Genomic DNA, 41195 nt, shown 5'->3' on the forward strand with positions numbered 1-41195 from the left:
GCGAGAAACCCAGCAGGTCGACCCGGTCCAGGCCCAGCGCGTCGATGAACTCGATCACACGAATTCGTGTGCCTGACCCCGCTGTCCGTCCGTGCGTAGTGCCGTGACCGGCCATGTGTGCCCCGTGAGGAGCGTCGTCCAGTGTGTGCGACCGCAAGGCGGCCGGACGTCCTGGTAGTGGAGTTACCAGGGCTTTCGGCCAACGCAGCGAGCGGGCGTGCCGGGCGGCGCGACGGTCTTACAGGTACGGTCCCGAGCGGATCGCCCCGTGCGCGTCCGACGCGCCGTCATCGTCCTCGTGACCGCTGCCCGGCGGGAGGGCGCGACGCATCTGCTCCAGTTGCGCCCGCGCCGCCATCTGCTGGGCGAACAGCGCCGTCTGGATGCCGTGGAAGAGACCCTCCAGCCAGCCGACCAACTGAGCCTGAGCAATCCGGAGTTCCGCCTCGGAGGGCACCGACTCCTCGGTGAACGGCAGGGAGAGCCGCTCAAGTTCCTCCACCAGCTCCGGGGCGAGGCCATCCTCCAGCTCCTTCACTGAGCTTGCGTGGATCTCCTTGAGCCGGACCCGGCTCGCCTCGTCGAGAGGAGCCGCCCTGACCTCTTCCAGGAGCTGCTTGATCATGCTGCCGATGCGCATGACCTTTGCGGGCTGTTCGACCATTTCTGTCACTGGGACCTCACGCGATTCGTCGTCAGTGCCACCGCCGCCGATCGCCATGCCGTCCTGTCCCACTACGAGGACTTGGGGGTGCTCCTGCGACCGTTCATTCCTCGGCATCTCCATGGCGCCATTGTCTCGCACGCCTGCCGTACAACACGGTGGTGCCCCCGCAAACGGTTGATCCACCGTTTTTGGGGGCACCGAATCAACCGGTCAGGTCATTGATCTCATCGCACGCCTCGTCATCTCATCCGGCCCGCCGTGCCAGCGCCAGGCGCGACCGCGTGAACGCCGCCGCGAGCACCCCGGCCAGCAGCGGGATGCACACGACGAGCACACCGATGGTCCCCCAGGGCAGCACGATCGGCGTGTACGCCGACTGCGTGGGATCCAGCCGCATCACCTTCAGCGCCTCCCGCAGGTCGATGAGGCGCAGTGCCACCGCGGGCACCAGGCCTGCCAGTGCGCCGAGCACCACACCTGTGAGCGCCACCACCACGCACTGGAAACCGGACAGCTTCCGCCGCATGCCCTCAGTCGCACCCACCGCGCTGAGCGTGTTGAGATCGGCTTCCGCGTCCGCCTTGGCGAGGCCCGTAGTGATCGCGGCCGCGCCCAGGGTCACCACTCCGGCGAACAGGGTCAGGATCAGCAGGAGGGTGTCCTCATCCCGCTGGCTGGGACCGCGTTCGGACTGCACCCAGATGCCACCGCCCGCCTGCTCGATGGCACCGTCAACCCGCTGGTTCTCGGCGTACGTCGGCGCATGGGCGACGGCGTACACGCTCCCGGACACCCTGGTGTGCAGGCCGAGCTGCTCTGCGGTCTTCTCCGGAAGGATCATGCGGATTCCACGGGTGGCGGCGTACTTCGCGGGGGCCACGTACACCTTCAGCTTGTCCACAGTGGTCCGCGCCTTGCCCGGGTGCAGCTTCCAGTTCTTCGTGTCCTTCTCGCTGTACTGGTGGACCGCCTTGACGGTGACCTCGCCGTTCTCCGCGTACACCGGGTTGAGCAGCACCGGTGTGCCCGCGGCCAGTGCCGTGGCGGCTTCGGTGTCGTCGAGCTTCACATACGTGTCGAGCAGGGCCGCGTCCGCGACGACGATGTTGCTCTCATCGGTGTTGAAGACACCCGATTCCGTCAGCTCGGCGCAGGCAGGAGAACTCTTCAGCTTCTTGTGCTCGTCGGCGGAGAGCCGCGCGGCGAGTTCCTTGGCTCCCTTGCCGGTGAGCGGGCAGCTGCGGGCTTCGCCGGTGGGCTTGACCAGTTCCAGCGAGCCGCAGTGGTTCTCCTCGTAGATGTTGCAGTCGCTGCCTGCCCAGACCCGCCGGAAGTCTGCGGGTTTGCTGGTGACGTCCATGTTCCGCTCCACCGCTGTCCGAGCCAGCGGGAGGCGCTCGGCCGCCTTCTCGTCGGCGGACGCAACGACGATGGTCCCCTTGGTGATCGAGGGAATGTACTTGTACTCCGCCTCGGCCGAATGGCTGGCCATGTATGTGGCGATGGCGACCGAACCCGCGACGGCCGCCATCACCGCGGCGACCGCGGGGGCGGTACGACCGCGGTTGCGGGCCGCGTCGCGCAGCGCCATCCGGGGCGAGAGAGGCAGCCTCTTGCCGAGCCGCCCGAGGAAGCCGACGATCACAGGGATGCAGGCGAGCACCCCGAGTTCGGCGATGATCGAGCCGCCGGCGGCCAGTGCCGATTCTCCGCTGGTGCCGCCGAGGACGGCGACGGCACAACCGATGGCCAGCATGCAGACGCCCAGGATGGGCAGCACCCGGGAGGAGCGGCGGACGCCGCGCCGTCCTGTGAGCGACGCCAGTACTGACTGCCGACTCGCCACGATCGCCGGGGCGAACGCCGCCAGGAGACCGGTGATCAGGCCGAGCGCGGCGATGGCCAATAGCTCCGTGGGCTTCAGGGAGAGGGAGCCGAAGCGTTGCCCGGCCCAGCCTTCGATCACGGGGCGGAACGCCGCGGTGAGCCCGAGTCCGGTCACCACACCGGCCACGGCCCCGGTGCCGCCGAGCACCAGACCACCGCCGAGCACCACGGCCCGGACATGGCTCTTGTCCCCGCCGCAGGTGCCGAGCAGGCCGAGCTGACGGCGGGAGCGGCGCGCGCCGACGGCGAAGGCCGGTCCGGCGAGCAGCACGATCTCCAGGACCGCCATGGCGATCACGGTGACGAGGGCCGTGCTCTGCTCCACGGAGCTGCCCGACATGTCGGGGATCTTCCCGGCCAGCGGGACCTCGGAGTCCGGCGGCGGGTCGAGGACGACCTGGCGGGACTTGACGAGGATGCCCGACTTATTGGCCTCCATGATGTGCGGCCAGGTCACCCCCACCGCTTCGGGGCCCTTGACCAGCCAGTCCTTGGAGCCGACGTTCGGCGGCAGCACCTTCCTGTCGTGGTCGGCCTTGGTCTTCCACGGCGCGATGACCGCTCCCGGGTCGGCGTACAGGGCCTCGACCCGCAGCTCGTCGGGCTGCTCGACCACTCCGGTGATCGTGTACTTCTCACCGGAGTTGCGCAGGGTGGTGAACGAACCGATGTGCAGCCCGGTCGACTTGAGGAACGGCTCGGTGGCGGCTACCTCGCCCTTGCCGTGCGGGTAGGCACCGCGCACCAGGTCGATCTTGCCGCGGGCCAGCTTGTCCGACGTGCGGAACTCGTAGACGTTGGTGTTGGCGATGCCGTACGCGGTGGTGATGCTCGCCGGGACGGACTGGATGCTGATCGCCCGTGAGCCCTTGGGGAACGTGGTTCTGATGTCGACCGAGGGGCCGGTGTCGTTCCCCAGCCCCTTGCCTTCGACGTCGTTGTACATCTCCCCGTCGGGCATCTGCTCGATGGGGCCCATCTGCTGGTCGCTGAAGAGCGCGTCGGCGGAGCCCATCTCGGCCGTCAGCTGCTCGGCGGTGGTCGGTGTGACGCTGCGGTACGTCACGTCGAGGGCCGTGACCCCGAGTACCGGCACCGCGATCATCGCGACCACCAGTGCGCTGCGGCCCTTGGCACGCATCGCGTCGCGCCTGGCTATCCGGAGGGAGGCGCGCCAGCCCGTGAAGACGCTCACTTGGCGCCCTCGGCGGCCAGCAGCGAGTCGGCACCGGCGGTGAGCGTCTGGTCGACGATCGAACCGTCGCGGAGGAAGACCACCCGGTCCGCCCAGGCGGCGTACCGCGGTTCGTGCGTCACCATCACGCCGGCCGCACCCTGGTCGCAGCGCTTGCGCAGCAGCGCGAGCACAGCCTCGCCGGTCTCGGAGTCGAGTGCCCCGGTCGGTTCGTCGGCGAGCACGAGGCGCCGGTCCCCCACCAGCGCACGGGCTATCGCGACGCGCTGCTGCTGGCCGCCGGACATCTCGTCCGGGAACCGGTCGGCGATCTCCAGGAGGTTCAGCTCCTCCAGCGCCGCCCGCGCCTCCGTGCGGGCCTTGCGCACGGAGACCCCGTCGAGCTCCCGCGGCAGGGCGATGTTCTCGGCGGCGGTGAGCGCCGGTATCAGGTTGTAGTCCTGGAAGACATAGCCGACGCTGCGGCGGCGCAGGGCAGCGATGCCCTTGCGGCCGAGGCCGGAGATGTCCTGGCCCTCGATGATGACCTGGCCGCTGGACGCGGTGTCGAGACCGCCCGCGATGGTCAGCAGGGTGGACTTGCCGGAGCCGGACGGGCCCATCACGGCGACGAGTTCACCGGTGTGCACGGAGAGGTCGATGCCGCGCAGGGCCTGTACTTCGGCGACGCCGGTGCCGTGGGTGCGGGTGAGCGCTCGGAGTTCGAGCACCGGTGCGTGGATCGACAGCGGCGAACCGGACGAGGACGCGGATCGGGACGGGGCGCGCGAGGACATGATGGGTGGTTCCCCCCTTGGAACGGGTCTTGTGGGGCCGACGCCGGACACCGAATCGGTTCGTGGTCAGCGCCGGGTGCGTACGTGGCAGTCCGTGGCCGGCGCCGGGTGCGTACGGGGATGGCCTGGGATCAATGCCGGTTTCCGAGTGGCCTGTGGTCAGCGTCGGGTGCGTGGCCGGGCGGTACGGGCCGGGGCGCGTTTGGCCGTACGTCCCCCGGGCTCCGGCTCCGTGGCGGCGGCCGCGGCGAGGCGGACCAGCCGGGACTCGCAGTGGTCCAGCCAGCGGGCCTCGGCCTCCGCCTGGAAGATCAGCTGCTCCAGTACGAGCAGCCAGGCGACCTCGTCGCGGTTGGCCGGGACATCGGCGAGGGCCTGGGCCTTGAGACGGGTGTAGTCCTGCATCGCCTTCACCGTGTGGTGGCGCTGGGACTGGATGACGGCCCGGATGTCGACACCGGGCGCGCCGACCGCCATGGCGAGCTTGATGGCCAGCTCGTCACGGGGCGGGTTGCTGCGGTCGACGGGCGTCTCGAACCAGCTCCGCAGCTCGGTGCGGCCGTCGTCCGTGATCGCGTAGAGGGCGTGTCCCTGGTCGTCCTCGTCGTCCTGGACGACCAGGCCGTCGCGCTCCAGCCTGCTCAGTGTCGTGTAGACCTGGCCGACGTTGAGCGGCCAGGTGGAGCCGGTGCGTGATTCGAATTCGGTACGGAGCTGGGAGCCGTATCTGGGCCCCCGCTCCAGCAGGGCCAGCAGCCCGTGACGGATCGACATACCGAGTATGTATACCGAGTATGCTGCGCAATGCAAGCTCCTGCTGGAATGCGCGGGTGTGGCGGGGGCTCGTGGGCCCTGTCTCAGTTCGGCCGGCGCAGACGGAACGCCAGGAAGCCCAGCCCCAGCCCTATCAGTGCGATTCCGGCGCCCAGCGACACCCTCTGCACTCGCCGCACGGCGGGAGTGTCGAGTGACTGCGGCGCGAGCCGGCCCTCCGGCGGGGGGCCGCTCGCCTCGGGCGTGGCCGCGGGCACCGCGACGGGAGTCGTCACGACGGGCTGCACCTCGGGCTGCACCTCGGGCAGGCCGTGGGGGGTGTCGCGATGAGCGAGCTCCTCCGGAGAGAACGGCCGACCCGGCCGCAGGCGCCCTTCCCCGGCCTGCCGTCCAGCGAGTGGCGGCTGCGCCTCGGGGCGGGCCGACGGCCTGGCGGACCGGCTCGCAGATGCCGTGGGGGAGGGCGAGGCGGGGCGTGAAGCCGAGGGCGAGGCGGGGCGTGAAGCCGAGGGCGAGGCGGAGCGTGAAGCCGAGGGCGAGGCCGAGGAGGAGGGGGTGGCCGGCCTGCCGGCCGATGCGGCCGGGGAGGGCGAGGAGGGCGACGAGGGCGAGGGCGGAATCGTCGAGTGATCGGCCGAAGGAGTGACCGAGGGTTCGCCCGAAGGGCCGGCGGATGCGTCGGAGGAGGGGGTGACGGTCGGGGCGGCGGGGCTCGGGGGCGAGGAGCGCTCGGGGGGTGGCGGAGCGGCCACCGATCCGCCGGGCCGAGCCCGGGTCAGCCCCGGCGTACCACCGGAAGTGCGCTGGTCGGAGTGTGCCTGTCCCTGTGCCGGTCCGAAGGCCGCCCCCGCGGCTATCACCAGACAGGCCACACACCTCGACGACCATATGGAGAGGAGTGCTGAAGCCATGAGGTCAGCGTCACATGTGCCGATATGTCCGGCATCTCGCGTGTCTGTCCGGCATCCCGGACGCCTGTAGGGCGAAACGGTCCGGCACACCTCACGCGTACCGGACCGTCACTTCTCCCTGGGCGTGCGTGTCAGGCAGGGTCGCCCGTAGAGACGCGCAGCTCGAAGTGGGCGCCCTTCTCGTCCATGGCGGTACCCGCGGACGGGAACTGTTCCAGGACCTGGTCCTCGGCGTAGGTGTTGCCCGGGACCTTGATCTTCTTGATCGTCCAGCCCGCGGCCCCGGCACATTCCTTGGCGGAGAGGAAGTCCTTGTACGTGAAGTCCGGCGCCTCGATCTTGCTCGGGTCGTCGGTGTCCTCGGAGGGGTTGGTGCAGGCTTCCGTCTTCATCGTCCGGTTCCGCTCCGGATCCTTGTGCTCGCCCGCCACCGTCGAGCTGCTCGGGTCACCGCCCTTGCCCGTGTCCGAGCCCTGGTCGTCCTTCAGCGACAGCACCGTGATCAGGCCGCCGATCGCGATCAGCGCGACCACGATCGAACCGACGATCACCGGCATGTTCCGCTTGCCGCCCCCACCGGTGCCACCGCCGCCACCCACCGGCTGCGGCGACATCGTGTACGGCGCCGGGGCCGGGGTCCGGTACGCCGGGTTCGACTGCGGGTAGCCGTAGCTCGGCGACGGCGTGGGCGCCGGGGTCGGCGGGCCGTACGGGCCGGGCTGCTGCTGGTACTGCTGCGGCTGGTACGGCATCTGCACGCCCTGCGGCGCCTGCGTGGACTGGTCGACCGGCGGGAAGACCGCGGAGCCGACGCCCGAGCCGCTGTTCGCCGGTCCGGCCGCGCCGCCGATGATCACCGGGGCGCCCGTCTGGCCGCCCGCGCTCAGCACGCGCGTGATCTCGTCCTGCATCGCCGCCGCGCTGGGGAAGCGCTCGTTCGGGTTCTTCTTCAGTGCCCGGGCGACCAGTGCGTCCATCGCCGGAGTGATCGACCGGTTGATGGAGGACGGCGCGACCGGCTCCTCCTGGACGTGCGCGTACGCGATGGCGAGCGGCGAGTCCGCGTCGAACGGGATCCGTCCGGTCAGCAGCTGGAACAGCATGATGCCGACCGAGTACAGGTCGGAGCGCGCGTCCACCCCACGGCCCAGGGCCTGTTCGGGGGAGAGGTACTGCGGGGTGCCGACGACCATGCCGGTCTGCGTCATCGACGTGACGCCCGACTGCATGGCGCGGGCGATGCCGAAGTCCATGACCTTCACGACGCCGCGCTTGGTCACCATCACGTTGCCGGGCTTGATGTCGCGGTGGACCAGGCCCATTTCGTGGCTGGTGTCCAGCGCGGCCAGCACGTCGCCGGTGACCTTGAGTGCCTTGTCGGCCGGCATCGCACCGTAACTGCGGATGTCCGCCTGGAGCACGGAGCCGAGCGGCTCCCCCTCGACGTACTCCATGACGATGTACGGCATCAGCGCGCCGCCGAGCTCGTCCTCGCCGGTGTCGAAGACCGAGACGATGTTGGTGTGCTGCAGCTTGGCCACGGCCTGAGCCTCGCGACGGAACCGCTCACGGAAGGACTGCTCACGCCCCAGCTCCGTGTGCAGAGTCTTGATCGCCACCTGACGGTCGAGCGCGGAGTCGTAGGCCAGATATACGGACGCCATCCCGCCTTCGCCGAGCAGGTCGCGAAGCTGGTAGCGGCCGCCGGCGACCGAACCGCCCGCGTAGCGACCCTGGGCGCGGTGTGCGCCGTCCTGGCTCATGACTTGCTTCCCCCTCGGCGCGCGTCTCGCGCGAAGATCCGTATGACGCGCCAAGTCTGCCCGAGGGGTACGACACGTCAAGCCGGGTGCCCGTTCCGTGACCCTACGCACAGGAAGCGTCTCGGAAGCGTTACAGGAAAAGCATGGAATTTGCGTGAGCGGTGCGGCAGCCGGTTTGATGGCCCGTCCCTCTCGAGAACCGGGTGTCCGGCAGAGCCTGTAGCGTGACGTGGCAATGCAGCAAGGCATGCAAGACACCGTGAGAACCCGCGGACGCGCGGACAGATATGACGGCGAGGACTGATGGCACCCGAACCCGAAGCAAACGGCGGCGGAGTCTCGGATGCAGCCGACTCCTGGGGTATCGGAGGTGTGGTCGGCGACGGACGTTACCGGATGACACACCGGCTGGGCCGAGGTGGTATGGCCGAGGTCTTTGCCGCGGAGGACGTCCGGCTGGGACGTACCGTCGCGGTGAAGCTGCTCCGTTCCGATCTTGCCGAGGACCCGGTCTCCAAGGCCCGGTTCACGCGAGAGGCACAGTCGGTCGCCGGCCTCAACCACCATGCGATCGTCGCCGTGTACGACTCCGGTGAGGACGTCGTGGGCGGCCAGACCGTCCCGTACATCGTGATGGAGCTCGTCGAGGGCCGCACCATCCGTGATCTGCTGCTCAACGCGGAGGCGCCGCCGCCCGAGCAGGCGTTGATCATCGTCTCGGGGGTGCTGGAGGCCCTCGCGTACTCGCACCAGCACGGCATCGTGCACCGTGACATCAAGCCGGCCAACGTGATCATCACGAACTCCGGCGCGGTCAAGGTGATGGACTTCGGCATCGCCCGTGCGCTGCACGGCGCGCAGTCGACGATGACCCAGACCGGCATGGTCATGGGCACGCCGCAGTACCTCTCCCCCGAGCAGGCGCTGGGCAAGGCCGTCGACCACCGCTCCGACCTGTACGCCACCGGCTGTCTGCTCTACGAACTCCTCGCGCTGCGGCCCCCGTTCACGGGCGAGACGCCACTCTCCGTGGTGTACCAGCACGTTCAGGACATTCCGGTCCCGCCGTCCGAGATCCTGGGCGCGGTGCCGCCGGAGCTGGACGGGCTCGTCATGCGGTCGCTCGCGAAGGACCCCGACGACCGGTTCCAGAGCGCCGAGGAGATGCGCGGGCTGGTCCAGTACAGCCTGCAGATGCTCCAGGTGCAGGGCGGTCATACGGGTACGTGGAACACCGGGCCGGTCGCCGCGCACGAGTTCGGCAACACCCCCGCCATGGGCATGCCCGGCGGGACGATGGCGATGGGGCACCCGCAGCACGGGGACACCTCGCAGAGCCCGATCCTGCCGCCGATGAATCCGGACGACGGCGGGTACGACGGCGGACACCAGAGCGGTGGCGGCCGCGGCAAGCTCTTGCTGTTCGTCGTCCTCGCGCTGATCGCGATCGGGGCGGGTGTCGCCATCGCGGTGAACGCCGCGAACAACAACGACACCACCCACAAGAAGACGCCGACCACGACCTCCAGCTCCCCCGCCGCGAAGGAGAGTTCGGCGGAGCCGACCGACGAGAAGACGGACATCGTCCCGCCGGCCGACGACACCACCGGTGGCAAGCAGCAGCCGAACAACCCGCCGTCCTTCTCCCGGTCCCCCTCGCAGACCACGCCGTCCCAGACTCCGTCCAACACGGCCACCCCGCCGGACACCGGCACGTCCGACGGCACGACGAACGAGGGCACGACCGGTGGCGAGACCCCCCTGCCGAGTGACACGGCCACCGCTCCGGGCACCCCGGGTGGCGGCGACGCTGCCGGGGCGGCCGGCGGCAACCCCGGTGTCAGCGCGGCCGGTGGTACGCCTCCGTAGAGCCCCTGTGGGCCTGCCCGCCCTCACCCCGTGAAGGCGTCGCGCACCGCCTCGTACTCCCGCGTCCACCAGACCGCCAGGGCCGACACCGCAGGAAACTGCGGGTCGGCCCTTCGGTCGTCCAGGCGGTAGCGCCAGCGCAGTATCCAGAAGTCGTTGAGCCGCTCCCACCACACCCGGTGCACCGCGGCAGCCAGTTCGCAGGCGCCCACCCCGACCGCACACCGGTAGGCCCGCGCGTAGGCCCGTACCCTCTCCAGGTCCAGCGTCCCGGCGGGCTGCACGAAGAAGATCGCCGCGGCCCGTACCGCCTCCTCGGCGCGTGGCTGCACCCCCAGCCGGTCCCAGTCGATGATCGCCACCGGGTCGGCGCCCCGGTACAGCACGTTCAGCGGGTGGAAGTCGCCGTGCACCCAGCCGGTCGCCGGGATGTCGGGGGTGGGCGGCCGGCGGTCGGCGTGCCGCTCCAGCAGGGCACGACGTTCGACGAGGCGGTGCTCGGCGAGCTCGTCGAAGGGGTCCCGGGGGCGGTGTTCGCGCGTCGCGGCCAGCAGGTCGTCGATCAACGCGAACGTGTCGACGGCGTCCGGGCTGGCATGCCCGCGCCCCCCGGTCGCCCCCGTCTCCATCACCTGCGCGAGCCCCGTGTGTACGGCTCCGAGGAGCGCCCCGAGCCGTTCCGACTGGGCGAGGGTCAGCTGGGCGCCGACCCGGTGCAGTCCGTCCACCCAGGGGTGCAGCGCGTAGCACCGGCCGTCGATCTCCGTGACCGTGTCACCCTCCGTGTCCTGGACTGGCGGGGCGACCGGCACCCCGAGCGACTGCAGCCGCTGGGTGGCGCGGTGCTGGCGGATGATCGTCGCGCGGTCGCCGGTGGAGTCGTCGAGATGGTGTTTGAGGAAGTAAGAGCCGCGGGTGGTGGAGACGCGGTAGCCGTGGTTGAGGAGGCCCTTGGTGAGGGGCTTGCAGCTGAGGGGCTCACCGGCGTCCGGGTAGCGGCGCAGCACCTCGCCGACCGGAGGAACAGGCGGGAGGGTGACAGATGAGCGCGGCACTCACCACATGGTAGATCACGCTGCGTGTCGGTTCGGCTGACGTGCGTGGTGGCCCAGGGTGTGCACCGTGACGAAGTGCGGGGCGAGGCGGAGGTAGACCGGCTCGAAGGGTTCGCCGCTGACCTCCCGAGGTGCCGCACCGAAGCGCTCGCGCTGCTCCTCGGTCGGATGCACGATCTCGGCAGGACCGGTGAACTGGACCGACCACAGGTCGCCGCCGTCGCCGGAGTCTGCCGTGTTGAAATTGTCCGCCCCGTACGCGACGACGGTGCCGTCGCACAAGGCGTGGTAACCGAGTCCGCTGTGCATCCGCAGGACGACGTGGCCGTCGATCACGATGTGGCGGGCCACCGCCAGATAGGGGAGTGCCCGTCGGGTCGTCGCCAGCCGGCCGTACGGCACCCGGGCGAGCAACTCGATCGCCTGCAGTTCCTCGGAGGACATGCGCTCCACTCTGCGACACCGTGGTGGGCACAGAAAGAGGCCGCAGCCCCGGGTGATCCGGGACCAAAGTCCCGAGGGCCGCCCGGGGCCACGGCCCCGTCGGAGAGGAGGCAGGGTGCGCGCGGCCCGTCCCGTACCGCTCAGTGCTGCTCGGCCTGGAGCCGCGCCACATAGGCGGCTGCCTGCGAGCGCCGCTCCATGCCCAGCTTGGAGAGCAGGCTGGAGACATAGTTCTTGATCGTCTTCTCGGCGAGATGGAGCCGCTCACCGATCACCCGGTTCGTCAGCCCCTCGCCGATCAGATCGAGGATCTTGCGCTCCTGGTCGGTGAGGCTCGCGAGCTTGTCGTCGCCCCGGCCCTTCTTCCCCTCGCGCAGCCGCTCCAGCACACGCGCGGTCGCGACCGGGTCCAGCAGCGAATTTCCGGCCGCCACATTCCGTACCGCATTCAGCAGCTCATTGCCGCGGATCGCCTTGAGCACATATCCCGACGCGCCCGCCATGATCGCGTCGAAGAGAGCTTCGTCATCGGCGTACGAGGTCAGCATCAGGCAGTGGATGCTGTCGTCCAGGGACCGGATCTCACGGCAGACCTCCACCCCGCTGCCGTCCGGCAGCCGTACGTCGAGCACCGCCACATCGGGGCGCGTGGCGGGGATGCGCACCAGAGCGTCCGCCGCCGTACCGGCTTCGCCGACGACTTCGATGTCGTCCTCGACCGAGAGCAGCTCATGGACCCCGCGTCGGACGACTTCATGGTCGTCCAACAGAAATACGGTGATTTTTCCCTCTTCGCGCACAATCGCAGTCTCACACACTCCCCCCTTCCCTGCCGCTGAACGGCGGGATAACGTGCCGTTGTTCCGGCGGCCTGCAAGGCCGTTCCCAGCGCTGTGACCAGCGAGAGTTCCCGAATTTCTCGATTTACTTGGAAATCCAAGCAAAATCGCAGGTCAGGGAGTGTTTCGCAGTTGTGCGATGCACTGGGTAACGTGCCTTTGACAGGACGCTCGCCGGGGCACCTGTCACGCCTGTTCCCGGCCGAGCGGCACCCACCCCGTGCACGGGTACGGACACAGGCGAGCCGCACTGGTCTCCCGGCAGACCCCGGGGGCCGGACCGACGGAGGAGCACGCACGTGACCGTGGAGAGCACTGCCGCGCGCAAACCGCGACGCAGCAGCAAGCGGACCAGCGCCGCGAAGACGCCACAGAGTTCCGAGCCCGAGCTTGTACAGCTGCTGACGCCCGAGGGCGAGCGCGTCGAGCACCCGGACTACACGATCGACCTGACCGCGGACGAGCTGCGCGGTCTGTACCGGGACATGGTCCTGACCCGCCGCTTCGACGCCGAGGCGACCGCCCTGCAGCGTCAGGGCGAACTGGGTCTGTGGGCCTCGCTGCTCGGCCAGGAGGCCGCGCAGATCGGTTCCGGCCGAGCACTGCGCGACGACGACTACGTCTTCCCGACCTACCGTGAGCACGGTGTCGCCTGGTGCCGCGGGGTCGACCCGACCAATCTGCTCGGGATGTTCCGCGGTGTGAATCACGGCGGCTGGGACCCGAACAGCAACAACTTCCACCTGTACACGATCGTCATCGGCTCGCAGACCCTGCACGCCACCGGCTACGCCATGGGCGTCGCCAAGGACGGCGCGGACTCCGCCGTGATCGCGTACTTCGGGGACGGCGCCTCCAGCCAGGGCGACGTCGCCGAGTCGTTCACCTTCTCCGCGGTCTACAACGCCCCGGTCGTCTTCTTCTGCCAGAACAACCAGTGGGCGATCTCCGAGCCCACCGAGAGGCAGACCCGCGTCCCGCTCTACCAGCGCGCGCAGGGCTTCGGCTTCCCCGGCGTCCGGGTCGACGGCAACGACGTACTCGCCTGCCTCGCCGTCACCAAGTCGGCGCTGGAGCGGGCCCGCCGGGGTGAGGGACCCACCCTCGTCGAGGCGTTCACCTACCGGATGGGCGCGCACACCACCTCCGACGACCCGACGAAGTACCGGGCGGACGAGGAACGCGCCTCCTGGGAGGCCAAGGACCCGATCCTGCGGCTCAGGACGTACCTGGAGAAGCAGGACCTCGCCGACGAGGCGTACTTCTCCGCGCTCGACGAGGAGAGCGAGGCTCTCGGCAAGCGGGTCCGTGAAGCGGTACGGGCCATGCCCGATCCGGACCGGATGGCGATCTTCGACCACGCGTACGCCGACGGCAACCCCCTCGTCGACGAGGAGCGCGCCCAGTTCGCCGCCTACCAGGCTTCGTTCGCCGAGGAGGGCAACTAGTCATGGCCCTGGAAAAGATGTCCATCGCGAAGGCGCTCAACGAGTCGCTGCGCAAGGCCCTCGACACCGATCCCAAGGTCCTCATCATGGGTGAGGACGTCGGCAAGCTGGGCGGGGTCTTCCGGATCACCGACGGGCTCCAGAAGGACTTCGGCGAGGACCGGGTCATCGACACGCCGCTCGCCGAGTCCGGCATCGTCGGCACCGCGATCGGTCTGGCCCTGCGCGGCTACCGGCCGATCGTGGAGATCCAGTTCGACGGCTTCGTCTTCCCCGCGTACGACCAGATCGTCACGCAGCTCGCGAAGATGCACGCCCGCGCCCTCGGCAAGATCAAGCTGCCGGTCGTCGTCCGGATCCCGTACGGCGGCGGCATCGGCGCCGTCGAGCACCACAGCGAGTCGCCCGAGGCGCTGTTCGCGCACGTCGCGGGGTTGAAGGTGGTCTCGCCGTCCAATGCATCGGATGCCTACTGGATGATGCAGCAGGCCGTCCAGAGCGACGACCCGGTCATCTTCTTCGAGCCGAAGCGGCGTTACTGGGACAAGGGCGAGGTCGAGACCGACCTCATTCCCGGTCCGCTGCACAAGGCCGCGACGGTACGGGAGGGCTCGGACCTCACCCTCGCCGCGTACGGCCCGATGGTGAAGGTCTGCCTTCAGGCCGCCGCGGCCGCCCAGGAGGAGGGCAAGTCGATCGAGGTCCTGGACCTGCGGTCGATGTCCCCGATCGACTTCGACGCCGTCCAGGCCTCGGTCGAGAAGACCGGCCGGCTGGTCGTCGTCCACGAGGCGCCGGTGTTCTACGGCTCCGGTGCCGAGATCGCCGCCCGCATCACCGAGCGCTGCTTCTACCATCTGGAGGCACCGGTGCTCAGGGTCGGCGGCTACCACGTCCCGTATCCGCCGGCGCGTCTCGAGGACGAGTATCTGCCGGGCCTGGACCGGGTGCTCGACGCCGTCGACCGCTCGCTGGCGTACTGAGGAGAGGGGTCGTGACGACGATGACCGAAACGTCTGCTCGCTTCCGTGAGTTCAAGATGCCTGACGTGGGCGAGGGACTGACCGAGGCCGAGATCCTCAAGTGGTACGTACAGCCGGGCGACACCGTCACCGACGGCCAGGTCGTCTGCGAGGTCGAGACCGCGAAGGCGGCCGTGGAGCTGCCGATCCCGTTCGACGGCGTGGTGCACGAGCTGCGCTTCGCCGAGGGCACGACCGTCGACGTCGGCCAGGTGATCATCGCGGTGGACGTGGCGCCGGGCAGCGGTGACACGGCTGCGGAGGCGGCTCCGGCTCCGGCCTCGGCCGAACCGGAACCGGCTGCGGAACCGGAGGCACCGAAGGGCCGCCAGCCGGTGCTGGTGGGCTACGGCGTGTCCGAGTCCTCCACCAAGCGCCGCGCCCGCAAGGGCGCCGAGCAGCCGGCGGCCGCGGCTGCCGCGATTCAGGGCGAGCTGAACGGTCACGGACCGGCCGTCCAGGAGAGCCGCCCGCTCGCCAAGCCGCCGGTGCGCAAGCTGGCCAAGGACCTGGGCATCGACCTGGCCACGGTCGTCCCGACCGGCGAGGGCGGGATCATCACGCGCGAGGACGTGCACGCGGCGGCCGCACCGGCGCAGGCGCCGGCGACCGCACCCGCCCCGGTTCCGGCCACGGTCCCGGAACCGGTGGTCACCGCTCCCACCCCGGTACCGGGTGCCCGGGAGACCCGTATTCCGGTCAAGGGTGTGCGGAAGGCCATCGCGCAGGCCATGGTCGGCAGTGCGTTCACCGCACCGCATGTCACCGAGTTCGTGACGATCGACGTCACGCGCACGATGAAGCTCGTGGCGGAGCTCAAGGACGACAAGGACATGGCGGGGGTTCGGGTCAACCCGCTCCTGATCATTGCCAAGGCGCTCCTGGTTGCGATCAAGCGGAACCCGGAGATCAACGCGGCCTGGGACGAGGCCAACCAGGAGATCGTGCAGAAGCACTATGTGAACCTGGGCATCGCGGCCGCCACCCCGCGCGGTCTGATCGTGCCGAACATCAAGGACGCGCAGGACAAGACCCTGCCGCAGCTCGCCGCAGCGCTGGGCGAGCTGGTCGCCACGGCCCGGGACGGCAGGACGTCTCCCGCCGCCATGGCGGGCGGCACGGTGACGATCACCAACGTCGGCGTCTTCGGCGTCGACACGGGTACGCCGATCCTGAACCCGGGCGAGTCCGCGATCCTCGCGGTCGGTGCGATCAAGCTGCAGCCGTGGGTCCACAAGGGCAAGGTGAAACCCCGTCAGGTCACCACGCTGGCGCTGTCGTTCGACCATCGCCTGATCGACGGCGAGCTCGGTTCCAAGGTCCTGGCGGATGTCGCCGCGATCCTGGAACAGCCCAAGAGGCTGATCACCTGGGCCTGATGGCCGTGTGAGGCGGAAGAAGCGGGCCTGCGCGGAGATTCCTTCCGCGCAGGCCCGCTTTTCTGTCGGGACAGGTCACTCGACGGGGGCCAGGATCACCCGGTCCGCGGCGGGCGCCGACCGGGTGTCGTCGGCGTACACGGCGGTCACCCGGGAGAAGTGGGCGGCGCCGGTCGGGGCGGCCGACAGCGCGGCGACGCTGCGAAGCCGCCCACGAGGAATGGCGGAGAGCCCGCGGCCGGGTGCAGGAAAGGGCCCGCCGAACCGCACGGCGGACCCCTCCTCGTGCCCCCGGAAGCGGGGGTGGAGGACTACTTCTGGAAGGAGTAGTCCATGATCTTCTTCATGTCCGCGGTCCGGGTGGTCGCGCTCGTGGAGGCGAGCACGGTGCCGATGACCGTCTTGCCGTTCCGGGTCGCGGCGAAGACCAGGCAGTACTTGGCCGTCGGGCCGGAGCCGGTCTTCACGCCGATCGCACCGCTGTAGCTGCTGAGCATCGCGTTGGTGTTGGACCACGACATGTAGCGGTAGCCACCGGTCTTCGTGGTGACTTTCTGCTTGGTCGACTTGGTCTTCACGACCGTGCGGAAGGTGGAGTTCTTCATCGCACTGCTGGCGATCTTCGTCAGGTCGCGCGGCGTCGAGTAGTTCGAGCCGTTCCCTATGCCGTCGAACGAGTCGAAGTGGGTGTTCGTCAGGCCGAGGGACTTGGCGGAGGCGTTCATCTTGCCGACGAACGACTTCACGCGGGCCGCGCGGGTGGTGCCGGTGCCGTACTTGTCGGCGAGCGCGTACGCGGCGTCGCAGCCGGACGGCAGCATCAGACCGTAGAGGAGCTGACGGACGGTGACCTTGTCGCCGACGATCAGGTGCGCCGACGAGGCGCCCTTGGCGACGATGTAGTCGCTGTACGCCTTCTGGATCGTGACCTTGGAATCCAGGTTGAGGTTCTTCTGCGCCAGCACCACCTTGGCCGTCATGATCTTGGTGGTCGAGCCGGTGGACCGACGGGTGTCCGCGGCCTTCGAGTAGAGGGTCTTCGCGGTTCCGTCGTTCATCACGTAGCCGCCCGCGGCGGTAATCGTGGGGGTGGGCAGCGTGGCAGCCTGCGCCGTGGAAGCGAAGACGCTGCCCGCGATGACGGCACCCGCGGTAAGAGCCACGGTGGCAGTGGCGGAAACGCGGTTTATGCCCTTAATACCAATTTTCAACTTGAACGCTCCAAATGCCCCTGGAATGCGGCCGCATGTCGGTGCCGCTCGGTGGTGAGACTCACGAGGTGTGCGAATGGATGTGCTGAATCCCCGAGTAATTTCCGGGGTTTTACCGTCCAGATTCCGGACAGCGCCGCCGCATGTGTGCATGTTGTATCTATGCTGTGTGCATGCCTGCCGCACCCCCTGTCGTGACGCACTCGCCCGCCAAGCAGCCGCCCGCCGCCGAACGCGTCTACACCCATATCAAGCAGGCGGTCCTCGACCGCCGTTACGAGGGGGGCACGCTCCTCACCGAGGGCGACCTCGCGGACGCCGTGGGTGTCTCCCGTACACCCGTGCGCGAGGCCCTGCTGCGGCTGGAGGTCGAAGGGCTGATCAAGCTCTATCCGAAGAGGGGGGCCCTGGTGCTTGCCGTCTCCGCGCAGGAGATCGCGGACGTGGTGGAAACCCGGCTGCTTGTAGAGGAGTTCGCCGCCCGCAAGGCCGTGCCCGCTTCGGCGAACCTGATCGCCCGCCTGGAGGAACTGCTCGACGAGCAGCGACGGCAGGTGGCGGCCGGGGACCTGGCCGCCGTGTCGGTCGCGGACCGCTGCTTCCACGCCGAGATCGTGCGCAACGCCGGCAACGAGATCCTGTCACGCCTCTACGACCAGCTGCGCGACCGGCAGTTGCGGATGGGCGTCGCCGTGATGGAGGCGCATCCCGGCAGGATCGCCGCCAACATCACTGAGCACACCGAGCTGCTGGAGGCCATCAGGGCCGGGGACGCTGACGGTGCCGCGCAGGTCGTACGACGCCATGTCAGCCGGGTCAGGGTGCTGGTCCGGGGTGAGGACCGGTGAGTTCTGCTGCCGCTCCCACCCTGTCCCTGCCCGGTGATCCGCCCGGCGGCCGGCGGGCCGCCCGGGTCTGGGGCATCGGCGTCGCCGTCTACTTCGTCGCCATCATCTTCCGTACGAGCCTCGGGGTCGCCGGTCTCGACGCCGCCGACCGGTTCGACGTCAACGCCTCCGCGCTGTCGACGTTCTCCATCCTTCAGCTGCTCGTCTACGCGGGCATGCAGATACCTGTCGGCCTGATGGTCGACCGGCTCGGCACCAAGAAGGTCCTCACCCTCGGGACCGTCCTGTTCACCGTCGGGCAGCTCGGCTTCGCGCTCTCCCCGTCCTACGGCATGGCGCTGGCCTCCCGGGCGCTGCTCGGCTGCGGCGACGCGATGACGTTCATCAGCGTGCTGCGGCTCGGTGCCCGTTGGTTCCCGGCCCGGCGCGGACCGCTGATCGGCCAGATCGCCGCCCTCTTCGGCATGGCGGGCAACCTCGTCTCCACGCTCTTCATCGCCCGCGCCCTGCACGGCTTCGGCTGGACCGCCACGTTCGCGGGCAGCGCGGCCGCCGGGGCCGTGGTCCTCGTCCTGACCCTCCTCTTCCTGAAGGACCACCCCGAGGGATACGAGCCGCCGCCCGTCGAACACGCGGGCGCCGCCTACGTACGCAAGCAGATCGCCGCCTCGTGGCGGGAGCCCGGCACCCGGCTCGGGATGTGGGTGCACTTCACCACGCAGTTCCCGGCCATGGTGTTCCTGCTGCTGTGGGGGATGCCGTTCCTGGTGGAGGCACAGGGGCTGAGCAGGTCCACTGCCGGGGAGCTGCTCACCCTGGTGGTGCTCTCCAACATGGCCATCGGCCTCGTCTACGGACAGGTCATCGCCCGCCACCACGCCGCGCGCGCCCCGCTCGCCCTCGGCACGGTCGCGGTGACGGCCGTCGTGTGGGCGTCGACGATCCTGTACCCGGGAGACCATGCGCCGATGTGGCTGCTGATCACGCTCTGCGCGGTGCTGGGCACCTGTGGACCCGCCTCGATGATCGGCTTCGACTTCGCACGCCCGGCCAATCCGCCGCAGCGCCAGGGCACCGCATCGGGGATCGTCAACATGGGCGGTTTCATTGCTTCGATGACGACACTGTTCGCCGTCGGTGTGCTGCTCGACGCGACGGGGGACAACTTCCGCATCGCGTTCGCCTCGGTCTTCGTCCTGGAGGCGGTCGGGGTCGTGCAGATCCTGCGGCTGCACGCCCGTGCCACGCTCCGCGAGCGGAACCACCATGTGATCAGCCGCGTGGAGGCGGTGCACGTTCCCGCGTGACGCCTGCCGCGGGCCGGTCCGGCGGCGCGCCCGTCTCTTCGCCTCACAAAGACGGGCGCCGCCGACCGTGCCGTTACGGCGTGACGGCGAAGTTCTGCAGGATCGCCGTCGCCAGCTCCTGGTCGCCCTCGACCTTGATCCGGTCCGCGACCGCCGTCGCCCGCACCCGCCCGCAGGCCAGCCGGACGTACGTCTCCCAGTCCATCGCCAGTGTCACCAGGGGCCCCAGCGACGGCGAACCGTCCACCGAACCACGGCCGTCCGCGTCGACCCTGACCGTGCGCAGGAACTCCATCGGCCCGTGCACATCGAGCACGACCGCCGAATTCGGCGGTGCGCCCGCGTCCTTGGCGACCACCTTCGGCAGCGCGGCGAGGAGCGTGTCCCGGGTGATGGTGGCGCCGGGGGAGTCGAGATTGCCGGGCTTGCCCAGCGTCGTACGCAGATCCTGCTCGTGCACCCAGACGTCGAAGGCCCGCATCCGCAGTGCCAGTTCGAGGGTCTGCTCGGCGCCGAGCGGCGCGCGGGTCATGGTCTCCGGGGCACGCGACTCGTTCCGCAGCTGACGCGAGCGGCGGATGATCGTGTACTCCAGCTCGGAGGTCATCTCGGGTGCCGTGTGGTGGCGCCGCACATCGACCTGTATCTCCATATAACGGGTGAAGTCGTTCTGTACGTGGTAGAGATCGCGCGGCAGCGTGTGGATCGGCCGCGGATCGCCGAGCTGCTCGCACTCCATACCGATGATGTGCGAGACGATGTCGCGCACCGACCAGCCGGGGCACGGTGTACGGCGATTCCACTCCCCCTCGGCGAGCGGCGTCACCAGCTCAGCTATCGACTCGATGGAGTGGGTCCAGGCATCGGCGTAGGTCTGGAGGCTGGGATGGACGGTCACGGGACCCCTCGTGCGGTTCTGCGGTGCATGGGCTGGACTGCTCGCGCGGTCGGCGGGCGGCGGCTGCGGGCTGCGTGGGAGGTTCGATCGCTAAGTTACGCTGCGAGCAGGCACCCCGGCAGTGCTTTCGTGTGACGATCGTAGGCCCGTGTTGACGGCTCGAATGCCAGGACGGTGGTAGTGTGCGCGCCTCCCTCATCCAGATCGCAGTAGACCCGGACGAATCCGTCAATTCCCGCAGGGACCGGGCCGCTTCCCTGGTCGCGGGCCAACGCGGTGCCGATCTGGTGGTCCTTCCCGAGCTGTGGCCGGTCGGCGCGTTCGCGTACACCGCCTTCGCCGACGAGGCGGAACCGCTCCGGGGACCCACCCACGACCTGATGGCGAAGGCCGCGGCCGACGCCGGGGTCTGGCTGCACGCGGGCTCCTTCGTGGAGCGCGCCGACGACGGCACGCTCTACAACACCTCGCTGGTCTTCACGCCCGAGGGCGAGCGCGCCGCCGCGTACCGCAAGATCCACCGCTTCGGCTTCGACAAGGGCGAGGCGGTGATGATGGGAGCCGGTGAGGACCTGGTCACGGTCGACCTGCCGCAGACCACGCTCGGCCTCGCCACCTGCTACGACCTGCGCTTCCCCGAACTGTTCCGCGGCCTGGTCGACGCCGGTGCGCAGACGCTCGTCGTCCCGGCGGGCTGGCCGGAGCGGCGCCGCGCCCACTGGACTCTGCTCGCCCAGGCGCGTGCCGTGGAGAACCAGGCGTATGTCCTGGCCGTCGGCACCGCCGGCACCCACGCCGGGGTCCAGCAGGCCGGGCACAGCATCGCCGTCGACCCGTGGGGCGAGGTGCTCGCCGAGGCGGGCGCGGACGAGGAGGTGCTCACCGTGGAGTTCGACCCGGCGAAGGTCGCCACCACGCGGGAGCAGTTCCCGGCGCTCAAGGACCGACGGCTGGGTCTCCTCCCGCCGTCGAGTGGCTGTTGACGCATCGGGCGGACCGGACTTCGCACCACCGTCGGGCATCCGTCGGACCGGGCCTCGCCCCATCGTCGGGCGGGGCCCGGTTTCACGTGAAACGTCCCGGTCAGCCGTCGCGCTCCTTGTCCGCGAGCACGATGACGCACACCGACACGGCGATGAGCAGTGCCGCGTCGGCGTCCTCCCGTACGACATCGATGCCGTACGTGTCCCGTACGGTCAGCCAACGCCGTGAGATCTGGGCCAGGAGTTCGCCGTCGTAGTCGATGGCGAACTCGCGGTCCAGGATCTTGCCGCTGACATCGAGCTCGGTGCCGTCGACCAGCGTCACCCGGTAATGGTTGCGCAGCAGCGAGAGCCGCTTCCGCTTGACCTCGGCGAGCTGCTCGCCGTCGCGCTCGATGAGCATCGTGTCGCGCAGGCTGAGCAGCTTCTGCCGGATCTCGACCAGGACCCGGCCCTGCGCGTCCTTCAGTTCGAAGGTGTCGCGCACCCGCATCGCCTTGCCGTCGACGAGGAAGACCTTGCGCCCGTCCGCGTCCTCGATCCAGTAGTCGTCGCCGACAGCGAACAGTCGCTCACGCACCAGGAATCTCATGGCTGACAGGTTCCCCCGGCGACCCCCCGGGATACGTGAGACTCCCCGGGACGCGTGGCACCTCAAAAATGCCGGAGACCCGCCGGAATGCGTACGCGCCACGGTGATGTTGACTGTTCACATGGCAACACGTGCGCGCGTCAGGGCCCCCGAGCTGGTCGGCAAGGGCGGCTGGCTCAATACCGGTGACCATCAGTACACCCTCGCTGACCTGCGGGGGCGCGTTGTCATTCTGGATTTTTGGACATTTTGCTGTGTGAACTGTCTGCATGTCCTCGATGAGTTGCGCGAGCTGGAGGAGAAGCACCGCGACACCGTGGTGATCATCGGTGTGCACTCGCCGAAGTTCGTCCACGAGGCCGAGCACCAGGCCGTCGTCGACGCCGTCGAGCGGTACGAGGTCCATCACCCGGTCCTCGACGACCCCGAGCTCGCCACCTGGAAGCAGTACGCCGTACGGGCCTGGCCGACGCTCGTCGTCATCGACCCCGAGGGCTATGTCGTCGCCCAGCACGCCGGCGAGGGCCATGCGCACGCCATCGAGAAGCTCGTCGAGGAGCTGGAGGCCGAGCACGCCGAGAAGGGCACGCTGCGCCGCGGCGACGGCCCGTACGTGGCGCCCGAGCCCGTGGCCACGCATCTGCGCTTCCCCGGCAAGGCCCTGCTGCTGGCCGACGGCGGCTTCCTGGTCTCCGACACCACCCGGCACCGCCTCGTCGAGCTCGACGCCGACGGCGAAACGGTGCGCCGCCACTTCGGCACCGGGGACCGCGGGTTCGCGGACGGCGGACCCGACGAGGTGCGGTTCAGCGAGCCGCAGGGGCTCGCCGTGCTGCCCGACGGCCGGATCGCCGTCGCCGACACCGTCAACCACGCCATCCGCGCCCTCGATCTCACGACCGGGATGACGACGACCGTCGCCGGCACCGGCCGCCAGTGGTGGCAGGGCTCTCCGACGACCGGCCCGGCACGCGAAGTCGACCTCTCCTCCCCGTGGGACATCGCCTGGTTCGCGGACCGGTTGTGGATCGCCATGGCGGGCGTGCACCAGCTGTGGTCGTACGACCCCGACTCCGGAACCGTGCAGGTCGCCGCGGGCACGACCAACGAAGGACTGGTCGACGGTCCGGCCGACGAGGCCTGGTTCGCCCAGCCGTCCGGCCTTGCCGCCTCGGCCGACGGTGACCGGCTCTGGGTCGCCGACTCGGAGACGTCCGCGTTGCGGTACGTCGACCGGGACGGGACCGTGCACACCGCCGTCGGTACCGGACTCTTCGACTTCGGGCACCGCGACGGCGCCGCCGGCCAGGCGCTCTTCCAGCACCCGCTGGGCGTCACCGCGCTGCCGGACGGGTCCGTGGCCGTCAGCGACACGTACAACCACGCCCTGCGCCGTTACGACCCCGCCACCCGCGAGGTCACCACGCTGGCCACGGATCTGCGCGAGCCGAGCGATGCCGTGCTGGTCGACGGCGATCTCGTCGTCGTCGAGTCCGCCCGGCACCGGCTGACCCGGCTGCGTCTGCCCGAGGAAGCCGTACGCGTCGCCGGCCAGGCGCACCGCACCCAGCGCGCGGCCACCGAGATCGCCCCCGGCACGCTCCGGCTGGACGTGGTCTTCCAGGCGCCCGCCGGTCAGAAGCTGGACACCCGGTACGGTCCCTCGACCCGGCTGCTGGTCTCGTCGACCCCGCCCGAGCTGCTGGCGGAGGGCGCGGGGCCCGGCACCGATCTCTTCCGCGACCTGGTCCTGGCCGACGGCGTCACCGAAGGCGTCCTGCATGTGTCCGCGATGGCGGCTTCCTGTGACGACGACCCGGAGAACGAGTACCCGGCCTGCCACGTCCACCAGCAGGACTGGGGCGTCCCCGTCCGCGTGAGTGCGCAGGGGACGGCGCGGCTTCCGCTGGTGCTCGCCGGAATGGACGAGGAGGCCTGACGGGCCGGCGGGGCTCAGAAGTCGTCGGCGCCGTCGCGGAGCTCGGGCGTCCCCGCACATCAGCAGTGCGGTACGGAACATGCGCGGGCCGGTGACGCGGGCGAACTCCTGGAACTCGTCCGTCCCACCGGTCACTTGTGTCACCCCTCAGCCGTCGGCCCCGCGAACCCCCTGCACAGGGAAGACGCCCGAGCCTCGGCGCGCGTTACACAGACTTCCGGAAATTCTTCGGAGCCACGGCCGAACCGGTCCGGCCGACGTGGAACGGGCAGGCCACGACGGAAGGGGCCTGCCCGCGATCGGACCTGTCCGGAGTCGGACCTGCCCGGAAAACGACCTGCTCAGCCCGCCAGGAAGGCGGCCAGCGCGTTCGCCAGCAGATACGGGTCGTCCGCGCCGCACAGCTCACGCGCACTGTGCATCGACAGGATCGCGACGCCGATGTCCACGGTCTGGATGCCGTGCCGGGCCGCGGTGATCGGGCCGATCGTCGTGCCGCACGGCATCGAGTTGTTGGAGACGAACGTCTGCCACGGCACGCCCGCCTTCTCGCACGCCGCCGCGAACACGGCCCGGCCGCTGCCGTCCGTCGCGTACCGCATATTGACGTTGACCTTGAGGATCGGCCCGCCGTTCGCCACCGGGTGGTGTGTCGGGTCGTGGCGCTCCCCGTAGTTGGGGTGGATCGCGTGACCGGTGTCGGAGGAGAGGCAGATGGTCCCCGCGAACGCCCGGGCACGGTCCTCGTACGTGCCGCCGCGGGCGAAGACGGAGCGCTCCAGCACGGTGCCGAGCAGCGGTCCGTCGGCGCCGGTGTCGGACTGCGAACCGTTCTCCTCGTGGTCGAACGCGGCCAGCACCGGGATGTACGGAATCTCGTCGTCCGGCTGTCCGGCGACGGCGGCGAGCGCGGCCGTCGCCGCGTGCACGGAGAGCAGGTTGTCCATCCGCGGCCCGGCCACCAGTTCACGGTCCCGGCCCAGGTACGACGGCCTCTCCACCGGGTGCGGCATCAGGTCCCAGCCGGTCACGTCCGCGGCGTCGACACCCGCCTCCGCGGCGACGAACCGGATCAGGTCGCCCTCCTCGACGTCCCCGAGCCCCCAGATCGGCTGCATGTGCTTCTGGCGGTCGAGCTTGAGACCGTCGGTGTTGGCCGACCGGTCCAGATGCACGGCCAGCTGAGGCACGCGCAGCAGCGGCCGGTCGATGTCGACCAGCCGGTGCGTGCCGTCGCGCAGCGAGATCCGGCCGGCGAGACCGAGGTCCCGGTCCAGCCAGGTGTTGAGCAGCGTGCCGCCGTACACCTCGACGGCGATCTGCCGCCAGCCGTACGACCCCGTGTCGGGCAGCGGCTTCACCCGCAGATTCGGCGAGTCGGTGTGCGCGCCGACGATGCGGAAGGGGGTGTGCGCCCCGGCGCCTTCCGGCACGTACCAGGCGACGATCGCCCCGCCGCGCAGCACGTACTTCCCACCGGTGGAAGCGTCCCAGGCCGCAGTCTCCTCGACCTGCCGGAAGCCGGCCTTCTCCAGCCGCGCCGCGGCGGTGGCCACGGCGTGGTAGGGGGAGGGGCTGGCCATCAGGAAGGCCATCAGGTCGTCGGTGTGACCGCGGTCGAAGCGGCGGGGAGAACTCATGTTCCTCACTGTAACGAGGCCGGACCGGCCGGATTCACCGTCGCCCCGCGGGCGAGCGGCTTGCTCAGAGAGGAGGACAGGGGCTGTCGAGGGAGACCCGGTCTACAGCTTGTCGATGGCGGTCAGGTCGATGTCGATGTCGTACGGGGCGGAGAGCTTGAGCCGGTCGTGGTGGACGCCAGTGGAGACGTACGTCTTGTTGACCGGGTCCAGCTGATACGTCCAGACCACGGGCCGGTCGTTCGCGGCCATCTCGACGAGCCAGAAGTTCGGGATGCCCGCTCCCGCGTACTTGTGCGGCTTGGTGTCACGGTCCCTGGCCTCGGAGTCGGGGGAGACGACCTCGACGGCGAGCAGGACGTCGGAGGCCTGGTAGCGGGTCTGGCGCTGGTCCCCGTCTGCTTCGGCCGTGACCACGACGAGGTCGGGTTCCGGGGCGTTTCGCTTGCCGAGGACGACGGCCATTTCGCGGCGGACACGCAGATCCCCTGGAACGTGGCTGCGCAGCCCCTGTTCCAGCAGATACATCGCCAGCGTGTGGAACTTCCGCCGCGGAGTCACGAAGACCAGACTCCCGTCGATCAGCTCTGTGTGCGGCGGGAGGTCGTGAAGAGTGAACAGGTCGTCCACGGTATAACCGTCCGGCGGCGGGACCGGCCATGTGGAATCGTCGCGCCGCGGCTGCGACGCCTCGGGCAGTGCCTCGGCGGTCATGGTTCCTCCCATGGACGGGATTCTCGGCCGTGCACTCAGCGTACCCAGCTGATACGACAGCACCGCCACCCGAAAGCGTGTCCGGGTGACGGCGCGTGTTGACGATCGTGAGCGGGGTGGGAACTAGTGCCCCTCCCGGCAAGCTTTGCCCCGTCGCGGCGGCCGGCACGCCCGCTCGCCGCGTTGGCCAAAAGCCCTGGTAGCTCCTTCCCCAAGCTCTCAGCTTCGTTCGAGCAGGGGAGACCCCATCCAAGGACTTCCGGCCGCCTTGCGACCGCACGCACTGGACGACGCTCCTCGCGGGGCAAATATTGCCGGTCACGGCACTAGAACGCGGCCTCGTCCAGCTCCATCAGCGAGTTGTCGACGGACTCGGCGAGCGCGCGCTCGGCGGAGACGCCCGGCAGGACGTTCGCGGCGAAGAACTTCGCGGCGGCGATCTTGCCCTGGTAGAAGGCGACATCCTTCGCGGAGGCGGTCGGCAGCTTCTCGGCCGCCACGGCCGCGCCCTTGAGCAGCAGGTAGCCGACGACGACATCGCCGGAGGCCATCAGCAGGCGGGTGGTGTTGAGGCCCACCTTGTAGATGTTCTTGACGTCCTCGCCGGTCGCCGTGAGGTCGGTGATCATCGTGCCGACGATCGCCTCCAGGTCCACGGCCGCCTTGGCGAGCGAGTCCAGCGCACCGGACAGTTCCTCGTTGCCCTGGGCGCCCGCGAGGAACTTCTTGATCTCCTCGGAGAGGGCATTGAGCGAGGCGCCCTGGTCGCGGACGATCTTCCGGAAGAAGAAGTCCTGGCCCTGGATCGCCGTCGTGCCCTCGTACAGCGTGTCGATCTTGGCGTCACGGATGTACTGCTCGATCGGGTACTCCTGGAGGTACCCGGAGCCGCCGAACGTCTGGAGCGACTGCGCCAGCTGCTCGTACGACTTCTCGGAGCCGTAGCCCTTCACGATCGGGAGCAGCAGGTCGTTGAGGCCGTGCAGCGCCTTGGCGTCCTCGCCCGCGGCCTCCTTCTCCTGGATCGCGTCCTGGACGGAGGCGGTGTACAGCACGAGGGAGCGCATGCCCTCCGCGTACGCCTTCTGCGTCATCAGCGAACGGCGCACGTCGGGGTGGTGCGTGATGGTGACCTTGGGCGCGGTCTTGTCCATGAAGTTCGCCAGGTCGGTGCCCTGGACGCGCTCCTTGGCGTACTCCAGCGCGTTCAGGTAGCCCGTCGAGAGGGTGGCGATGGCCTTCGTGCCGACCATCATCCGGGCGAACTCGATGATGCGGAACATCTGGCGGATGCCGTCGTGCTTGTCACCGATCAGCCAGCCCTTGGCAGGGTGCTGGTCGCCGAACGTCATCTCGCATGTGTTGGACGCCTTGAGGCCCATCTTGTGCTCGACGTTCGTCGCGTACACGCCGTTGCGCTCGCCCAACTCGCCGGTGGTCCAGTCGAAGTGGAACTTCGGGACCATGAAGAGCGACAGGCCCTTCGTGCCAGGGCCTGCGCCCTCGGGGCGGGCCAGCACGTAGTGAATGATGTTCTCGGACATGTCGTGCTCGCCCGAGGTGATGAAGCGCTTCACACCCTCGATGTGCCAGGAGCCGTCCTCCTGCTCGACGGCCTTCGTGCGGCCGGCGCCGACGTCCGAACCGGCGTCCGGCTCGGTCAGCACCATCGTCGAGCCCCACTGCTTCTCGACGGCGATCTCGGCGATCTTCTTCTGCGCCTCGTTGCCCTCGTCGAAGAGGATTCCGGCGAACGCCGGGCCGGAGGAGTACATCCACACGGCCGGGTTCGAGCCGAGGAGCAGCTCCGCGTAAGACCAGATCAGGGAGCGCGGCGAGGTGGTGCCGCCGATCTCCTCGGGCAGACCCAGGCGCCAGTACTCGGAGTCCATGAAGGCCTGGTAGGAGCTCTTGAAGGAGGCCGGGACCGGTGCGGTGTTGGTCTCCGGGTCGAAGACCGGCGGGTTGCGGTCGGCGTCGGCGAACGAGTCGGCGAGCTCGTTCTCGGCGAGGCGGTTGACCTCGTCGAGGATGCTCTTCGCAGTCTCGACGTCCATCTCCGCGAACGGTCCGGTGCCGTACAGCTTGTCGCGCCCGAGGACCTCGAAGAGGTTGAACTCGATGTCGCGGAGATTCGACTTGTAGTGCCCCATGGGAAGGCTCCGTAATCAATAGCAGTGGCGCACAGCGCCCCGGGGAGGGGTGAGGGCCGGGCGGGCGACGAGCTGGCGGTGCGTATATCAGCTGACCTCACCGATGATGCTACCCGTCAGTAATAAGACGCAACCCCTCAAGGGCCCGATGTGGCCGATTACTCTTTGCGGCATGTACGGCTACGACCAGAACCAGGGCGCACAGCAGCAGATGGGTGGCGGCTACGGCGAGCAGCCGCTGTATCCCGAGCCCTCGCCGCCCTCCCTCGGTGATGCGGTACGGGCCTTCACCACGGGTTCTCTGTCCGCCGAGGACTTCCAGCAGATCTTCGCGTCGTCGAAGGTCTACTGCCCGCGCGGCGACAACCCCGGCTTCCTTGCCCTGCACAACACCCAGCAGCCGGTGATCCCCATGTTCACCACGCTCAAGGAACTCCGGCTGTACGCGGGCAAGGAGTCCAAGTACTTCGTGATCACCGGCGCCGAGGTGATCGATCTGCTGCCGACCGGCTACGGCTTCGTCCTCGACATGGAGGGCGAGCACCGCATGGTCTTCGACGCCAAGGCTGTGGAGCAGATGGTCGATTTCGCGATGCGTCGCATGTACGGCTAGGACGTGTTTCGAAAGTGGCGTCGTCCGCCCGTGGAGCGGGCCGGGCGGCGTCGGGTGCGTGCACACGCACCGCATGACGCTCCTCATGGGGCAGACGCTGCCGGTCGCGGCGCCGGGTGTCACTGCCTCGCAGACGTGTGATTCCTGACCTCCGAGAAGGGGTCCGTACCTGTCGGGTACGGACCCCTTCTCGTTGTCCGGGGAGTGGCTGCGGCGGCGCGGGAATGCCGGAGCCCTTGCAGGATGTTCACTGTTCAACTAAATTGAAGCCAGGACAATCCCGGAGGTGGCTCCCCATGCCCGCAGTGACCGTCGAAAACCCGCTGACCCTGCCCAAGGTCGCCGCCTCGGGCGACGCCACGGCCCGTCCCGTGCTCACCGTCACGACGGCGCCGAGCGGATTCGAGGGAGAAGGCTTCCCGGTTCGCCGCGCGTTCGCCGGGATCAACTACAAGTACCTCGACCCGTTCATCATGATGGATCAGATGGGTGAGGTGGAGTATCAGCCCGGAGAGCCGAAGGGCACCCCGTGGCACCCGCACCGCGGCTTCGAGACCGTGACGTACCTGATCGACGGAACCTTCGTCCACCAGGACAGCAACGGTGGCGGCGGCACGATCCAGAACGGTGACACCCAGTGGATGACGGCCGGATCCGGCCTCCTCCACATCGAGGCGCCGCCGGAGTCCCTCGTCATGTCGGGCGGCCTCTTCCACGGGCTGCAGCTCTGGGTGAACCTGCCCAAGGCCGACAAGATGATGGCCCCCCGCTACCAGGACATCCGTGGCGGCCAGGTCCAGCTCCTCGCCTCCCCGGACGGCGGCGCGCTGCTCCGCGTCATCGCCGGTGAGCTTGACGGGCACGAGGGTCCGGGGGTCACCCACACCCCGATCACGATGATCCACGCCACCGTGCGTCCGGGCGCCGAGGTGACCCTGCCGTGGCGCGAGGACTTCAACGGACTCGCGTACGTGCTGGCCGGTCGCGGCACGGTCGGCCAGGAGCGCCGTCCCGTCCACATGGGGCAGACCGCCGTCTTCGGCGCAGGCTCCTCGCTGACCGTCCGCGCGGACGAGAAGCAGGACGGCCACACCCCGGACCTGGAGGTCGTCCTCCTCGGCGGCCGCCCCATCCGGGAGCCGATGGCGCACTACGGGCCGTTCGTCATGAACAGCCAGGCCGAACTGAAGCAGGCCTTCGAGGACTTCCAGGCCGGCCGCCTCGGCACCGTGCCCGCAGTCCACGGCATGGGTGAGTGACCTGCGTGACGGGTCGGCCTGACGGCCCGTCACCCGTTCGGTCGTACAAGCGGGACATGGCTCCCGCGTCGTGATCGGGTGGGAGGGTGGATACCCGGAAACCCCTCCTGCCCGACATCGCGTGGCGAACAGCTGCCTGGTGCGCCGTACTTCTGCTGGTCACCGGTGTTGCCGCAGTCGCCATCTGGCTGTGCGTCGTCCTCAAGACGGCCGTCACCCCGGTGCTGCTCGCCCTGCTCGGTACGGCGCTGCTCGGCCCCGTCTACCGCTGGCTGGTCACCCGAGGGGTGAACCGGTCGGTGGCCGCCGGGCTCACCTGCGCGCTGCTCGTCGCGTTCGCCGGCGGCGCCGGGTACATCGTCGTCACCGCGTTCATCGACACCGGCGACCAGATCATCCGGTCACTGAAGGACGCCGGGCAGTGGGTCATCGACCATTTCGGCGTCGCCCGGAACACCAATGTGAACAACCTCGTCGCCAACGCGCGGAAGCTCGTCGAGAAATTCGGCGCGAGCGCCGCGGGCGGACTGCTCACCGGGATCAGCCTGGTCGGCTCGCTGATCGCGACCGGCGTCCTCGCCCTGCTGCTCACCTTCTTCTTCCTGCGCGACTCCGACCGGGCCGTGAAACTCGCGCACTCCGTCGCCCCGCGCGGCACCGGTGACCTGGTCGAGGCGATGGGGCGGCGGGCGTTCGAAGCGGTCGAGGGCTTCATGCGGGGCACGACGCTCATCGCGCTGATCGATGCCCTCTGCATCACCCTAGGTCTGCTGATCCTGCGGGTGCCCGGGGCGGTGGGGCTGGGGGCGCTGGTCTTCGCCGGCGCGTACATCCCGTATCTCGGGGCGTTCATCTCGGGTGCCGTCGCCGTTCTGGTGGCGCTCGTCGACCGGGGGCTCGTGATCGCGCTCTGGGCGCTCGGGGTGGTGCTCGCGGTACAGGTGCTGGAGGGGCACGTGCTGCAGCCGGTGATCCAGAGCCGTACGGTCCAGATGCACCCAGCCATGATCATGATCGCGCTGACCGCGGGCGCGAGTGTGGCGGGCGTGCTGGGCATGCTGCTGGCGGTACCGGCGTGCGCGGCGGCGTTCGGCGTCCTCGGCGAACTCCGCACACGCCACGCCCAGGACGAACCGCCATCCACCCCACCGAGCCCATCCGCCCCGCCGAACGCCTCCGACGGCTGAGGGCGGGAACAGCGCCCGGCCGCACCCGGAACCCCCTATGCCCCGTCTGCCCCGGCCGCCTCCACCGGCTCGCCGGACTCGGACAACTCGAACCAGATCGACTTCCCGGCGCCCTGCGGATCCACCCCCCACGCGTCGGCCAGCATCTCCATCAGCACCAGCCCCCGCCCACTGGACGCCATCTCGCCGGGCTGCCGCTTGTGCGGCAGCTCGTCGCTGCCGTCCGCCACCTCCACGCGCAGCCGCCGCTCCCCCCGTTCTCCGGTCGCCTCGGCGACCATCAGCGCGTCCCCGTCCGTGTGGAGGAGCACGTTGGTCGCCATCTCGGAGATCATCAGGACCGCGGCATCGACCTGCTCCGGGTCCGCCCAGTCGTGCAGCAGCTCGCGCAGCTGCTGCCGGGCCGCCGCGATCCGCTCGGGCTCGGCCTGCGCGATGGTCAGTGCGGTGCGGCGCGGCGCCGCCTGCCTCGGGGCACCCGACTCGCGCCGCAGCAGCAGCACCGCGATGTCGTCCTCGCGGCGGTCGGCGAACGGACCGGTCGTGTAGTGCGAGCCCGGCCCGTGCACCGCCTGTACCAGCGCGTCGGCGAGCTTCTCCAGGTCGCCGGTCTGCTCCTCCAGGACCGGCCGGAGTCGCACCCAGCCGGTCGCCATGTCGTGGCCGCCGGTCTCGATCAGCCCGTCCGTGCACAACATGATCGTCTCGCCGGTCTCCAGGACGATCTGAGTCGTCGGATAGTCGGCGTCCGTCTCGATGCCGAGCGGCAGCCCGCCGCCGGTCCGCCGGATCACCGCGGTCCCGTCTGCGCTGATCACCACCGGGTCGGGGTGTCCGGCCCGGGCGATGTCGAGCGTGCCGGTCTCGGGGTCGGCCTCCGCGTACAGGCACGTCGCGAAGCGGGGCCCGGTCTCCTCCCCGTCGTCGTACGCGTCGGTGAGCCCGGAGAGGAACCGGGAGGCGCGGGAGAGCACCGCGTCCGGGCGGTGCCCTTCGGAGGCGTACGCGCGCAGAGCGATCCGCAGCTGCCCCATCAGCCCGGCCGCCCGCACGTCATGGCCCTGGACGTCGCCGATGACCAGGGCGATACGGCCGTTGGGGAGCGGGATCATGTCGTACCAGTCGCCGCCCACCTGGAGTCCGCCGCCGGTCGGCACGTACCGGGCGGCGACCGTCATGCCGGGGATGTCGGGGCCCAGGGACGGCATCATCGACCGCTGGAGCCCCTGCGAGAGCTCCCGCTCGGTCTCGGCCACCCCGGCCCGTGCCAGGGCCTGGGCGAGCATCCTGGCGACGGTCGTCAGCACGGATCGCTCGTCCGGCGAGAACGCCACCGGGTGCCGGAACCCCGCCATCCAGGCGCCCATCGTGCGGCCCGACACGATCAGCGGGAGAAAGGCCCAGGAGCGGCGTCCGAAGCGGCCGGCGAGCGGCCAGGTGGCCGGGAAGCGGCGGCGGTACTCCTCCGGCGACGGGAGATAGATCGCCCGCCCGGTCCGTACGACCTCTGCGGCCGGATAGTCCGTCTCCAGCGTCATGTCGGTGAACGGGTCCTCGTCGCCCACGGTGTGCCCGTGGTGCCCGATGATCGTCAGGCGGTCGCCCGCGACACCGAAGACGGCCAGCCCGTCCGGCGAGAACCCGGGCATGGAGAGCGACGCGGCGACCCGCAGCACCTCGGCGGTCGACCGGGCCTCGGCCAGTGCCCGCCCCGCGTCCAGGAGGAACGCCTCCCGGGAGCGGCGCCAGTCCCCGGTGATGGGGGTGTGCGCGCCGGTGGTTCCCGGCTGCGGTTCGGCGACCTCCTGGAGCGTGCCGACCAGCACGTAGTCGTCGCTGCCCGTCGGCAGTGGTTTGGAACGGGTGCGTACGGTACGGAGCACCCGCCCGCGGTCGTCCACGATCCGCAGCCGTGCCTCGGCCAGGGTGCCTTCGGCGACCGCGAGGTTCACCACACCGTTGATCTCGTTCCAGTCGACCGGATGGAAACGCGCGCGCACCGCGGCCTCCCGGAAGACACCGGCTTCGGCGGGCAGCTCCAGCAGCCGGGCCGCCTCCGCATCGAGCGTGACGGTCCCGGCTCCGTTGTCCCAGCGCCACAGGCCGGTCGCCGTCGCGGCCAGGACGTCCTCGGTGCGCATTGCCCTACTTTAGGAAGATGTGTGCGGCTGATGCCACCGAGGAGGCCGCCGACGGGCTCCCGAGGAGCGCCCCGACCGCGCCGGATGATCTTGCCTGGGGTTATGGCAATGAAGTGGTGCGGGCGTGGGCGGTAGCCTGGGGAGGCTGAATCCACCAAACCGCGAAGACTGGATGAACGACGATGCATCGGTACAGGTCCCACACCTGCGGCGAGCTCCGCGCCTCTGACGTCGGCACCGACGTCCGGCTGAGCGGCTGGCTGCACAATCGTCGAGACCTGGGCGGCATCCTCTTCATCGATCTGCGCGACCACTACGGTCTGGTGCAGCTCGTCGCCCGCCCCGGCACGCCCGGCAACGAAGCCCTGTCGAAGCTCACCAAGGAGACCGTCGTCCGGATCGACGGCAAGGTCTCCGCGCGCGGTGCCGACAACGTCAACCCGGAGCTCCCGACCGGCGAGATCGAGATCGAGGTCGCCGAGGTCGAGGTGCTCGGCGAGGCCGCCCCGCTGCCCTTCACGATCAACACCGAGGACGGGGTCAACGAGGAGCGGCGCCTGGAGTACCGCTTCCTCGACCTGCGCCGCGAGCGCATGCACCGCAACATCATGCTGCGCTCCGCCGTCATCGCCTCGATCCGTTCGAAGATGGTGACCCTCGGCTTCAACGAGATGGCGACCCCGATCCTCACCGCGACCTCCCCGGAGGGCGCCCGTGACTTCGTCGTCCCGTCCCGGCTGAACCCCGGCAAGTTCTACGCGCTGCCGCAGGCTCCGCAGCAGTTCAAGCAGCTGCTGATGATCTCCGGCTTCGACCGCTACTTCCAGATCGCGCCGTGCTTCCGCGACGAGGACGCCCGCGCCGACCGCTCCCCCGGCGAGTTCTACCAGCTCGACGTCGAGATGTCGTTCGTCGAGCAGGAGGACGTCTTCCGGCCGATCGAGAAGCTGATGACCGATCTCTTCGAGGAGTTCGGCAACGGCCGCCACGTCACGTCGCCGTTCCCGCGGATCCCGTTCCGCGAGTCGATGCTGAAGTACGGCAACGACAAGCCGGACCTGCGCGCCAAGCTGGAGCTCGTCGACATCTCCGATGTCTTCGCGGACTCGGAGTTCAAGGCGTTCGCCGGCAAGCACGTCCGCGCCCTTCCGGTGCCGGACACCGCGGGCCAGTCCCGTAAGTTCTTCGACGGTCTGGGTGAGTACGCCGTCGAGCACGGCGCCAAGGGTCTCGCCTGGGTCCGCGTCGGCGAGGACGGCACCCTTGCCGGTCCGATCGCCAAGTTCCTCACCGAGTCGGACATCAAGACCCTCACCGAGCGTCTGTCGCTCGTCCCGGGCCATGCCGTCTTCTTCGGCGCCGGGGAGTTCGACGAGGTCTCCAAGATCATGTCGGCCGTCCGGGTCGAGGCCGCCAAGCGCGCCGGCCACTTCGAGGAGGGCGTCTTCCGGTTCTGCTGGATCGTCGACTTCCCGATGTACGAGAAGGACGAGGAGACCGGCAGGATCGACTTCTCGCACAACCCCTTCTCGATGCCCCAGGGCGGCCTGGAGGACCTGGAGACGAAGGACCCGCTGGACATCCTCGCCTGGCAGTACGACATCGTCTGCAACGGCATCGAGCTGTCCTCCGGCGCCATCCGTAACCACGAGCCCGAGCTGATGCTCAAGGCGTTCGAGATCGCCGGTTACGACCGCGAGACCGTCGAGCAGGAGTTCGCGGGCATGCTCCGCGCGTTTCGTCTCGGCGCCCCGCCGCACGGTGGCATCGCCCCCGGCGTCGACCGCATCGTGATGCTGCTGGCCGACGAGCCGAACATCCGCGAGACGATCGCCTTCCCGCTCAACGGCAACGCGCAGGACCTGATGATGGGCGCGCCCACCCAGCTGGACGAGGGTCGTCTGCGTGAGCTGAACATCCAGCTTCGCAAGCCGGTCGCGGCGGCGAAGGACAAGACCGAGAAGTAGACCGGTCCCGGACCGTCGAGGTCCGCTTCCGTTCCACGTGAAACAGCCCCCGGCCGTCGGCCGGGGGCTGTGCCGCGTTCTGCTCCTGGTCGGCCCTCCGGTCCTCCGCCAAGTGGCAGGGCCCGGACCCGTCTCGGCGGGGCACGGTTCCGGGCTTTTTCCTGCCTGCGCGCCGACAGCTGAACAGCGGGACACGCCCGCAGCGGCAAAGAGAAGCCGATCGGATGCGGCCGGATGGCCGCTTTGTCTGATTAGTCGGGAGTGGAGTCGGCAAAGACTGGCTCGGGGACTTGGCGCGGGGACTCGCCTCCGCCGCCTTCGACACCGATCCCTAGGAGAGCCCTCGTGCCCGAACGCGTGTCACGTCGCAGGTCCAGACGTCCGCCGTACGCCGTCTGCGCCGCACTGTTCCTCGTGCTGACCGGGTGCGGTGCCTCAGGCACCGCACCCGCCACTGTCCCCAGCGGCGGCTCCCACGCCCCCGCACCCGCCGGTACCTCCAGTGCGGCGGCGATCGCCGGCGCCCGTGGACCGGCCGCCCCCGCACGTCCTCGAGAGATCCAGTTGCTGGGGCCGGGGATCAGGGCGGCGATCCCGGCCGATTCCCGGCAGGCGCTGGTCGTCACCGGGGACTCACCCGACTCCAGTCTGGCCACCGCCGTCCTCTACACCCGTGAGGACCCCATGGTGGGCTGGCAGCCGGTCATGGGCCCGTGGCCCGCCCACAACGCCCTGAAGGGCTGGACCGCCGAGCACCGGGCGGGTGACCTCCGGACCCCCATCGGGGTCTACGGGCTGACGGCCGCGGGCGGTCGGCGCGCCGCACCGGGCACCGCGTTCCCGTACGAGCAGAACCCGCTCTTCAACGTCAGCGGCGAAGGGTTTCACGGGGACTCTCTGGAGGGGTCCTTCGACTACGTCATCGCCATCGACTACAACCGCATCCCCGGGGCCTCTCCGCTGGACCCGACCCGTCCGCTCGGCGAGGAGCGGGGCGGCGGCATCTGGCTCCATGTCGACCACGGCGGACCGACCCAGGGCTGCATCTCGCTCCCCAGGGGCCGGATGAGGGAACTGCTGCGCGCCCTCGACCCGGCAAAGATGCCGGTGGTCGTCATGGGTGACGCCGCGGCCCTGGCCCGCGGATGACATCGGGCACCCGAGGAGCCCGCATACGCGAGGGGCCCGCACCGTCACCGGTCCGGGCCCCTCTTCTGCGTCGCGAGAACTACGCGGGCTTCTCCTCCAGGCGCGGGAACAGCACTGCACCCTTCGTCACCGTCGCGCCCGCCGGCAGCTGACCCCAGTTGCCCGCCTCCTGCACGAGCTGATCGGGCAGGGCGCCCAGGGACGCCTCGGCGCCGAGGGAGTCCCACAGCTTCTGCGAGGTCTCCGGCATCACCGCGTTCAGCAGGACCGCGACACCGCGCAGCGCCTCGGCGGCCGTGTACAGAATCGTCGCGAGGCGGGCCCGGCCCTCGGGGGACTCGTCCTTGGCGACCTTCCAGGGCTCCTGCTCCGTGATGTAGCCGTTGACCTGCTTCACGAAGTCGAAGATCGCCAGGATGCCGGCCTGGAAGTCCACCTCCTCGCCGATCTTCCGGTCGGCCGTGGCGACGGCCTTCGCAAGACCCTCCTGGACTGCCTTCTCGGCCTCACCGGCGGCCGTGGCCTCCGGGAGCGACCCGCCGAAGTACTTGCCGACCATGGCGGCGACGCGCGAGGCGAGGTTGCCGTAGTCGTTGGCGAGCTCGGAGGTGTAGCGGGCGGTGAAGTCCTCCCAGGAGAACGAGCCGTCATTGCCGTACGCGATCGCCCGCAGGAAGTACCAGCGGTACGCGTCCACACCGAAGTGCGAGGTCAGGTCCTGCGGCTTGATGCCGGTCAGGTTCGACTTCGACATCTTCTCGCCGCCGACCATCAGCCAGCCGTTGGCGACGACCTTGCCGGGCAGCGGCAGGCCCTGGGCCATCAGCATCGCGGGCCAGATGACCGAGTGGAATCGCAGGATGTCCTTGCCGATCAGGTGCACATCGGCCGGGAAAGTCCCGTCGAACTTCTCCTGGTTGGCGCCGTAGCCGACCGCCGTCGCGTAGTTGAGCAGCGCGTCGACCCACACGTAGATGACGTGCTTCTCGTCCCACGGCACCGGGACGCCCCAGTCGAACGTGGAGCGCGAGATCGACAGGTCCTGCAGGCCCTGCCGGACGAAGTTCACGACCTCGTTGCGGGCAGACTCGGGCTGGATGAAGCCGGGGTTGTTCGCGTAGAACTCCAGCAGCTTCGGGCCGTACGCGCTCAGCTTGAAGAAGTAGTTCTCCTCCTTGAGGATCTCCACCGGCTTCTTGTGGACGGCGCACAGCTTCGTGCCGTCCTCCGCCTCGATGAGGTCGCCGGGGAGCTTGTACTCCTCGCAGCCCACGCAGTACGGGCCTTCGTACCCGCCCTTGTAGATCTCGCCCTTGTCGTACAGGTCCTGCACGAACTCCTGCACACGGTCCGTGTGCCGCTTCTCCGTCGTGCGGATGAAGTCGTCGTTCGCGATGTTCAGGTGCTCCCAGAGGGGCTTCCAGGCCTCCTCGACGAGCTTGTCGCACCACTCCTGCGGAGTGACGTTGTTCGCCTCGGCAGTGCGCATGATCTTCTGACCGTGCTCGTCCGTGCCGGTGAGGTACCACACCTTCTCGCCGCGCTGGCGGTGCCAGCGGGTGAGCACGTCGCCTGCGACGGTCGTGTAGGCGTGGCCCAGGTGAGGAGCGTCGTTGACGTAGTAAATGGGGGTCGAGACGTAGTACGCCTTCGCCCCCTGCTTCTCGGATCCAGTGGCCGCCATGGTCGAAATCCTAACGGCCTGTGGGTGATCCACTCACACCGATAAACGTCGCCCGGCCGTGGAGACCTTTGCGAAACATGCCTTCCGGTAGCAATGGCCCATCCTGGGAGGGAGCGGACAGGCATGCACGAGGCAGGGGACATCACGATGCGGGTACTGGTCGCCGAGGACGAGGAGATCCTGGCGGAGCTCGTCGCCACCGGTCTGCGGCGGGCGGGGTTCGCCGTCGACACGGTCTACAGCGGCGACGCGGCCGTCGCCTACCTGGGGCTCCACGACTACGACGTCGTCGTCCTCGACCGCGATCTGCCACGGGTGCACGGCGACGACGTGGCGCGCGGACTCGTCGCCTCCGGCTCGCGCACCCGGATCCTGATGCTCACGGCTGCCGGTTCCATGGAAGACCGCGTCTCGGGTCTCGACCTCGGCGCCGACGACTATCTGGGCAAGCCGTTCGAGTTCCCGGAGCTGGTGTCACGGGTACGGGCGCTGCGGCGGCGCAGCGCCCGGCCCGTGCCGCCGCAGCTGCAGCGGCACGGCGTCCGGCTCGACTCCGTACGGCGCACCGCGTCCCGCGACGGCCGGGAGCTGGACCTCTCGCCGAAGGAGTTCAGCGTCCTACAGCTGCTGCTGGAGGCGGACGGTGGGACGGTCAGCGCGGAGGAGCTGCTGGAGCGTGCCTGGGACGCCAACGCCGACCCGTTCACCGGCGCCGTCCGCGTCTGCATGAGCAAGCTGCGCGGGAAGCTCGGGGAACCCGCCCTGATCCGTACGGTGCAGGGTGTGGGGTACGCCCTGTGAAACTCCCGTCGGCCGTCCGGCACGCCACGATCCGGACGCGGATCGCGCTCGTGTACGGCGGGGTGTTCCTGGTCCTCGGGACCGTGCTGCTCACCACCGTCAACCTTGCCTCCCGCGCCGGTACGGACTCGCAGGCCCGCGCGATCGCCGCCACCGCCGCTGTCATCCAGCCGGGCTACGCGGTGAACGGTCCGCTCATCACCCGGCGCAGCCTCGGCCCGCCCACCGTCTACGACCTCACCGACCATGTCAGCGACGCGGCCGGCCACCAGCTGCTGATCTGGTCCGCGGCCGCGCTGCTCGTGATGACGGCGTGCGCCGTCGGGGTGGGCTGGTGGACCGCGGGGCGGGTACTGCGGCCCGTCCACGCGATGACCGCGAAGGCGCGCCGCCTCTCCGAGCACACGCTGCACGAACGGATCGCTTCGAACGGACCCGACGACGAGCTGAAGGAGCTCGGTGACACGCTGGACGCGCTGCTGGCCCGGCTGCAGAAGGCGTTCGACAGCCAGCGGCGGTTCATCGCCAACGCCTCGCACGAGCTGCGGACACCGCTGGCCACCCAGCGGGCCGCGATCCAGATCGGACTGGACGACCCGACGCCTGAGGATCTCGTGCGGATCAGGGAGACGCTCCTCGACAACAACCGGCGCAGCGAGCGGCTCATCGAGGGGCTGCTGGTGCTGGCGCGCAGCGAGCGGGGGCTCGCGGCGGGCGAGCGGGACGCGGTCGATCTCGCACAGGTGGTGGCGGAGGAGGCGGCCCGGTACCCGGGTGTGCGGGTCTCGGCGCAGCCGTGCGGGACACGGGGGAACCGGCTGCTGCTGGCCCAGCTGGTGGCGAACCTGCTGGCCAACGCGGTGACGTACAACGTGCCCGACGGGACGGTGGAGGTGTCCGTCGCAGGGGGCGGGGCCGATGAGCCGGTTCTGGAGGTGTGCAACACCGGGCCGCTGGTGGCGGATGCGGACATCCCGGGGCTCTTCGAGCCGTTCCGGCGGGGCGAGGGCCGGGACCGGATGGGGGCGGGCTCCGGACTCGGTCTTTCGATCGTGCGGTCCATAGCGGTGGCGCACGGCGGTACGGTCACGGCGGTGCCGCGCCCCGGGGGCGGGCTCGCCGTGACCGTACGTCTGCCGGTCGACCTGCCGGGTCAGCCCTTGTCGGGGGCGGTCTCGCGGGTGGCGAGCCAGGCGGGGAGCGCGGCGAGAAGCTCCTGATAGAGCGTGGCGTCCGGCACCTCGCGCGGGGCGGGGCCCGCGTGGAAGAACGCGGCGTTCGGGGCGTCCAGCTTCCGCAGGAACTCGAAGCCCTTCGCGTCCTCCTCGCCGAACGCGACGAACTGGAAGAACAGCGGCAGCCGCGCCGCCTCGACGAGCGCCTGCTTGGCGGGCTGCTTGGTGTCCGGCGGGCCGTCCGTCTGGAAGATCACCAGGGCGGGACCGGTGGCCTCCGACTTCTCGTAGTGCGCGACGACCTCCTCGACGGCACGGTGGTAGCTCGTACGGCCCAGACGGCCGAGCCCCGCGTGCAGCTCGTCGATCCGGCCCTCGTGAGCGGTGAGGTCGACCGTGCCGGTGCCGTCGATGTCGGTCGAGAAGAAGACGACGGGCACGGTCGCGGTCTCGTCCAGGTGCGCGGCGAGGGCGAGCGTGCGGTCGCCCAGGTGCTGGGCACTGCCGTCCTTGTAGAACGGCCGCATGGAGCCGGAACGGTCGAGTACCAGGTAGACGGTGGCGCGGAGCCCGGTCAGGCCGTGCGCCTCCAGTGCGGCCTGGGCAGCCTTGTACGGCTCGGCGAGCGCAGGCGCACTGGACGCGACCTGGGCGAGAGGCAGGGCGGGTGCGGGGGCCTCGGAGGGCACGTCGGTGACGGGCGCCTCTGCGGCGGGTTCCGGTGCGGGAGCGGGGTCGACGGCGGCGGCGACCGGTGCGGGCTCGGGTGCGGAGGCCGGAGCGGTCGGCTCGCTCTCGGCCGGCGTCTTTGGCTCGGCCTCGGCCACGGCGACGACCGTCTTCGGTTCGGCCGGGGTCTCCGGCGCGACCGGTTCGGCTTCGACGGGGGCCTCCGGCGCGGGGGC

35 protein-coding genes are annotated in these 41195 nt (G+C 69.7%); 16 read left to right on the forward strand and 19 right to left on the reverse strand.

Features of this window, described 5'->3' with window-relative positions:
• Positions 1–238: 238 nt before the first annotated feature.
• The 5 genes from AB0N06_RS22640 to AB0N06_RS22660 all read right to left on the reverse strand — a co-directional run bounded on the left by AB0N06_RS22640 (position 239) and on the right by AB0N06_RS22660 (position 5574).
• Positions 239–787 carry a bacterial proteasome activator family protein gene (locus tag AB0N06_RS22640; RefSeq protein WP_327245455.1) on the reverse strand — a complete coding sequence of 183 codons (549 nt, stop codon included), beginning with the start codon at positions 785–787 and terminating at the stop codon, positions 239–241.
• A gap of 124 nt (positions 788–911) precedes the next feature.
• The gene (locus AB0N06_RS22645; RefSeq protein WP_366136493.1) at positions 912–3749 is read right to left on the reverse strand and encodes an ABC transporter permease; all 2838 of its coding nucleotides are present in this window, start codon (positions 3747–3749) and stop codon (positions 912–914) included.
• Positions 3746–4525, reverse strand: a complete 780-nt coding sequence (locus AB0N06_RS22650) for an ABC transporter ATP-binding protein (protein ID WP_366136494.1) — start codon at positions 4523–4525, stop codon at positions 3746–3748. Before AB0N06_RS22650 ends, AB0N06_RS22645 begins: the two co-directional genes overlap by 4 nt.
• Positions 4526–4684: 159 nt before the next feature.
• The gene (locus tag AB0N06_RS22655; protein WP_366136495.1) at positions 4685–5299 is read right to left on the reverse strand and encodes a PadR family transcriptional regulator; all 615 of its coding nucleotides are present in this window, start codon (positions 5297–5299) and stop codon (positions 4685–4687) included.
• An 83-nt stretch (positions 5300–5382) separates the two neighbouring features.
• The gene (locus AB0N06_RS22660) at positions 5383–5574 is read right to left on the reverse strand and encodes a hypothetical protein (protein WP_366136496.1); all 192 of its coding nucleotides are present in this window, start codon (positions 5572–5574) and stop codon (positions 5383–5385) included.
• Positions 5575–5752: 178 nt separating this feature from the next.
• On the opposite strand from AB0N06_RS22660, the gene AB0N06_RS22665 reads away from it, so the two are divergent.
• A complete protein-coding gene (locus AB0N06_RS22665) occupies positions 5753–5929 on the forward strand; it encodes a hypothetical protein (protein ID WP_366136497.1) in 177 nt (58 codons plus the stop codon).
• A gap of 412 nt (positions 5930–6341) precedes the next feature.
• Here AB0N06_RS22665 and AB0N06_RS22670 read toward each other — a convergent pair whose 3' ends face one another.
• Positions 6342–7973, reverse strand: coding sequence for a protein kinase (locus AB0N06_RS22670; RefSeq protein WP_366136498.1), 1632 nt, complete (start codon positions 7971–7973; stop codon positions 6342–6344).
• Between the two features lie 303 nt (positions 7974–8276).
• Between AB0N06_RS22670 and AB0N06_RS22675 the strand changes: the two genes are divergently transcribed.
• Complete coding sequence (locus tag AB0N06_RS22675; RefSeq protein WP_366136499.1) at positions 8277–9842, forward strand: protein kinase; 1566 nt, start codon at positions 8277–8279, stop codon at positions 9840–9842.
• 23 nt (positions 9843–9865) lie between these two features.
• Here AB0N06_RS22675 and AB0N06_RS22680 read toward each other — a convergent pair whose 3' ends face one another.
• The 3 genes from AB0N06_RS22680 to AB0N06_RS22690 all read right to left on the reverse strand — a co-directional run bounded on the left by AB0N06_RS22680 (position 9866) and on the right by AB0N06_RS22690 (position 12141).
• Positions 9866–10849, reverse strand: coding sequence for a phosphotransferase (locus tag AB0N06_RS22680; RefSeq protein ID WP_366136544.1), 984 nt, complete (start codon positions 10847–10849; stop codon positions 9866–9868).
• 63 nt (positions 10850–10912) lie between these two features.
• Complete coding sequence (locus tag AB0N06_RS22685; RefSeq protein ID WP_366136500.1) at positions 10913–11341, reverse strand: pyridoxamine 5'-phosphate oxidase family protein; 429 nt, start codon at positions 11339–11341, stop codon at positions 10913–10915.
• 140 nt (positions 11342–11481) lie between these two features.
• Positions 11482–12141, reverse strand: coding sequence for a response regulator transcription factor (locus AB0N06_RS22690; protein ID WP_366136501.1), 660 nt, complete (start codon positions 12139–12141; stop codon positions 11482–11484).
• A 338-nt stretch (positions 12142–12479) separates the two neighbouring features.
• Between AB0N06_RS22690 and pdhA the strand changes: the two genes are divergently transcribed.
• Genes pdhA through AB0N06_RS22705 form a run of 3 tightly spaced genes read left to right on the forward strand, consistent with a single transcriptional unit; the run spans position 12480 to position 16029 of the window.
• The gene (gene pdhA / locus AB0N06_RS22695; RefSeq protein ID WP_366136502.1) at positions 12480–13628 is read left to right on the forward strand and encodes a pyruvate dehydrogenase (acetyl-transferring) E1 component subunit alpha; all 1149 of its coding nucleotides are present in this window, start codon (positions 12480–12482) and stop codon (positions 13626–13628) included.
• A 2-nt stretch (positions 13629–13630) separates the two neighbouring features.
• Complete coding sequence (locus tag AB0N06_RS22700) at positions 13631–14611, forward strand: alpha-ketoacid dehydrogenase subunit beta (protein ID WP_366136503.1); 981 nt, start codon at positions 13631–13633, stop codon at positions 14609–14611.
• 11 nt (positions 14612–14622) lie between these two features.
• Entirely contained in the window at positions 14623–16029 is a 1407-nt protein-coding gene (locus tag AB0N06_RS22705) for a dihydrolipoamide acetyltransferase family protein (RefSeq protein ID WP_366136504.1), read from the forward strand.
• A 75-nt stretch (positions 16030–16104) separates the two neighbouring features.
• On the opposite strand, the gene AB0N06_RS22710 is transcribed toward AB0N06_RS22705, so the two are convergent.
• The gene (locus AB0N06_RS22710; protein ID WP_366136505.1) at positions 16105–16299 is read right to left on the reverse strand and encodes a hypothetical protein; all 195 of its coding nucleotides are present in this window, start codon (positions 16297–16299) and stop codon (positions 16105–16107) included.
• 41 nt (positions 16300–16340) lie between these two features.
• Positions 16341–17240, reverse strand: coding sequence for a D-alanyl-D-alanine carboxypeptidase (locus AB0N06_RS22715; protein ID WP_366136506.1), 900 nt, complete (start codon positions 17238–17240; stop codon positions 16341–16343).
• Between the two features lie 173 nt (positions 17241–17413).
• Here AB0N06_RS22715 and AB0N06_RS22720 point away from each other — a divergent pair, with 173 nt between their 5' ends.
• Positions 17414–18088 (forward strand): GntR family transcriptional regulator, encoded by a 675-nt coding sequence (locus tag AB0N06_RS22720; RefSeq protein ID WP_366136507.1) that lies wholly within the window; start codon positions 17414–17416, stop codon positions 18086–18088.
• The gene (locus AB0N06_RS22725) at positions 18085–19395 is read left to right on the forward strand and encodes an MFS transporter (protein ID WP_366136508.1); all 1311 of its coding nucleotides are present in this window, start codon (positions 18085–18087) and stop codon (positions 19393–19395) included. The genes AB0N06_RS22720 and AB0N06_RS22725 overlap by 4 nt, the downstream gene beginning before the upstream one ends.
• Before the next feature lie 73 nt (positions 19396–19468).
• On the opposite strand, the gene AB0N06_RS22730 is transcribed toward AB0N06_RS22725, so the two are convergent.
• Positions 19469–20293, reverse strand: a complete 825-nt coding sequence (locus AB0N06_RS22730) for a maleylpyruvate isomerase family mycothiol-dependent enzyme (RefSeq protein WP_366136509.1) — start codon at positions 20291–20293, stop codon at positions 19469–19471.
• Between the two features lie 182 nt (positions 20294–20475).
• Between AB0N06_RS22730 and AB0N06_RS22735 the strand changes: the two genes are divergently transcribed.
• The gene (locus tag AB0N06_RS22735) at positions 20476–21276 is read left to right on the forward strand and encodes a carbon-nitrogen family hydrolase (RefSeq protein WP_366136510.1); all 801 of its coding nucleotides are present in this window, start codon (positions 20476–20478) and stop codon (positions 21274–21276) included.
• Positions 21277–21376: 100 nt separating this feature from the next.
• On the opposite strand, the gene AB0N06_RS22740 is transcribed toward AB0N06_RS22735, so the two are convergent.
• A complete protein-coding gene (locus AB0N06_RS22740; protein WP_366136511.1) occupies positions 21377–21868 on the reverse strand; it encodes an LURP-one-related family protein in 492 nt (163 codons plus the stop codon).
• A gap of 121 nt (positions 21869–21989) precedes the next feature.
• On the opposite strand from AB0N06_RS22740, the gene AB0N06_RS22745 reads away from it, so the two are divergent.
• Complete coding sequence (locus AB0N06_RS22745; protein WP_366136512.1) at positions 21990–23807, forward strand: NHL domain-containing thioredoxin family protein; 1818 nt, start codon at positions 21990–21992, stop codon at positions 23805–23807.
• A gap of 341 nt (positions 23808–24148) precedes the next feature.
• Here the strand turns inward: AB0N06_RS22745 and AB0N06_RS22750 are convergent, their stop codons facing one another.
• The 3 genes from AB0N06_RS22750 to AB0N06_RS22760 all read right to left on the reverse strand — a co-directional run bounded on the left by AB0N06_RS22750 (position 24149) and on the right by AB0N06_RS22760 (position 28314).
• Positions 24149–25447 carry a M18 family aminopeptidase gene (locus AB0N06_RS22750; protein WP_366136513.1) on the reverse strand — a complete coding sequence of 433 codons (1299 nt, stop codon included), beginning with the start codon at positions 25445–25447 and terminating at the stop codon, positions 24149–24151.
• Between the two features lie 102 nt (positions 25448–25549).
• Positions 25550–26173, reverse strand: coding sequence for a Uma2 family endonuclease (locus AB0N06_RS22755; protein ID WP_366136514.1), 624 nt, complete (start codon positions 26171–26173; stop codon positions 25550–25552).
• 314 nt (positions 26174–26487) lie between these two features.
• The gene (locus AB0N06_RS22760) at positions 26488–28314 is read right to left on the reverse strand and encodes an acyl-CoA dehydrogenase (RefSeq protein WP_366136515.1); all 1827 of its coding nucleotides are present in this window, start codon (positions 28312–28314) and stop codon (positions 26488–26490) included.
• Positions 28315–28486: 172 nt separating this feature from the next.
• Here AB0N06_RS22760 and AB0N06_RS22765 point away from each other — a divergent pair, with 172 nt between their 5' ends.
• The 3 genes from AB0N06_RS22765 to AB0N06_RS22775 all read left to right on the forward strand — a co-directional run bounded on the left by AB0N06_RS22765 (position 28487) and on the right by AB0N06_RS22775 (position 31373).
• The gene (locus tag AB0N06_RS22765) at positions 28487–28927 is read left to right on the forward strand and encodes an SseB family protein (protein WP_037701899.1); all 441 of its coding nucleotides are present in this window, start codon (positions 28487–28489) and stop codon (positions 28925–28927) included.
• Between the two features lie 296 nt (positions 28928–29223).
• Positions 29224–30186 (forward strand): pirin family protein, encoded by a 963-nt coding sequence (locus tag AB0N06_RS22770; RefSeq protein ID WP_366136516.1) that lies wholly within the window; start codon positions 29224–29226, stop codon positions 30184–30186.
• An 86-nt stretch (positions 30187–30272) separates the two neighbouring features.
• Positions 30273–31373, forward strand: coding sequence for an AI-2E family transporter (locus AB0N06_RS22775; RefSeq protein WP_366136517.1), 1101 nt, complete (start codon positions 30273–30275; stop codon positions 31371–31373).
• A 35-nt stretch (positions 31374–31408) separates the two neighbouring features.
• On the opposite strand, the gene AB0N06_RS22780 is transcribed toward AB0N06_RS22775, so the two are convergent.
• A complete protein-coding gene (locus tag AB0N06_RS22780; protein WP_366136518.1) occupies positions 31409–33514 on the reverse strand; it encodes a SpoIIE family protein phosphatase in 2106 nt (701 codons plus the stop codon).
• Positions 33515–33696: 182 nt separating this feature from the next.
• Here AB0N06_RS22780 and aspS point away from each other — a divergent pair, with 182 nt between their 5' ends.
• Both aspS and AB0N06_RS22790 read left to right on the forward strand, forming a co-directional pair.
• Complete coding sequence (aspS, locus tag AB0N06_RS22785; RefSeq protein ID WP_366136519.1) at positions 33697–35481, forward strand: aspartate--tRNA ligase; 1785 nt, start codon at positions 33697–33699, stop codon at positions 35479–35481.
• A 345-nt stretch (positions 35482–35826) separates the two neighbouring features.
• Complete coding sequence (locus AB0N06_RS22790) at positions 35827–36630, forward strand: L,D-transpeptidase family protein (protein ID WP_366136520.1); 804 nt, start codon at positions 35827–35829, stop codon at positions 36628–36630.
• Positions 36631–36709: 79 nt separating this feature from the next.
• Here AB0N06_RS22790 and metG read toward each other — a convergent pair whose 3' ends face one another.
• Complete coding sequence (metG, locus tag AB0N06_RS22795; RefSeq protein ID WP_366136521.1) at positions 36710–38314, reverse strand: methionine--tRNA ligase; 1605 nt, start codon at positions 38312–38314, stop codon at positions 36710–36712.
• A 147-nt stretch (positions 38315–38461) separates the two neighbouring features.
• Here metG and AB0N06_RS22800 point away from each other — a divergent pair, with 147 nt between their 5' ends.
• Complete coding sequence (locus AB0N06_RS22800; RefSeq protein WP_366136545.1) at positions 38462–39115, forward strand: response regulator transcription factor; 654 nt, start codon at positions 38462–38464, stop codon at positions 39113–39115.
• Complete coding sequence (locus tag AB0N06_RS22805; protein WP_366136522.1) at positions 39112–40335, forward strand: HAMP domain-containing sensor histidine kinase; 1224 nt, start codon at positions 39112–39114, stop codon at positions 40333–40335. The genes AB0N06_RS22800 and AB0N06_RS22805 overlap by 4 nt, the downstream gene beginning before the upstream one ends.
• Here the strand turns inward: AB0N06_RS22805 and AB0N06_RS22810 are convergent.
• A partial coding sequence (locus AB0N06_RS22810; RefSeq protein ID WP_366136523.1) for a VWA domain-containing protein occupies positions 40269–41195 on the reverse strand: 927 nt, incomplete at its 5' end. The two genes, AB0N06_RS22805 and AB0N06_RS22810, sit on opposite strands and share 67 nt — an antisense overlap.

This window comes from Streptomyces sp. NPDC051020 (assembly GCF_040683105.1).
Classification (GTDB): Bacteria; Actinomycetota; Actinomycetes; order Streptomycetales; family Streptomycetaceae; genus Streptomyces.

Bases quoted from the DNA above. Each gene is read 5' to 3' on its own strand.
- aspS (WP_366136519.1), top strand. From the start codon at position 33,697: ATGCATCGGTACAGGTCCCACACCTGCGGCGAGCTCCGCGCCTCTGAC.
- AB0N06_RS22755 (WP_366136514.1), bottom strand. From the start codon at position 26,173: ATGGGAGGAACCATGACCGCCGAGGCACTGCCCGAGGCGTCGCAGCCG.
- AB0N06_RS22780 (WP_366136518.1), bottom strand. From the start codon at position 33,514: ATGCGCACCGAGGACGTCCTGGCCGCGACGGCGACCGGCCTGTGGCGC.
- metG (WP_366136521.1), bottom strand. From the start codon at position 38,314: ATGGCGGCCACTGGATCCGAGAAGCAGGGGGCGAAGGCGTACTACGTC.
- AB0N06_RS22770 (WP_366136516.1), top strand. From the start codon at position 29,224: ATGCCCGCAGTGACCGTCGAAAACCCGCTGACCCTGCCCAAGGTCGCC.
- AB0N06_RS22670 (WP_366136498.1), bottom strand. From the start codon at position 7,973: ATGAGCCAGGACGGCGCACACCGCGCCCAGGGTCGCTACGCGGGCGGT.
- AB0N06_RS22760 (WP_366136515.1), bottom strand. From the start codon at position 28,314: ATGGGGCACTACAAGTCGAATCTCCGCGACATCGAGTTCAACCTCTTC.
- AB0N06_RS22685 (WP_366136500.1), bottom strand. From the start codon at position 11,341: ATGTCCTCCGAGGAACTGCAGGCGATCGAGTTGCTCGCCCGGGTGCCG.
- AB0N06_RS22675 (WP_366136499.1), top strand. From the start codon at position 8,277: ATGGCACCCGAACCCGAAGCAAACGGCGGCGGAGTCTCGGATGCAGCC.
- AB0N06_RS22655 (WP_366136495.1), bottom strand. From the start codon at position 5,299: ATGTCGATCCGTCACGGGCTGCTGGCCCTGCTGGAGCGGGGGCCCAGA.
- AB0N06_RS22765 (WP_037701899.1), top strand. From the start codon at position 28,487: ATGTACGGCTACGACCAGAACCAGGGCGCACAGCAGCAGATGGGTGGC.
- AB0N06_RS22740 (WP_366136511.1), bottom strand. From the start codon at position 21,868: ATGAGATTCCTGGTGCGTGAGCGACTGTTCGCTGTCGGCGACGACTAC.
- AB0N06_RS22800 (WP_366136545.1), top strand. From the start codon at position 38,462: ATGCGGGTACTGGTCGCCGAGGACGAGGAGATCCTGGCGGAGCTCGTC.
- AB0N06_RS22745 (WP_366136512.1), top strand. From the start codon at position 21,990: ATGGCAACACGTGCGCGCGTCAGGGCCCCCGAGCTGGTCGGCAAGGGC.
- AB0N06_RS22750 (WP_366136513.1), bottom strand. From the start codon at position 25,447: ATGAGTTCTCCCCGCCGCTTCGACCGCGGTCACACCGACGACCTGATG.
- AB0N06_RS22640 (WP_327245455.1), bottom strand. From the start codon at position 787: ATGGAGATGCCGAGGAATGAACGGTCGCAGGAGCACCCCCAAGTCCTC.
- AB0N06_RS22650 (WP_366136494.1), bottom strand. From the start codon at position 4,525: ATGTCCTCGCGCGCCCCGTCCCGATCCGCGTCCTCGTCCGGTTCGCCG.
- AB0N06_RS22700 (WP_366136503.1), top strand. From the start codon at position 13,631: ATGGCCCTGGAAAAGATGTCCATCGCGAAGGCGCTCAACGAGTCGCTG.
- AB0N06_RS22720 (WP_366136507.1), top strand. From the start codon at position 17,414: ATGCCTGCCGCACCCCCTGTCGTGACGCACTCGCCCGCCAAGCAGCCG.